This window comes from Pigmentiphaga sp. H8 (genome assembly GCF_003854895.1).
In the GTDB taxonomy this organism is placed as follows: Bacteria; Pseudomonadota; Gammaproteobacteria; order Burkholderiales; family Burkholderiaceae_B; genus Pigmentiphaga.
In genome coordinates this window covers 2,313,219-2,368,656 of record NZ_CP033966.1, presented here as the reverse complement: position 1 = coordinate 2,368,656, position 55,438 = coordinate 2,313,219, and the positions used below count along the sequence as shown (strand labels likewise).

Here is a 55,438-nt window from a genome sequence, read left to right as displayed (position 1 = left end):
CCGCAGGTGTTCGGCGGCCGCGGCGGCATCGTTCTCTTCGAGGTAGAGGTTGCCCAGCGTGAACCGCAGCAGCGCGCTGTCGCGGCCGGCCGCGATCATCTTCAGAAAATTGTTCTTGTCCATGGCCTTGGCATCCATTGGCCCATGAGGCCGCCAAGCCCAGGATAACGCGAACGGCGCGCCGCCGCTCAGTAGCGCTCGGGCACCATCATGCTGTCCGGCACCGGCCGCCGGATGTAGTCCTCGTGCCGCACGCGCTGAGGCAGATCGATGTGATGATGGGGAATGTCGTGATAGGGAACCAGGCTGAGCAGGTGGTCGATGCAGTTGAGCCGGGCCTTCTTCTTGTCCACGGCCTGCACCACCCACCACGGCGCCTCGTCGATGTGCGTGCGCTCGAGCATGACCTCTTTCGCGCGCGTGTAGTCCTCCCAGCGCCGGCGCGACTCCAGGTCCATGGGACTGAGTTTCCACTGCTTCAGCGGATCGTGGATGCGGCCCAGGAAGCGCAGATGCTGCTCATCGTCCGTGATCGAGAACCAGTACTTGACCAGCTGTATGCCCGAGCGGACCAGCATTCTTTCGAACTCGGGCACCGAGCGGAAGAACTCCTCGTACTCGTCGTCGTTGCAGAAGCCCATTACCCGCTCGACGCCTGCGCGGTTGTACCAGCTGCGGTCGAACAGCACGATCTCGCCCGCGGCGGGCAGGTGCGGCACGTAGCGCTGGAAATACCACTGCATGCGTTCGCGGTCGTTGGGCGCGGGCAGCGCGGCCACGCGGCACACGCGGGGATTCAGGCGCTGGGTGATGCGCTTGATCACGCCGCCCTTCCCCGCCGCGTCGCGGCCCTCGAAGATGATGACGACCTTGTGGCGGGTATGCACGACCCAGTCCTGCAGCTTGACGAGTTCGGCCTGGAGCCGGAACAGCTCGCGGAAGTAGCGTCGCCGCGCGTCGCGGTCCTCTTCCACCCGGGCCGGCTGGCCCTCGGCGTCCCACTCGCGGTCCTCGAATTCGATCTCCAGCTCTTCGTCGTAGCTGTCGATCAGGTCGCGGTGAATGCGGTGCATCAGTTCGTCGTGGTCGGAAATCGGCTGGTAGCTCATGGGGCGCTTGGAAAGGTCGGGCCAACGCCTCTTTTTGCTACACGGACATGACATGGTCATGACACCGCGCCCTTCCCGCGTCTATTGCACCCGGCCGAACCACCACAGCGACAGCAGCCCCGACAGCACCGCCAGCAAGGCGCCCAGCGCGGTGAACAGCGCCGTGACCTCGACCACGTCGCGCTTGTCGAACGCCAGCCGGGCACTGAGCGAGCGATATACCTTCCTGAGTTCGCCCGCGTCCTGGGCCTGGAAATACTGCGCGCCGGTCATGTCGGCCACCTTCTTCAGCACGTCCTCGTCCAACCGCACGCGCATGGACCAGCCGTCGGTCGTCAGCGTCGTACCCTCGGGCGTCCCGATCCCGACCGTGAATATCCGCACGCCGTACAACGCCGCGACCTCGGCCGCCTTCAGCGCGTCGGGTCCCGTGTTGTTCTGGCCGTCGGACAGCAGCACGATGGCGCCCGACGGATACGAGCCGGGAACCGCCCCGTCACCCAGTCCCGCCGCGGCCAGGTCGACCGGCGCCGGCCGGGCGCTGCCGCCGTCCAGGAAGCGCTCGACGTCGATACCCGCATTGGGCAGCACCGTTGCCAGCGCGATGATCAGCCCGCTGCCGAGCGCGGTGCCGCGCTGGGGCTCCAGGCGCTCGATGGCGGCGATCACGTCCTCGCGCTTGCGCGTGGGCGACTGCACCACGGCCGCCGCGCCCGCCACCGCGACCACCGACACGCTGACGTTGGCGGGCTGCCCGTCGACGAATTCCTTGGCGGCCCGCTGGGCCGCATAGATCCGGGTCGGCTTGATGTCGTCGGCCCGCATGCTGCCCGACATGTCCATGGCCAGCACCACGGTCTCCAGCCGCGACGGCAGCATCATCAACGCCTGCGGACGGGCCACCGCGACGATGAGCGAGCACAGCCCGAGCAGCAGCAACAGCGGCGGCAGGACCCGGCGCAGCCGGGACGGCCGGACGCTGGTGCCCACGACGTCCAGGGCGGGATAGCGCAGGGCCATGCCGCGGCGCAGGCGATCCAGCCGCCAATAGCAGAACGCCAGAGGCGGTACCAGCACCAGCAGCCACAGCATCTTGGGCCACAGGAAAGTCAGGGCGGGCAGGTTCTCCATGAGATGCTTCCCGGTTCAGATATCTCGGGCCCAGGGCCCGTTCAGTCCACCCACGAGCTGGCTGCGCCGGCGGCGCAACCGCATGAAATGCAGCAATGCCTGGTCCAGCCGTTCGTCGGTGGCCAGTTCCAGGCAATCGACGCCCGCCTCGGTCAGGGCCTTGCGCAGCGCCGTCTCGCGCTCCGTGGCGGCGGCGGCGAAGCGCCGGCGAAAGCCCGGGTCGTGGGTATCGACGAAAAGCTGTTCGCCGGTCTCGGCATCCTGCAACACCACCAGGCCCAGGTCGGGCAAGGCCTGCTCCAGCGGGTCGTACAGGCGCACCGCGACGACCTCGTGGCGCTGGGCCAGCACGCCCAGCGTCTGCTCCCAGCCCGGGGCGCTGATGAAATCCGAGACCACGAACACCACCGAGCGCCTGCCTATGGCCGACAACGAACGCTCCAGCAGGTCGCCCAGCCGCGTCTCGCCCGACTTGCCGTCGGCCCGCAGCGCGCCGATGCGATCGAGCACGTGCAGCACATGGCGCCGGCCGGTGCGGGCGGGAATGGCGCCCTCGCCCTGGCCTCCGTACAGGACCGCGCCCACACGGTTGCCGTAGCGCGTCAGCAGCCGCGCCAGCACGCCCACGAAACTGGTCAGCACCGCCCGCTTGCGCACCCCGGCCGAACCGAAATCGACCGAACCCGACAAGTCCAGCAGGAACCATGCGGACACTTCGCGGTCCTCCTGGAATTCGCGCACGTGCGGCGATTGCAGGCGCGCCGTGACGTTCCAGTCGATGTGGCGCACGTCGTCGCCGGCCTGGTATTCGCGCAGGTCCGCCAGGTCCAGGCCGAAGCCCCGGAACAAGGTGCGGTAGTCGCCCTGCAGCGCTCCGTCCAGCCGGCGGATGACGGTCCATTCCAGGCGGCGCAGCAATTCCTCGGCGTCGGCCCTGGGCTGGGCCGACGCCACCGCCGCATCGTTGGCCGGCTCGGCCGGCCGCTTAGTGAACCGCCGCAACCCGAACATGCGAATCCAATGGCCGCTCCGGGGCCGGCAAGGTCTGGAGGATGCGCGTGATGATCTGGTCGGACCCGAGCCCATCGGACAGCGCCTCGTACGACAGCACCAGCCGGTGCCGCAGCACGTCGGGGATCAGGTCGACCAGGTCTTCGGGCAGCGCGTAGTGCCGCCCCCGCAGGAAGGCCAGCGCGCGCGCTCCTTCGACGAGGTTGATGGTGGCGCGCGGGCTCGCCCCGAAAGTCAGGTAGCGCGACAGGTCGGACAGCCCGTAGGCCTCGGGACGGCGCGTGGCGGCCACCACCTTCACCGCGTACTGCACCAGGCCCGGATCGACATACACCTTGCGGCACTCCGCCTGCAGCTGCGTGAGTTGCTCGGTGACCGCGACCGGCTGCACCTGCACCGGCGGCCCCGTGACCCGATCGACGATGACGAATTCTTCTTCCTCGCTGGGATAGCCGACGATGACCTTCATCATGAAACGGTCGACCTGCGCTTCGGGCAGCGGATAGGTGCCCTCGGTCTCGATCGGATTCTGCGTCGCCATCACCAGGAACGGCGCCGGCACCTTGTGGGTCTCGCCCGCGATGGTGACCTGCCGCTCCTGCATGACCTCCAGCAGCGCGCTCTGCACCTTGGCCGGTGCGCGGTTGATCTCGTCGGCCAGCAGCAGGTTGGCGAAGACCGGGCCCAGCACCGTGGAGAAATCCCCGGTGCGCTGGTTGTACATGCGCGTACCCACCAGGTCTGCCGGCAACAGGTCCGGCGTGAACTGGATGCGCTTGAACGTGCCTCGCAGGGTCTTGGCCAGCGTGTTGACGGTCAGCGTCTTGGCCAGGCCCGGCACGCCCTCCACCAGCAAATGCCCCTGGGCCAGGATGGCCACCAGCACCCGCTCCAGGAAGTGGTCCTGCCCCACCACCACGCGCTTGACCTCGTACAGCAGCCGTTCCATCAGGTTGGCGCTGTCTACGGCACTCATGGGCTTGTCGTTCATAGGCGTCCTGTCGTGGAGAGTCAGAAGGGAGGCATGCCGACCGCGCTGCCGGCGCTTTCTATCGTGGTGGCGAAGCCGATGCCGACGAAGGTCCCGGCGTTGGTCGGATTCAGGATGGCGGTGACGATGCCGACGACCTCGCCGTTCATGTTCACCAGCGGCCCGCCGGAATTGCCCGGGTTGGCCGCGGCGTCGAACTGGATCAGCCGCGTCAGCACGTGCCGCCCCTCGGCCGAGACGAATTCGCGGTTCAGGCCCGATACCACGCCTGACGACACCGACGGTCCGATGCCGAACGGAAAGCCCACCGCCACGACCTCGTCGCCCGGCGCGAGATCCAAGCTGGACCCCAGCGTGGCGGCGGGCAGGTCGTCGGGCACGGACTTGGCGCGGATCACGGCCAGATCCTTGTCCGGCTGGATGGCGACCACATCGGCATCGGCCTCGTAGCCGTCGAAGAAGGTGACCTTCAGGCGCCTGGAACCGGAGATGACGTGAAAGTTGGTCAGGATCACGCCGCTGTCGACGATGACCACGCCCGAGCCTATGCTGCCTTCATGCCGGGGCGCGTTGCCTTCCTCGTTCCTGGCCGTCTGCCTGTCCTTGCCCTTGCCCTTGGACTTGCCGCCCGCCTTGGGTTTGACGGGCGGCTTGGCTTTCTTCGCGTCGCCGTCGTCCGCTTCGTCCTCATCGCCGTAGCCGCGTATCTGCACGACGGATTGGCGCACGGCCTCGGCCGCCTTGGCCGGCCGCGAAGGCAGCGTCTTGTTTTGCAGGGTATGCAGGACCGCCGAATCGATGTCTTCCTGGGTCGGCTGACTTTGTTGAGGTTGCAACAAAACGAAAACCAGGCCGCCCGCGATGACGAGCAGGGCCAGGCCGAAAAAGGCGGAGCGGTGTCTGGCCGTCCAGTCCCGGAAGCGCCTCGGCCATCCCGGACGGCGCATGGCATCGGCCTCGTCCTTCGGGGCGGCATCGACCGAAGGGGGCCTGGCGGTCCTGCTGTATAGGGCAACCCGTTTCATCACTACCGTCCAGCTTGGCGTTCTTCACGGAATGCGGTCGCGCGTCCAGGGCGCGGCCCGGAATCCCTTGGGGTATTCAGGGCTGACAACCCGGACCGCCCCCGGTTCAATCGAACGAGGGCCCGGCCAAAATAAGGTAACACTTAAACGACGACCATGGGCAGATACCTTTACCGCCGCAAGGGTTCGTGGGCATACTAAAGACAACGTTGCACACTCCCGCGCGCCAAGGAGCACTTATGCGGTTTCTCTGGCCCGATCTTCTCTGGCTGCAGCTCCTCGTTCCCCTGCTCGTAGCCCTCTACCTGTACGCGCTTGCCCGCCGCAAGAAGGCGGCCATCCGCTATGCCAGCCTGAGCCTGGCCAAGGTCGCCATCGGCCCTGGCCAGCGGCTACGACGCCACATCCCGCCGCTGCTGTTCCTGCTGGCGATGTCGGCGGCGCTGCTGGCGTGCGCGCGCCCCACCGCCACCGTCACCCTGCCCTCGGACAGCCTCACGGTGGTCCTGGCGGTGGACGTCTCGCGCAGCATGCAGGCCGCCGACATCGCCCCCAACCGGCTGGTGGCCGCGCAGATGGCGGCCAAGCGCTTCATCTCCGAACTGCCGTCCAACGTACGGCTGGGCATCGTCTCGTTCGCCGGCACCGCCGCGGTCGTGCAGACGCCCACCGACAACCGGCAGGACATGGTCGAGGCCATCGACCGATTCCAGCTGCAACGCGCCACCGCCACCGGCAGCGGGCTGATCCTGGCTCTGTCCATGCTGTTTCCCGACGACGGCATCGACCTGGAGTCGGTCATCTTCGAAACCCCGTCCATCCGCGCGGGGCGGCGCGGGGTCCCGCTCGACCAGGCGGGCGCCGCCGAAGCGGCGAAGAAAAAGCAGAAGACCCTGCAGCCGGTGCTGCCGGGCTCGTACACCTCGGGCACCATCATCCTGCTGAGCGACGGCCGGCGCACCACCGGCCCGGATCCGCTGGACGCCGCGCGCATGGCCGCCGAGCGGGGCGTGCGCGTCTACACCGTGGGCTTCGGCACCCAGCAGGGCGCGCCCATCGGCGACGAGGGCTGGTCGTTCTTCGCCCGGCTGGACGAGCCCACGCTGCGCACGGTGGCGCAAATGACCGGGGGCGAATACTTCCTGGCCAGTTCCGAGGCGGACCTGAGTTCGGTATACCGCAACCTCAACGCCAAGTTCTCGATGGAGCGCAAGGAGACCGAACTCAGCGCCCTGCTAAGCGCGGCCGCGGTCGTCCTGCTGACCCTGGCCTGCGTGCTGTCCATGCTCTGGTTCCAGCGCAGCCGCTAGCGGGTGCTCGTGTTGCACGGCCATGACGGGCCGCTGTCAGCAGATTGCAATGCGCGCCCGATATAAATCGGGGCATGAATCTCGCGATCATAGGGGCCGGCTACGTCGGCCTGGTTACCGGGGCCTGCCTGGCCGACGTGGGCAACCGCGTCGTCTGCGTCGAACGCCATGCCGAACGCCTGCGCGTGCTGCGGGAAGGCGGCGTTCCCTTCTTCGAACCCGGGCTGGCCGACATGGCCGCGCACAACGCGCAGGCCGGGCGCCTTTCCTTCACCGATGACCTGCCCGCCGCGCTGCGCGACGCGGAGATCGTCTTCATCGCGGTGGGCACGCCGGCCGGCGAAGACGGCTCGGCGGACCTGGGCCACGTGCTCGAGGCCAGCGCCGAACTGGGCCGGTCTATCCCGCGCGACATGGTGGTCGTTGTGAAATCGACCGTGCCCGTCGGCACCTGCCACCGCGTGCAGGCCCTGATCGAACATACCCTGCGCGAACGCGGCGCCGCATGGCGCGTCCCCATCGTCTCCAATCCGGAGTTCCTGAAGGAAGGCAGCGCGGTCGACGATTTCCAGCGCCCCGACCGCATCGTCATCGGCACCGAGGACACCCGCGCGCTGCGGCTGATGACAGCGCTGTACTCGCCCTACAACCGCAACCGCGACCGCCTGATCCACACCGACGTGCGGTCGGCCGAGTTCACGAAGTACGCGTCCAACGTCATGCTGGCCACGCGCATCTCGCTGATGAACGAGCTGGCCAGGATCGCCGAGAAGGTCGGCGCGGACATCGAGGCCGTGCGCCACGGCGCCGGCGCCGACCCGCGCATCGGCCACCACTTCCTGTATGCCGGCGTCGGCTATGGCGGCTCGTGCTTTCCCAAGGACATCCAGGCCCTGGCCCGGCTGGCGGCCGAGCACGGCGAATCCACGCCGCTGCTCGACAGCGTGCAGCGGGTGAACGAGGAACAGAAGCGCGTCATGGCGGCGAAGATACGGCAGCACCTGGGCCCCTCGCTGCAAGGCCGCTGCATCGCGCTGTGGGGCCTGGCCTTCAAGCCCAATACCGACGACATACGCGAGGCGCCCAGCCTCGCCCTGGTGCGCGAACTGTTGGCCGACGGCGCGATCGTGCGCGCGTACGATCCGGTCGCCGCCGAGAACGCGCGCCGCGCCATCGATCATCCCGGCCTGGTCATCGTCCCCAACGCGCAGGCGGCCTGCGAAGGCGCCGACGTGCTGGCGGTGGTAACCGAATGGCGCGAGTTCAAATCGCCCGACTTCCGGGGGCTGGCCGGCCAGCTCAAGTCACGCGCGATCTTCGACGGCCGCAACCTGTACGACCCCGAGTACGTGCAAAGCTGCGGCCTGGCCTATTACGGCATCGGCCGCGGCGGCCGCCCCGCCCGCCCGGGACCGGAGGATGCCGACGCGCCCGCCGTCACGACCGGCTACTGGTGACGGCCCGCGCCGCGCCGGCCGCTTGCGGCCAGGGCGGCCAGCGTGTCCTGCAACTCGGTATCCCAGGCCGGCGGGTCCGAAAAGCGCTGCGCCAGGAAATCGAGCAGCGTGCGCAGCGTGGGCGGCATGTGCTTGCGCGAGGTGTAGACGCCGTACAGGGTCATGTCGCGCGGCGGCGTCTCGGGCAGCAGCACCCGCAGGCGTTCCGCGCGAACCAGCTCGCCCACCGCATAGGTTGGCAACATCGCGATCCCGGCTCCGCACACGGTCGCCTCGACCAGCGTGGTCGCCTCGTTGGAACTGATGTTCCCGCCTACCGCGACCGACACCGGCGCGCCGGCGCGAACGAAATGCCACAGGCTCTTGCCGGTGTACGAATGGGTCAAGCAATTGTGCAGGCCGAGTTCCTCCAGCCTGCCAGGCGTGCCCTGCTGGCGCAGGTAGTCGGGCGAGGCGCACAGCACCGACCGGCATACGGCCAGCCGGCGCGCGATCAGGTTGGGATCGAGATCGTTGGTGACGCGCAGCGCGAGATCGATGCGTTCGTCCACCAGATTGACGGTGCGATCGGCCATGACCATGTCCACCGCCACGTCGGGATACCGGCGGGTGTAGTCGACTATGGCCGGCGCCAGGTGGGCCTGCCCGAAGGACGTGCTGGCCGTCACGCGCAGCACGCCGCGCGGCGCGCTGTCCGGGCTGGACACGGCGGCGCGCATGTCGCCTTCGAGTTCCAGCATCTGGCGGCAGCGGGCCAACACTTCGGCACCGGGCGGGGTCAGGCTCAGCCTGCGCGTGGTCCGATGCAGCAGCCGGGCCCCCACCCATTCCTCCAGCTCGGCCAGATAGCGCGAAACGGCCGGCCGCGACAGTTCCAATGCCTCGGCCGCGGCCGACTGGCTGCCGCGGTCGACGACCTCGACGAATACGCGCATCGCGCTGAGTCTGTCCATGACCTGACCGGTTCCAGCAACAAATAATTCTCGATTCTACGGTTTTTACTATCGTTTTTTGTAATTATCCTGACACCTAGCAAAATCCGGACGCCATGCGTCCCACGGACCCATCATGGAAACGACCCGGCTTCACTACATCTACGATCCCTTCTGCGGCTGGTGCTATGCCTCGGCCCCGTTGATGGCGGCGGCCCGCGGGCTATTGCCCGCCATCGCGCATGGCGGCGGCATGATGGCCGGCAGCAACCGCCAGCCCGTGACCGACCGGCTGCGCAACTACGTCATGCCCCATGACCGCCGCATCGCGGCCATGACCGGCCAGCCGTTCGGGCAGGCCTATTTCGACGGCCTGCTGCGCGACCACGACGCCGTGTTCGACTCCGAACCGCCCATCACCGCCATCCTGGCCGCGCTCGATGCCGGTGGCGAGGGACGCGACCTGGACCTGCTGGCGCGCCTGCAACGCGCCCATTACGTGGAGGGCCGGCGCATCGCCGATGCTGGCGTGCTGGCCGAGATGGCCGCCGACATCGGCCTGGACCGGCCGGCCTTCGAAGCCGCCTATGCCGCGCGGGATGGCCAGCCGACGCGCGACCACATCGCCGAAAGCCGCGCCCTGCTGGCCCATGCCGGCGGCCAGGGGTTCCCGACCTTCGCGCTGGAGCGCGATGGCCGCTACCGGGTGCTGGACACCGGCCGCTATCTCGGCCACGTGGACGAGTGGCGCGCCGCGCTGGCCGACATGCTGGACTAGGGCCTACAGGTACTTGGCCAGGAACGCTTCCATCGCGGCGTAGAACTCGAACTGGTTCTCTTCGTTGTGGAAGCCGTGCCCTTCGTTGTCCTTGACCATGTATTCGACCTGTACGCCGCGTGCGCGCAGCGCGGCCACGATCTGGTCGCTTTCGTCCTTGTTGACGCGCGGGTCCTTCGCCCCCTGGGCCACGAATAGCGGCGCCTTGATCCGGTCGACGAAGAAGACCGGCGATGCCGCGTGCAGCATGTCCTTGTCCCGCTCGGGATCGCCGACCATCTCGTGCATGGAATCCAGGAAAGGCTTCCAGTACGGCGGGATGGTGTCCATGAACGTGAACAGGTTCGAGACCCCCACGTAGTCCACGGCCGCGGCATACAGGTCGGGCGTGAACGCGATGCCGGCCAGCGTGGCGTAGCCGCCGTAGCTGCCGCCATAGATGGCGATGCGCGCCGGATCGGCGATGCCCTCGCGCTTGAGCCATTCGACGCCATCGGTGATGTCGTCCTGCATGGCCCGGCCCCACTGCCTGAACGAGGCCTCCCAGAACTTTCGCCCGTAGCCGGTGGAGCCCCGGAAATTCATCTGCAGCACGGCATAGCCGCGATTGGCCAGGAACTGCACCTCGGGGTTGTAACCCCAGGTGTCGCGGGCCCACGGCCCGCCGTGGGGATGGATGATGACCGGCAGCTTGCGCGGCGTCGCGCCCACGGGCAGCGTCAGGTAGCCGTCGATCTTCAGGCCGTCGCGCGCGGTGTAGCGCACGGGCTTCATCGGCGCCATGTCGCGTTCCAGCAGCCACGGCTGGATCTCCCCCAGCTTGGTCAGCTTGCGCGAGGCGGCGTCGTACAGGTAGCGCGCCCCCTGCGTGCGGTCGTTGTAGGCCGCCACGACGAAGCGGGTCTCGTCCCGCGTCTCGCTTTGCAGCGCGATCTCGTAGCCGCGCAACTGGCTTTCCAGGTCGGCGTAGATTTCGGCGGTGGCCGGATCCAGCACCTGGCGCTGCGCCTTCCAGGTCATGTAGCCGATCTCGGTCAGGACCTTGCGCTGGTGCGAATAGGCCAGCCCCGAAACGTCGACCTCGGGGTGCTCGAATATCAGCGCGCCCTCGCGGGCGGTATGCGGGTCGAACTCGAACAGCGCGGCCTTGTCGCGGCCGCGGTTGGAGCTGACGTAGATGCGCTTGTTGTCGAACGTGAAGAACAACGGCGCGACGGTTTCCTTGAAATCCGTGGTCAGGATGGGACGGAATTCCTCGGCCTCGGTGTCGCGGTAAAGCAAGGTGTTGTTGACCCCGTCCGTGGCCACCGCCAGCCGCAGCCGGCCATCGTGGTCGGTGGCCCAGCCGGTGATGTTGCCGGGGTTCTGGGCGATCAGTTCCTCCTTGCCGGTGGCGACCTCGACGCGGAACACGTCGAACACCTGCGGGTCCCGCCGGTTGTGCGACAGCAGCACGTGGGCGTCGTCGTCGATCAGGTCGTCCACCACGTCGGCGCGCACGCCGTCGTAAGGCGTGAGATCGGTCGGCGCGGCGGCGCCATCGAGCGGCACCGACAACAGGTGGAAGTTCTCGTCGCCGCCGAAGTCCTTGATGTACAGGATGTGGCCCGGCCCCTTCCAGAAAAACCCGCCCACGTCCCGTTCGGCCTCGCCGGTCAGCGCCCGCGCCGGACCGGTGGGAACGCCTTGTTCGTCCAGCGCCTGCACGTGCACGTTCTGCCTGCCCTGGGCGGGCGCCAGAAAGGCCAGGTGGCGGCCGTCGGGCGAGATGCGATAGCTGGAACGTTCCGGCTTCCGGAAGAAATCGCGCACGTCGTAGCGCTTGACGAGCCGTATGGCGGGGGGGGAAGTCGAGGTCATGGCGCGATCCGCGATAGAAGGAGGGAATGATCGGAAAACATAGCACAGCGAAGTGTCGCCCCCGGCCCGGTCCGGCCTTTGCAGCATTCTGTTTCAGTCGTCCGGAACGCCGGGCGTGATATATCCTCCAATACATACCGGCGGCCTCCGTTCGCCGTCCGTTCAGGGAGATCCCATGCTCGACTCGCGCCCCGCCCTCCAAGCCCTCGCCTCGACCCGCCACCGCCTGGCCTGGCTCGCCTGCTGGGCGACCGCGCTGGCCCTCGCTTTCTTCGCCGCCGGCCAGGCCCGCGCGCAGGCACCCGGCCCGCAGGATCCGCCCAACGTGATCATCCAGAAGGCGGCCAACAACGTGCTGGACCGCATCCGCAAGGACCAGGAACTGAAGTCCGGCTCGCCCGAGAAGATCAACCAGGCCATCGACGAACTCATCCTGCCCTACGTCGACTTCGAGAAGACCACCCGCCTGGCGGTGGGCCGCTACTGGCGCCAGGCCACGCCCGAGCAGCGCACCGCGCTGGTCAAGGAGTTCCGCAACATGCTGGTGCGCACCTACGGCGGCTCGGTCTCCACCATCACCCCGCAGGCCCGCGTCGACATGCGCCCCTTCCGCGCCGAACCCGGCGCCACCGACGTCGTCGTGCGCACCACGGTTACCGACGGCCAGCGCGACCCGATCCCCGTTGACTACCGGCTGGAGAAAAGCGACCAGGGCTGGAAGATCTATGACCTGAACGTCATGGGCGTCTGGTTCATCCAGAACTACCGCGACCAGTTCGCCTCCATCGGTTCGCAGGGCGGCGTGGACGCCATCATCAAGGCCCTGCAGACCAGCAATCAAAAGATGAATACGGGTAGATAACCCCCCTACGCCCTTACGGGCGCCCCCCAGGGGGCGATGCGGGTGGACCGGCGGAGCCGGATCCACCGCATCCTGGGTCTTTGTGGGGCTGTCTCGGTGCGGAGCGCCGTATTCTTGCGTCCCCCAAGGGCGGGGGGGATATAATATTTTTTTGTGTTCCGCACTGATTCATGCCTCCACGCGCCGGTAACGTCTTCATGGTCGTCGCGCCCAGCGGCGCCGGCAAGTCCAGCCTGGTCAACGCCCTGCTCAAGGCCAGACCCGAAATCCGCTTGTCGATTTCCTGCACCACCCGCCCGCCCCGCCCGGGTGAAACCGACGGCAAGGAATACCACTTCGTCACCGTCCCCGCCTTCGAGAAGATGCAGCGCGAGGATGACCTGCTGGAGTGGGCCGAGGTACACGGGAATTTCTACGGCACGCCGAGCAGTTGGATTCAACGCCAGACCGAGGCCGGCAACGACGTCCTGCTGGAAATCGACTGGCAGGGAGCCCGCCAGGTGCGCGCCAAATTCCCCGAAGCCATCGGCATCTTCATCCTTCCGCCATCCATCGAGGCCCTGGAAACCCGGCTGCACGAACGCGGCCAGGACGAGTCCCATGTGATCGCGCGGCGGCTGCTGGCAGCCGGGGGCGAGTTCGCGCATGCTCCCGAATTCGAATATGTTATTATTAATCAAGACTTTAGCGCAGCCTTGGCCGACATGACGACGATCGTTACCGCCGCCAGGCTGCGTTTTCGTTCTCAGGCGGCCCGGCATGCCAGTCTGTTTTCGCAACTGGGCATTCCGCAAACGTCCGCACCGCTTTGACTCGCGTCCAGTACGCACAGCTTTCAGGGACCCTCATGGCACGTATCACCGTAGAAGACTGCTTGAAGCAAATTCCGAACCGGTTCAAACTGACCCTCGTGGCGACCTATCGCGCCCGGCAACTGGCCCAGGGCCATGCCCCCAAGCTCGATAGCAAGGACAAGCCGACCGTTACCGCGCTGCGCGAGGTCGCTTCCGGCGTGACCGGGGTGGAAATGCTGAAAAAGGTCCCCACCTGATTTCCAAGACCATGACGGTCTTGCCGCCGGCATACAGGCCGGCGATGCCTGGAGCGGCCCGGTCCCCCCGGGGGCGCTCCTCCTGAGGCGACCATGGGATTTCCAGTTTCTTCCTCGCGTTCCGGGAGTACTTCCGGAACACCGATAGCAGTTGCTGCCGCCGCCGGTTCCCAGGCGCTCGCCTCAGCCAGTCCCGCGCCGGCCGCCGCCGGCGTCTCGTTCGCCCCGCTGGCCGAAACCATTTCGCAGTATCTCAGCCCGGAAGACGTCCGCCGGGTGCGCGAAGCCTACCGTTTCTCCGACGAAGCGCACCTGGGCCAGTTCCGCGCCAGTGGCGAGCCGTACATCTCGCACCCCATCGCCGTCACCGAAATCTGCGCCGCCTGGAAACTGGATGCGGCGGCGCTGATGGCCGCCCTGCTCCACGACGTCATGGAAGACCAGGGCGTTACCAAGCAGGAGCTGATCGAACGCTTCGGCACCGAGGTCGCCGAACTGGTCGACGGACTGTCCAAGCTGGACCGGCTGGAGTTCGCCAGCAAGGCCGAGCAACAGGCCGAGAGCTTCCGCAAGATGCTGCTGGCCATGGCGCGCGACGTGCGCGTCATCCTGATCAAGCTGGCCGACCGGCTGCACAACATGCGCACGCTGGGCGCCGTCAGCCACGAGAAACGCCGCCGCGTGGCGCGGGAAACGCTGGAGATCTATTCTCCCATCGCCCACCGCCTGGGGCTGAACATCATCTACCGCGAACTGCAGGAACTCTGCTTCGAGGCGATGTATCACCACCGCTACATGGTGCTGCGCAAGGCGGTGCTGGCCGCGCGCGGCAACCGCCGCGAACTGGTGGGCAAGATCCAGGAAGCCGTGCGCGCCGCGCTGCCCGCCGCCGGCATCGAAGCCGAGGTCAACGGCCGCGAGAAGAACCTGTACGGCATCTACACCAAGATGCTGGAACAGAAGAAATCGTTCTCGGAAGTGCTGGACATCTACGGCTTTCGCATCGTGGTCAATTCGCAGCCCGAGTGCTATCTGGCGCTGGGCACGCTGCACCAGCTGTTCCGGCCGGTGCCGGGCAAGTTCAAGGACTACATCGCCATTCCCAAGGTCAACGGCTACCAGTCGTTGCACACGACGCTGGTGGGCCCCTACGGCACGCCGGTGGAGTTCCAGATCCGCACGCGCGACATGAACCAGGTGGCCGAGAGCGGCGTGGCGGCGCACTGGCTGTACAAGACCTCCGACGTCGACCTGAACGACCTGCAGAAACGCACCCACCAGTGGCTGCAGTCGCTGCTCGACATCCAGCGCCAGACCGGCGACAGCAGCGAGTTCCTGGAACACGTGAAGGTGGACCTGTTCCCCGACGCGGTCTACGTCTTCACGCCCCGCGGCAAGATCATCTCGCTGCCGCGCGGCGCCACGCCCATCGATTTCGCCTACAGCATCCACACCGACGTCGGCAACCAGACGGTGGCCGCCAAGGTCAACAGCGAGTTCGTGCCGCTGCGCACCGAACTCAAGAGCGGCGACGCGGTCGAGATCGTTACCGCCGAGCATTCGCGTCCCAATGCGCAATGGCTGAACTTCGTGCGCACCGGCAAGGCGCGCTCGGAAATCCGCCACTACCTGCGCACGGTCAAGTACGAGGAGTCCGTCAGCTTCGGCGAACGCCTGCTGGGCCAGGCGCTCAAGTCCATGAACATGCCGATGCCGGACAGCACCGACCCGATCTGGGACAAGCTGGCACGCGGCAGCGGCGCGCGCTCGCGCGACGAGATCCTGGCCGACATCGGGCTGGGCAAACGGCTCGCGGCGGTGGTCGCGCGCCGCTTCATGCCCGAGGGCGACCCCATCTCGACCACCGCCGAACAGGTGGAACGCTACACGGAACAAGGCACGGCCACGCCCATACGCATCCAGGGCAACGAAGGCCTGGCGGTGCAGCTGGCCCCCTGCTGCACGCCCATACCCGGGGATGCCATCGTCGCCTACGTGCGACTGGGGCATGGCCTGGTGGTCCATACCGAAGACTGCCCCAACGCCCGCCGCCAACGCGCCCGCGAACCGGAACGCTGGCTGGACGTGGCCTGGGACGACCAGACCTCGCGCCACTTCACCGTGCGCATCGACGTGGTGCTGCGCCAGGAGCGCGGCGTGCTGGGCCGCGTGGCGGCCGAGATATCGGCCTCCGACGCCAACATCACCCACGTCTCCATGCAGGACGAGGCCTCGTCCACCGTGGCGGTGCATTTCACCATCCAGGTGGAAAGCCGCCAGCACCTGGCCCAGGTCATCCGCCACCTGCGCCGCGTGCCCCAGGTCCAGCGCATCATCCGCGTCAAGGGCTGACCGGCCCGCTACGGCGGCGGCGGATCCGGATAGCTCACTTCCAGGATTTCCAGTTCATCCACGCCCGACGGGGTGCGCAGCACGACCGTATCGCCCTCGCGCGCCTTGATCAAGGCACGCGCCACGGGCGAGATCCAGCTGATCCGACCCTGCAGCGGTTCGGCCTCGTCCACGCCCACGATGGTCACCGTGTGTTCCTCGCCGGCACGGTCCATGTAGTTGACCGTGGCGCCGAAGAACACCTGGTCGCGGTTGGGCTGGGCGGAGGTGTCCACCACTTCGGCGATGTCCAGGCGGCGGGTCAGGAAACGCATGCGGCGGTCGATCTCGCGCAGGCGCTTCTTGCCGTACAGGTAGTCGCCGTTCTCGGAACGGTCGCCATTGGAGGCGGCCCACGACACGATCTGCACCACCGACGGCCGCTCCACGTTCATCAGGTGGACCAGTTCGCCGCGCAGGCGCGCGTAGCCGTCGGGCGTCATGTAGTTGCGCACGCCGGCCGGCAGGGCCAGGTGCTCGGGCAGGTCGTCGTCGTCCTGGCCCTCGGATTCTTTGACAAAAGCCTTGTTCATGAAGCTCAAAACCAGTCGTGCCAGATAGGCGTCAGCTGCGCGGGCAAGGGAGGCAGGCAGCCCAGGTCGACCCGGCTTTCCTCGGGGCCGTGGAAGTCCGAGCCGCGCGAGGCCAGGAAGCCATAGCGCGTGGCGACCTCGGCATACTCGCGATACTGGTCGGGCGTATGGCTGCCCGTGACGACCTCGATGCCGCGCCCGCCCAGTTGCAGGAATTCATCGTACAGCGCATGGAACTGCAGCGGCGTGTAGGGATAGCGGCCCGGATGGGCAATGGCGGCCACGCCGCCGGCGCCCCGTATCCATCCCACGGCATCGGCAAGCGTGGCCCAGCGCATGGGTACGTAGCCGGGCTTGCCCTCCACCAGGTAGTTCTGAAAGACCTCGCCCACGTCCTTGCACACGCCGCGCTCGACCAGGAAACGCGCGAAGTGCGTACGGCTGATCAGTTGCGGATTGCCGACGTGGACCAGCGCCCCCTCGAACGCGTCCGGGATGCCGACCGCCGCCAGTTGCGCCGCCATTTCGCGGGCGCGGCGCTCGCGGCCGGAGCGGGTGTCGCGCAGCCCCTCGACCAGCACCGCATCGTCGGGATCGACGCGCAGGCCCACGATGTGGACCGTTTCCCCGGCCCAGGTGACCGAGATCTCCACCCCCGGGACGAAGCGCATGCCCAGTTCCCGCGAAGCCGCCGCGGCCTCGTGCAGGCCGCCGACCTCGTCGTGATCGGTCAGCGCCAGTACGTCGACGCCATTGCGGCGCGCCCGCGCCGCCAGCTCGGCGGGCGGCAGCATGCCGTCCGACACCTGGGAATGGCAGTGCAGATCGACGTTCAGGGCGGATTCCATGTTCACATTGTAGGACGGCCACTCGGCACCGTCGCCGCCCGCGCCAGGAAATCTGCTACGAGTTGCGCCACCTCGGCCGGACGATCCTGATGCAGCATGTGGCCGGCATCGGCGACCGTCACCCGTTGCAGGCAAGCAACGCCAGCCAGCCTGTCCTCGTAGCCCGGCTCCGCCCATGCCCGGGCGCGGACGGCGCTGTCAGCGGCTTCCACCCACAGCACCGGCGCCGTGATCGCACGCCAGCAGGCCAGCACCTCTTCCAACCGATAAAGGACACGATTGACGATCTTGTGGACGGGATCGGCACGCAGCCGCCACCGCTCCCCTTCGGGACAGCCGTTCTCGCGGGCCAGGAACAGCGCCTTCGCGGCATCCAGTCTGGGATTGTCCCGCATCAGGCGCTGCGCATAGGCCTCGGGACTGTCGTAGTCCCCCAGCCGCGCGCCGGCCACGATCTGATCCATCCACTGCCGCAGCCGGCCCGGCGCCGCGTCGGCCGGCTGCGCCGACAGCCCCATCCCTTCCAGGTTGGCCACCGCCGCCACTCGTTCGGGGCGCACGCCGGCGTACAGCATGGCCATGTTGCCGCCCATGCTGTGCCCCAACAGCCGGACGGGAGAAGAAGGCGACAAATGACGGCAGAAAGCGTCCAGATCACCCAGGTATTCGCCGACCTCGTAGCAATCGCCGCCTCCCCACTGCGTCCTGCCGAAGCCGCGCCAGTCAGGCGCCACGACATGGAAATCGCCCGCCAAGCGGTCCGCCACGAACTGGAACGAGGCCGACGAATCCATCCAGCCGTGGAGCGCCAGCAGCAACGGCGCGCTGCTGTCGCCCCAATGACGAAAATGGTGACGCAAACCCCGAACATCCAGATACTCCGATCGCGGGGCTACAAGCGGCTCGTACATGATCATTTATCGACAATTAGGGGAAATTGGAGGAAAACCCGCGAAAAGACGGGGCTCGTGAGGCGTTTGGCCTGGCACCGCGGGCACCAAAGCCATTGCGGTTATCGGTCAGGTCAGTAATGATTGCTATATAACGCAGCAAACCCCGTCCGCCGACCTGGCCGGACCAGATCCTGAATCCAGCGGAGGGTTATGGAAGACCAGTACCAGGCACTCTACACCACGTTCCGTTGGTGGGTCCCGCAACGCCTGAACATCGCCGATGTCTGCTGCCGCCGCTGGACCGTCACCAGCGCCGATGCCCGCCGCATCGCGATCTACGCCGAAGATGCCGAAGGACGGCGCGAAGTCTGGACCTACGGCCGCCTGCACGAATACGCCAACCGCTTCTCCAATGGCCTGCGCCGCATGGGCGTGCAGCGCGGCGACCGCGTCGCCATCGCCCTGCCCCAGCGCCCCGAAGCCGTCGTCGCCCATATCGCCGTCTACCAGATGGGCGCCATTACCGTCCCGCTGTCGGTCGCGCTGAACGCCCAGACCTACGAACAGCGGCTGCGCGACAGCGAAGCCCGGATCGCCATCGTCGACGGCGCCGCGGCGGCGGCCCTGCTGCCAGCCACCGAGCACTGTCCCCTGCTGCGCCAGACGGTCGGCATCGACCTGGACGACGAGCGGGTCCTTTCCTGGCGCACGCTGCTCGCCCGCCAGGAAAGTGCCTTCGACATGCACCCCACCTCGGCCTCCGACCCCGCGCTGCTGCTCTATACGGCGGGCGCGGGCAGCGTGCCCAAGGGCGTGGTCCTGCCCCACGCCACCCTGATCGGCAACCTGCCCGGCTTCGTGGCCGCCCAGAACTGGTTCCCCCAGCCCGCCGACGTCCTGTGGACGGCCTCCGAATGGGGCAGCCCCCACGGCCTGTTCGGCGCGCTGCTACCGGGCCTGTATTTCGGCCAGCCGGTAGTGGGCATGCGCCAGCCGCCCGATCCCGACGCCACGTTCGCCCTGCTGGAACGCTACCGCGTCACCAACATCGCGCTGACCACCCGCGACCTGCGCCGGCTGCTCAAGGCCGTGCCCCGCCCCGCCGAGCGCCACCGGCTGGCCCTGCGCGCCATCACCGCCACCGACACCTCGCTGGGCGCGGCGCTGTTCGAACAATGCAAGGCGGCACTGGGGGTCGAACCCAACGAGACCTTCAGCCAGGTCGAGATCGGCACCGTCATCGGCCAGAGCGGCCAGAAATGGCCCGCCCGGGCGGGCAGCCTGGGCAGGCCCTACCCCGGCCACCAGATCGCCATCGTCGATGCCCTGGGCCGGCCGGTCGCCACCGGCGAACATGGCGAGATCGCCGTCAACCGCTACGACATCCATGGCCATCCCGATCCCTCCTTCTTCGCCGGCTACTGGCGGGGCGAGGAAACCGGGCGGCCGGTCAGCGGGACCTGGCATCGCACGGGCGATCTCGCCCGGCAGGATGCCGACGGCTACCTCTGGTACGTGGGCCGCCTGGACGAAATGTTCCAGTTGGGCAGCCGCCTGGTGGCGCCCGGCCCCATCGAGGACTGCCTGACCCAGCACCCCGAGGTGGTCGAGGCGGTGGTCGTGCCGACGCCGGACGGCAGCGGCATCAAGGCCTACGTCGTCGCCCTGGCCGTGCCGGAACAGGACAAGGCCGGACGCGAGGCGGCCCTGCGGGAAGCCCTGCTGTCGCACGCCTGCGCGCAGCTCGGCCAGGACGGCGCGCCCAAGGAGATCGAATTCGTCGAGGCCCTGCCGCTCACTCCCTCGGGCAAGATCCGGCGCCAGGCGCTCAGGCAGATCGAGGACGATCGCGGCCGGAAATGGCCGACAGCTCCAGCGAGCGCAACTCCGCTTCCGTGAAGCCCGCCGCCCGGCGGGCGGGCATATTGAACGGACCGAACTGGCCCGGCGCGTCGTAGCGCCGGGCCAGCACCGCGTAGTGGTCCACGGGATCGACGCCCTCGCGCTCGCACAGATACCGGTACCAGCGGTTGCCGATGGCCACGTGGCCGATCTCGTCGCGCAGGATGATGTCCAGGATGCCGGCCGCCGCCGCGTCTCCCGCTCCGGCCAGCTTGGCCCGTATCGCAGGACTGACGTCCAGCCCGCGGGCCTCCAGCGTACGCGGCACCAGCGCCATCCGGGCCAGCGGATCGAGCCGGGTCCGCTCGGCCATTTGCCACAGCCCGTCGTGGGCGGGGAAATCGCCGTAGGCATGGCCCAGGATGCGCAGATGCTCGGCCAACAGCGAAAAATGCAGGGCTTCCTCGCCGGCGACCTTCAGCCAGTCCAGGTAGTAGTCCTGGGGCATGCCGGCGAAGCGCCAGACCGCGTCCAGCGCCAGGTTGATCGCGTTGAACTCGATATGGGCCAGCGCGTGCAGCAGCGCCGCCCGCGCCTCGACCGAGGCCACGCCCCGCCCCGGCACATCGCGCGGCGACACCAGCGGCGGCCGGGCCGGCCGGCCCGGCACTCCCGCGGGCTCTTGCAAGACGCGGCCGGCGTCCACATATATAGACGTGGCCGCCAGTTCGCGGGTACCGGCGGCCTTCCCGGCCGGGTCATCCAGGACCAGCAGCGCGCAGGCGGCCTGCCGCAGTTCCAGTTCAGCAGTCATGGGGTGCATTGTAGAATGGCCGGTCAAGGCGACCACTGCAGCCGCCCATTTTTTCCGAGGAAGCCTTCTTGTCCGACCAACTCAAGAAATACCTGTTCGAGGACCAGACGGTCCGGGCCGAAGTCGTGTCCATCCGCGAGACCTGGAAGGAAATCCAGGCGCGGCACGACTATCCGTCCGCCGTCCAGAAGCTGCTCGGCGAACTCGTCGCGGCCAGTGCGCTGCTGGCCGCCAACATCAAGTTCAACGGCACCGTGGTGCTGCAATTGCAGGGCGATGGCCCGATCGGCCTGATCGTGGTGGAATGCCACGCCGATCTGGGCATGCGGGCGACCGTCAAGCTGCGCGAAGGCCATGCCGTGCCCGACGACGGCACCTTCCAAAGCCTGCTGAACCCCAACGGCGGCGGCCGCTTCTCGGTGGTACTGGATCCGCAGGAGCGCCTGCCCGGCCAGCAGCCCTATCAGGGCATCGTCGCCCTGCAGGGCGAATCGGTGGCCCAGGCGCTGGAGCACTACATGCTGGCTTCCGAACAGCTGCAGACGCGCATCTGGCTGGCCGCCGACACCGGCTGCGCCGCCGGCGTGCTGCTGCAACAATTGCCCCGCCAGGGCGGCAAGGCGGCCGCCGAACCCGCGCCGGCCTCGGTCGCGGACGACACCTGGGAACGCGCCCAGATCCTGGCCGAGACCATCAAGTCCGAGGAACTGCTCACGCTGACGCCCGACGCGCTGGTCCGGCGCCTGTACTGGCAGGAAACCCTGCGGACCTTCGAACCGGCCGCCGTGTCGTACCGCTGCACCTGCTCGCGCGAAAAGGTGGCCGATGTGCTGCTGCGCCTGGGCAGGGAAGAAATCGACGACATCCTGGCCGAACAGGGACGCGTCCAGATCAATTGCGACTACTGCGTGAAAAGCTTCGAGTTCGACCCGGTCGATTGCGCGGAGTTGTTCGCGAACGCGTCGGCCAAGGTTCGGCACCAGAGCGAAGCGCGGCATTAAGGAACCAGCGCCTCCTCATTGGCTGGCGGCCGTGGTTCCCACAATCGACGCATCGCCCGCGTGCGGGCACGCTGGAGGGCTCTTCCAGCCACTCTCCGTCCATGCGCTCTCTTCTTCGCCAGCGCGGTGCCGCCATGGCCGAATTCACGGTCATCGCCCTTCCTTTGCTATGGGCGGGCCTGGGCGCCTTCGAAACGGGCCGCTGGCTGCTGATGCGCCAGGCCGTCGGCTACGCCCTGTTCGAGGCCGCTCGCGCCGGAACCGCGGCGCGAGCCGATCCGGCGGCCACCGCCCAAGCCTTCGAACGCGCGCTGTCTCCCGCCCTGGGCGTCCGCGCCACGCCGAACCCGGACGAGCAGTTGTCCGCGGTGCGGGCGCGCATGGCAAGCTGGGCCCGCACCCACGGCCTGCGCATGGCGCGGCTCGAGCAACTCAGCCCGACTCCCGCCAGCTTCCAGGACTTCGCGGTCGGCCGCTCGGCGGGACCACGCGAACTCGACTACGACTACCAGCGCCTGCACCACGACACGGTCTACCTTTCACGCTACCGCGGCGGTATCGGTCCACGCTCGGGCCAGACCTTGTTCGACGCCAATACACTGGTGCTGCGGCTGACCTATCTGCACGCCCCCTATCTGCCAGGCATGCGCGCCCTGCTGCGGTCGTTGGCGAGCGCATCGGAAAGCGATGACTACGTGAAACAGGCTCGCGCGGCGGGCCTGCTGGTGATACGCCGCGAAATCGCCATGCCGATGCAGTCGGCGGCGCGCGAGCATGGCAGGAACCGGGATCTGCTCGGTCCCTAGGCCCGGCGTCAGCGCGAGCGGGGAGCGGCCGCCGGCCGGGAGGCCGGCTGAGCCGCGCTGGCCGGCACGGTGCCGGCCGGCGGGGTGTCGACGATCTGCACGAAGGCCTCGTTCTGGCGCAGCATGCCGAGTTCGTAGCGGGCCCGCTCCTCGATGGCGTCGGTCCCGCTCTTCAAGTCGCGTACTTCGGCATCCAGCGCGACGTTGCGCGTGCGCAGCTCGTCATTGCTATGCCGCTGGGCATCGAGCTGGCGCTCGAGTTCCCAGGTGCGCAGCCAACCGCCCTTACCCAGCCAGAGCGGATACTGGATCATCACCAGCAGCAAGGCGATTATCAGCGTGAGCAGGCGCATGGAGGCTCTTCCGTGGACCGCGCCGCACGGGCGGCGCGGCCGCGCGCATCAGCGCAGGTTGTAGAAAGCCTCGCGGCCGGGATAGTGGGCGACGTCACCCAGGTCTTCCTCGATCCGCAGCAGCTGGTTGTACTTGGCCATGCGGTCCGAGCGCGACATCGACCCCGTCTTGATCTGCAGCGCGTTGGTGGCCACGGCGATGTCGGCGATGGTCGTGTCCTCGGTCTCGCCCGAACGGTGCGACACCACGGCCGTGTAGCCGGCGCGCTTGGCCATCTCGATCGCCGCGAAGGTTTCCGTCAGCGTGCCGATCTGGTTGATCTTGATCAGGATCGAGTTGGCGATGTTCTGCTCGATGCCACGCTTCAGGATGCTGGTGTTGGTGACGAACAGATCGTCGCCCACCAATTGCACCTTCTTGCCCAGCTGCTCGGTCAGGTACTTCCAGCCGTCCCAATCGTTCTCGGCCATGCCGTCCTCGATCGAGATGATCGGATACTTGTCGCACCAGGTGGCCAGCATGTGGGTCAGTTCCTGCGCGCTCAGGGTCACGCCCTCGCCTTCCAGGCGGTACTTGCCGTCGCGGAAGAATTCCGAGCTGGCGCAGTCCAGGCCCAGGGCGATCTGGCTGCCGGGCTCGTAGCCGGCCTTCTCGATGGCCTGCAGCACGAGCTGGATGGCCGCCTCGTGGTTCTCGACGTTGGGGGCGAAGCCGCCTTCGTCGCCCACGGCGGTGGACATGCCCTTGTCATGAATCAGTTTCTTCAGCGCGTGGAAGACTTCGGCGCCCATGCGCAGCGATTCGCGGAAGCTGCTGGCCCCCACCGGCAGGATCATGAATTCCTGCATGTCGAGGTTGTTGTTGGCGTGCGCGCCGCCGTTGATGACGTTCATCATCGGGACGGGCATGCTCATCGCGCCGCTGCCGCCGAAATAGCGGTACAGGGGCAGGCTGCATTCCTCGGCGGCGGCCTTGGCCACGGCCATGCTGACGGCCAGCATGGCGTTGGCGCCCAGGCGCTCCTTGTTCTCGGTGCCGTCCAGTTCGATCAGGGTACGGTCCAGGAAGGCCTGTTCCTGCGCATCCAGGCCCATCAGCGCTTCGGCGATCTCGGTATTGACGTTCTCGACGGCCTTGAGCACGCCCTTGCCCAGGTAGCGCGACTTGTCGCCGTCGCGCAGCTCGATGGCTTCGCGCGCGCCGGTGGACGCGCCCGAGGGCACGGCGGCGCGGCCCATCGCGCCCGATTCCAGCAGCACGTCGCACTCGACGGTGGGATTGCCGCGGGAATCAATGATCTCGCGCCCGATGATGTCTACGATTGCGCTCATAGGAGTCCAGTCTCAAGAAAAGTTATTGGAAATCGTTTTCGAGGAACCCGTGACGCTTGGTCACGCGGTCGAGTTCTATCAGCGATGCCAGCAGGTCGCCCATGCGCGCCAGCGGCACGGCGTTGGGCCCGTCGGACTTGGCATGGGCCGGATCCGGGTGCGTTTCCATGAACAGGCCCGACACGCCCACGGCCACCGCCGCCCGCGCCAGCACCGGCACGAATTCGCGCTGCCCGCCGGAAGTGGTGCCCTGCCCGCCCGGAAGCTGGACCGAGTGCGTGGCGTCGAACACGACGGGGCAATCCGTTTCGCGCATGATAGCGAGCGAGCGCATGTCCGACACGAGATTGTTGTAGCCAAACGATGCACCGCGCTCGCACACCAGGATGTTGCCGCCGTCGCCGCCCGCCTCGACCGCGGCCTCGCGGGCCTTGGCCACGACGTTGACCATGTCGTGCGGCGCCAGGAACTGGCCCTTCTTGATGTTGACCGGCTTGAGCGTGGCCGCGCAGGCACGGATGAAATCGGTCTGGCGGCACAGGAAGGCCGGCGTCTGCAGCATGTCCACCACGTCGGCCACGGGGCGGGCCTGCTCGGTCTCATGCACGTCGGTCAGCACCGGCACGCCGACCTGCGCCTTCACCTCGGACAGCACCTTCAGCCCGAAGTCCATGCCCATGCCGCGGAACGACTGGCTCGAGCTGCGGTTGGCCTTGTCGAACGAACTCTTGTAGATGAAGGGGATGCCGAGCTTGCCGGTCAGCTCCTTCAGGACGCCGGCCGTGTCGATCGCCATCTGCTGCGATTCGATCACGCAGGGTCCGGCGATCAGGAAGAACGGCCTGGCAAGGCCGATCTCGAAGCCGCAGATGGGATAGCTGCGGGTCGAGGCGTGCGGGTCTTGGCTCATGGTGACCTCCAGGCGCTCAGCCCTGCTCCGCCGTCACGCGCTGCAACTTGTGCTTGCGCGCCGCGCGGATATAGGCCGAGAACAACGGATGGCCGTCGCGCGGCGTGGACGTGAACTCGGGGTGGAACTGCACACCCATGAACCACGGGTGGTTGGGCAATTCCATCATTTCCGGCAGATTCTCGGTGGGCGTGCGCGCGCTGATGACCATGCCGGCATCTTCCAGCTTGGGCACGTACACGTTGTTCACCTCGTAGCGATGGCGGTGGCGCTCGTTCACCTCGTCGCCGTAGATGTCGTGCGCCATCGTATCGGCCTTGACCGGGCAGCGCTGCGCGCCCTTGCGCATGGTGCCGCCCAGGTCGGACGTGTTGGAGCGGCGCTCGACGCGGCCCTCGCGGTCCATCCACTCGGTGATCAGCGCGACCACGGGGTGCAGCGTGTCCGGGTCGAATTCCGTACTGTTGGCGCCGGCCAGGCCGGCCACGTGGCGGGCGAACTCGATCACCGCAAGCTGCATGCCCAGGCAGATGCCCAGGTAGGGCACGCCGTTCTCGCGGGCATAGCGGATCGCCTGGATCTTGCCTTCGGTCCCCCGCTTGCCGAAGCCGCCGGGCACCAGGATCGCGTCGAACTTGCTCAGCTTGCCCACGCCTTCGCTCTCGATTTCCTCGGAGTCGATGTAGTCCACCACCACCTTGCAGCGGGTGTGGATGCCGGCGTGCACCAGCGCTTCGGTCAGCGACTTGTACGACTCGGTCAGGTCGACGTACTTGCCGACCATCGCGATGTGGACCTCGCCCTCGGGGTTCTCGCGGGCATGGACCAGTTGATCCCACATGGACAGGTCGGCCGGCTGGGGCTGCAGCCCCAGCGTTTCGCAGACGAGCTCGTCCAGGCCCTGCTTGTGCAGCATGGCGGGAATCTTGTAGATGGAATCGACGTCCCAGACCGAAATGACCGCGTCCAGCGGCACGTTCGAGAACATCGAGATCTTGGCGCGCTCGTCGTCCGGGATGGGACGGTCGGCGCGGCACAGCAGCGCATGCGGGTAGATGCCGATCTCGCGCAGCTTCTGCACCGAGTGCTGCGTGGGCTTGGTCTTGAGTTCGCCGGCCGAGGCGATGAACGGCACCAGGGTCAGGTGCACGAAGGCGGCGCCGCCGCGCCCCAGGCGCAGGCTCATCTGGCGCGCGGCCTCGAGGAAGGGCAGCGACTCGATGTCGCCCACCGTGCCGCCGATCTCGACGATGGCGACGTCGGTCTCGCCATCCCAGGCCGCCGACGCGCCGCGCGCGATGAAGTCCTGGATCTCGTTGGTGATGTGCGGGATGACCTGCACGGTCTTGCCCAGGTAGTCGCCCCGCCGTTCCTTGCGCAGCACCGACTCGTAGATCTGGCCGGTGGTGAAGTTGTTCACCTTGCGCATGCGCGCGGAGATGAAGCGCTCGTAGTGGCCCAGGTCCAGGTCGGTCTCGGCGCCGTCTTCGGTGACGAAGACCTCGCCGTGCTGGAACGGGCTCATCGTGCCGGGATCGACGTTGATGTAGGGATCGAGCTTGAGGAGGGTGACTTTGAGGCCGCGCGATTCGAGGATAGCGGCCAGAGACGCGGCGGCAATGCCTTTCCCCAGGGAAGACACCACGCCACCGGTAACGAATACGTACTTGGTCATTGCCAATGGCGCCCGGTTTTTGCCGAGCGCTTGCGGGAAATTGGAATTATAGCGGGAGTTGCGAAAGCTCGCGATCCAAGCGCGCGTAACCTTTGGCGACAAAAAGACATGGCCCCCCCCTACGCCCTTCGGGCGCCCCCCAGGGGGCGGCGCTGGCGGACCGGCGGAGCCGGATCCGCGGCGCCCTGGGTCTACCCCTAATACAACACGAGCGTATCCAGGGCGGGGCGGTCGCCTTCGAGGGTGCCGGTCTGGGAGGTCTCGGCGAAGAAGACCTGGCCGTCGTAGCGGCCGACGGCGTCGCGGGTGGCGCCGGTTTCGTAGTCCACACGCGACTCTTCGGCGCGGCCGGTGCGGGCGAACAGGGTCAGTTGGCGCAGCGATTGCAGCCACCAGCGGCGTGTGGCGCGGTCGTAGGCAAGCGTCAGTTCGGCCGAGGTGGAGATTTCTTCCGCCTTGGAGACGCTGCGGTCCGTGACGACCACGCGCTGCTGGCGTATGGCCAGCTCCAGGTTGCGGTCGGCTGACAGGTCCACGCCGCAGGTGGCGCACGGCAGGACGAACCCCCAGCCCGTGGCCTCGAAGCCCAGGGGACCTCGCGTTCCCAGCAGCAGCGCGCGGCGCCCCTCGGCATTGCGGTAGACCTGCGCCACGCCCGGCGCGTCCTGGCCCAGGTCCCCCTGCACTTCCCGCTCCAGCGTGAACCCCTCCGGAACGAAGGCCTCGGGCCGCGAGGCGACGGCCGGAATGGCCAGCGCCGCCGGGATGTAGGGCCCGCCGGCCTCGGCGTGCGCGGAAACGGCCGGCACCGCCATCACTACGGCCAGGGCAGCCCGCCGGGCCGCCCCGCCCCACTCAAACCGACGCGGCAACGGCGGAGGTATCCAGCTTGGCCGCGGTCTTCTCGACCACTTCCTGGGCCGTGACGCCGGGGGCCAGCTCGACCAGGCTGAGCCCCTGCGGCGTGACGTCCAGCACCGCCAGGTCGGTGATGATGCGGTTCACCACGCCCACGCCCGTCAGCGGCAGCGTGCACGCGGGCAGGATCTTCAGGTCGACCGTGCCGTCCTTCTTGCGGGCCACGTGCTCCATCAGGATCACCACCCGTCCGACGCCGGCCACGAGGTCCATGGCGCCGCCCATGCCCTTGATCATCTTGCCCGGGATCATCCAGTTGGCCAGGTCGCCCTGCTCGGACACCTGCATCGCCCCCAGGATGGCCAGGTTGATCTTGCCGCCGCGGATCATGCCGAAGGAATCCGACGACGAGAAGATGGACGAGCCCGGCAGCGTGGTCACCGTCTGCTTGCCGGCGTTGATCAGGTCGGGATCGACCTCGTCCTCGGTGGGAAACGGCCCGATGCCCAGCAGCCCGTTCTCGGACTGCAGCCAGACCTCCAGCCCCTCGGGCACGTGATTGGCCACCAGCGTCGGCAGCCCGATGCCCAGGTTCACGTAGAAACCATCCTGCAACTCACGCGCCGCCCGCGCGGCCATCTCATCGCGAGTCCATGCCATGTCATTTCTCCTTGATATCCGTCGACCCAGGGCGCCGTGGATCCGGCTCCGCCGGTCCACCAGCGCCGCCCCCTGGGGGGCGCCCGAAGGGCGTAGGGGGGGTTACCTTACCGTCCGTTGTTCTATGCGCTTTTCCGGGGTCGCATTCAGGACCAGGCGGTGCACATAGATACCGGGCAGGTGGATGTGATCCGGATCCAGTTCGCCGTTCTCGACGATGCGCTCGACCTCGGCCACCGTGACCTTGCCGGCCATCGCGGCGTTGGGGTTGAAGTTGCGGGCGGTCTTGTTGAAGATCAGGTTGCCGCTCTTGTCGGCCACCAGGGCCTTGACCAGCGCCACGTCGGGCACCAGCGAGCGCTCCATGACATATTTCTTGCCGTCGAATTCGCGGATTTCCTTGCCCTCGGCCACCTGGGTGCCCACGCCGGTGGCCGTGAAGAAGGCCGGGATGCCGGCGCCGCCGGCGCGCAGCTTCTCGGCCAGCGTGCCCTGGGGCGTGAATTCCACTTCCAGCTCGCCCGCCAGGTACTGGCGCTCGAACTCCTTGTTTTCGCCGACGTACGAAGAGATCATCTTGCGGATCTGCCGCGTTTCCAGCAGCAGGCCCAGGCCGGCGCCGTCGATGCCCGCGTTGTTGCTGATGCAGGTCAGATTCTTGACACCGGTATCGCGCAGCGCGGCAATCAGGGCTTCGGGTATGCCGCACAGGCCGAAACCGCCGACCGCCAGGGTCTGCCCGTCCCGCACGATGTCCGCTAGCGCCTCGCGGGCGCTGGCATAGACCTTGTTCATCGTCTTCCTCGCTAACGTGGTGGCCAACGGCCGTGATCGCTTGAAATACAATCGGGGATGATACTTCCAACTATCTTAGCTTAGCGGCGACACCGCCGGTTCCGCACCCCCACCCCACCCGGAGGAACCCTGTACATGCAAGGCAACGAACGCGAGTCGATGGAATATGACGTGGTCATCGTCGGAGGCGGGCCCGCCGGCCTGTCCACCGCGATCCGCCTCAAGCAGCTTGCTGCCGAGAAAGGCCGCGAAATCGGAGTCTGCATACTGGAGAAAGGCAGCGAGATCGGCGCCCACGTCCTGTCCGGCGCGGTCATGGACCCGCGCGCGCTGACCGAACTGATTCCCGACTGGAAGGCCAAGGGCGCGCCGCTGAACACTCCCGTCAGCGAAGACCGCTTCCTGTTCCTGTCCGAAACCGGCGCCCGCGCCACGCCCGGCTGGCTGCTGCCGGCCTGTTTCCACAACACCGGCAACTACGTCGTCAGCCTGGGCAAGGTGGCCCGCTGGCTGGGCGAACAGGCCGAGGCCCTGGGCGTGGACCTTTTCCCCGGCTTCGCCGCCGCCGAAATCCTCTACAACGAGGACGGTTCGGTCAAAGGCGTGGCCACCGGCGACATGGGCGTGGGCCGCGACGGCCAGCCCACCGACCAGTACCAGCCGGGCATGGAACTGCATGCCCGCTACACGATCTTCGCCGAAGGCTCGCGCGGCCACCTGGGCCGCCAGTTGAACGAGAAGCTCAAGCTGGATGCCGGCAAGGACCCGCAAAGCTACGGCATCGGCATCAAGGAACTGTGGGAGATCGATCCCGCCAAGCACCAGCCCGGGCTGGTCGTCCACACCGCCGGCTGGCCGCTGGACGCCGACACCTACGGCGGCTCGTTCCTGTACCACCTCGAAGACAACAAGGTCGCCATCGGCCTGATCGTGGGCCTGGACTACAGCAACCCGTGGCTGTCGCCCTTCGAGGAATTCCAGCGCTTCAAGACCCACCCTTCGATCCGGGGCTTCCTCGAGGGCGGCAAGCGCATCGCCTACGGCGCGCGCTCCATCACGGCCGGCGGCCTGCTGTCCCTGCCCCGCCTGGCCTTCCCGGGCGGCGCGCTGGTCGGCTGCGAGGCCGGCTTCCTGAACGCCTCGCGCATCAAGGGCAGCCACGCGGCCATCAAGAGCGGCATGCTGGCGGCCGAGGCCGCGTTCGAGGCCATCGAGGCCGGCCGCAGCCACGACGAACTGGCCAGCTACCCGGCCGCCTTCGAGGCCTCCTGGCTGCGCGAGGAACTGAACAAGTCGCGCAATTTCAAGCAGTGGTTCAAGAAGGGCCGCACGGTCGGCACGCTGATGACCGGCATCGAACAGTGGCTGCTGCGCGGAAACTTCCCCTGGACGCTGCACCGCGACAAGCCCGACCACGTCTACCTGAAGCCCGCCGCGGACTGCCCGCGCATCGAATATCCCAAGCCCGACGGCAAGCTGACCTTCGACCGGCTGGGCTCGGTGTTCATCTCGAACACCAACCACGAGGAAAACGAGCCCATCCACCTGACGCTCAAGGATCCCTCGGTTCCGGTCGACGTCAACCTCGCGCGCTACGCCGGCCCGGAAAGCCGCTACTGCCCGGCCGGGGTCTACGAGTTCGTGAAGGACGACACCGGCACCGAACGCCTGCAGATCAACGCCCAGAACTGCGTCCACTGCAAGACCTGCGACATCAAGGACCCCACGCAGAATATCGTCTGGGTCACGCCGCAAGGGGGCGAAGGGCCGGTCTACAACGAGATGTGATCGGGCGGCGGCCTCAGGCCGGACCGTGCAGCGGCCGGGTCGCCACCAGGAAGTCCTCGTCCGTCTGCCAGTGCGCCGCGTCGACGGCAAAGCACCGGCGCACGAAGTCGCGCGTCAGTACCGCGCGCGGCTCGCCATCCGCCAGCACCCGCCCTTCCCACAGCGCCACGATGCGGTCGGCATACTGGGCCGCCAGGTTCATGTCGTGCATGGTCACGATCACCGCCGCGCCGGTGCGATGCGCGAAATCGCGGATCGCCGTGCATACCGAGTGCTGGTGATGCGGATCCAGGCTGGCGCACGGTTCGTCCAGCAGCAATAGCCGGCCAGCGCCCGACCCGGTTTCGCCGGGCCAGATCTGCGCCAGCACCCGCGCCAGATGCACCCGGGCCTGCTCCCCGCCCGACAGCGCGGGCATGGAGCGCTGGGCCAGATGCGTGACCCCTGCCGTTTCCAGCGCCGCCCGGACGATGCCTTCGAGCTGCCGGCGCGGCTCGCTGCGCGCCAGGCACCCCAGGTGCACCACCTCGTCCACGGTGAACGGCAGGCTCAGCCCGGCCCGCTGGGGCAGCACCGCCCGCTGCCGGGCCAGTTCGCCGGCCGCCCACTGGCGCAGCGGCCGCCCCTTGAACAGCACCTCGCCCGCGGCCGGCCCCAGATCGCCCGCCATGGTCGACAACAGCGTGGACTTCCCCGCGCCGTTGGGGCCGATCAGCATCACGACCTCGCCCTCGGCCACGGCGCAATCGATGCCGTCCAACACCACCCGCGGATGCGGCTGGCCGGCCTGGCGGCGCGCGACCGTCAATGAACGGACTTCCAGCATGCTCGTCATCCTTCGAACATCCTGCCCTTGGCCCGCAGCAGCAGGAACAGGAAGAACGGCGCCCCGATCAGCGCGGTCAGCACGCCTATGGGCAGTTCGGCCGGCGCGATGATCAGGCGGGCGACCAGGTCGGCCCCCACCGTCAACGCGGCGCCCAGCAGGGCCGCGCCGGGCAGCACGATGCGCGCGTCCGGCCCCGCCATCAGGCGGATGCAGTGCGGCGCGACCAGGCCCAGGAAGCCGATGATGCCGCAGAAGGCCACCGCCATGCCCACCGCCAGCGCGCTGAACACCACCGCCAGCGCCTTCAGGCTTTCCACCGCCACGCCCAGGTGGCGGGCCTCGGCCTCGCCCAGGGCCATCGCATTGAGCCCGCTGCGCAGGCGCCACATGCCCGCCAGCGCCACCGCGCCGACCACGGACACGACGCCCACGATGGGCCAGGTGGCGGGTGCCAGGCTGCCCAGGTTCCAGAAGGTCAGATTGCGCAGCTGCTCGTCGGTCGCCATGTAGCTGGCGAGCCCGATCAGCGCCATGGCGATGGCGTTCATGGCGATCCCCGCCAGCAGCATGGCGGCCACGGATACGCCCAGCGAGGTGCGGCCGATACGGTAGACCAGCAAGGTGGTCAGCACGCCTCCGGCGAAGGCGGCGACCGGCAGCAGCGCCAGCCCCATGGCCTGGGCCAGCGCCGGCCACCACAGGTTGCCGAACACGATGGTCAGCGCGACCGCGAGCGCCGCCCCGCTGGACACCCCGATCAGGCCGGGATCGGCCAAGGGGTTGCGGAACAGGCCTTGCAGCGTCGCGCCCGCCATGCCCAGCAGCGCGCCCACCGCCACGCCCAGCATCACGCGCGGCAGGCGTATGGTCCACAGCACGCCCATCTGCTGGGGCTCGAACCCGCCCTGGGACAGGCCCGCCTTGTGCAGCAGGATGGCCAGCACGTTGGACGCCGAGATGGGATAGGCGCCGCGGCCGGCGGCCACCACCACCAGCACCGCCAGCAGCGCGGCCAGGACCGCGAACAGCCAGGCGGCCGGCATGCGGCCCGCTCTTACCCGGGCCCAGCCCGACGGCGGCGTGGCCGTCTCCACGCTGGAAACAGTCGTCACGGCGCCGACCTCATGCGCCGAGCGCGCCATACAGGTCTTCGACCGCCTGCGGCAGGCGTGGACCGAAGCCCAGCAGCAGCACGATGTCGAACAACACCGCGCGCTGGTTCCGGCCGGCGGGCGTCATCGCCAGGCCCGGCGTGGCCAGCAGGCGCGCCCGGGCATCCGGCTCCTGCGTGCCGTCGAAGGTGCCGACGATGGCATCGGGCGCCGCGCTGGCCAGCGACTCGGCCGACAAGGGCTTGTAGTTGGCGAAGTCGCCGCCGAACACATTGACCGCGCCGACCAGCTTGAGCATCGCGTCGGCGCCCGTATCCCGCCCGGCCGCCATGGTGCTGGCGCCATGCCGCATCACGCAGGCCACGCGCAGTGGCCGGCCGCCCGGCCCGCGCAGCGGCGCCGCCGCGATGCGGGCCTGCAAGGCCTGCCAGCGCGACGACAGCCCGTCGGCCAGCGCCTGGCCTTCGGCCTGCCGGCCCAGCGCGGCCGCCACGGTACCGATGCGCCCCAACACGCCGTCGAAGGTGTAGTCGCCATCGACGTGCACGACCTTGACCCCCGCCGACTCGATCTGCCGCAGCACCGCGGGCGGACCCGCCTCCTGGCCCGCCAGCAGCACCTGCGGCCCCAGGGACAGCACGCCTTCGGCCGACAGCGTGCGCTGGTAGCCGACCTTGGGCAGCGCCAGGGCCTGGGGCGGGTAAAGGCTGCTGGTATCGACCGCCAACAGCTGGGATTGGCCGCCCAGCGCATAGACGATCTCGGTCACGCCGGCTCCCACCGACACCACGCGCGGCCCCTGGGCCAGCGGCCGGGCGGCGCGCGCCACCGGCGCCAGGGCCCCCAGCAGAAGGCCGGCCGGCAGCGCCGCCAGCAAAGCCCGGCGGCGCTCCGTCATAGTGGACATCGACATCATTCCCTCACGCGAGCGACGGCTCGCCCTTCAGATCATAGCTGCGCGCCAGCAGCACGGCGAAGCGCTCGAAGGCGGCGCTGGCCCCGGCCACCACCCTGTCCTGCTCCTGGGCGGACAGGCCGCTGCCATCCAGCGCCTGGACGAAACGCTTCCACGCCGCCCCGCGGCCGTCGGCAGGCGATGCCAGGTTGCGGGCGCCGAAGTTCTCGTCCAGCCCCAGCCGCTGGCCCGCTTCCTTGAACAGGAAGGCCGCGCCCAGCTTGGAGCCCTCGGACACGTACAGCCAGCCCAGGCCTTCGGGCAGGGCCATGCCCTGCCCCCGCGGCGCTTCGCCGGCCTCGGGAATGGCCTGCCCCAGGTCCTGCAGATCGGCGTGCGCCGCCGCCAGCCGGGGCCGCGTGGCCAGGTCCGGAATCCGGGCCGCGTAGGCCTGGTCGTCGTACAGCGACTCGATGTCGCGCTGGAAAAGATACTGGGCGGCGACGAAGCGGCCATAGTTCTCCCGGGTGTCGAACGGCTTGAGCGACATCACGAGCTTGTCGAGCTTCTCGTGCAAGGGAGCGGTTTCGGTTTTCAGGCGCAGGGCCAGCGACGGCGAAGAGGCGCTTTGGAGCGACATGGCGTAATACCTCGGACGGAAATGCAAAGGAGAATCGATCTCAATTACATCGAATTATGCCTGCTCGGCCGGCATCTGTCTCGCCTCGCGCGCTTCCTTCCCTCGTATTCCCTCTTCCCACGCAAAGCAATTGTGACTCCGGCGCACGGTATTCCAGGGCCCTGGGCTCGGCTCCTACGTTTATCATCGATACATCCCATTGGCGCGGCCCGCGAGGGCCGCCAGCACCATCAGGCATAGCCAGGAGAATCCCCATGACGGAACGCACCCATCGCCACGGTCTGCAAGTGGCGAACGAACTCGACCGCTTCATCGAACAGGAAGCCCTTCCCGGCACCGGCCTCGACAGCGATCGCTTCTGGCAAGGCTTCTCGCGGATCGTGCACGACCTCGCGCCCAAGAACCGCGCGCTGCTGGCCGAGCGCGACCGCCTGCAGGCCGAGATCGACGGCTGGCACCGCGCCCATCCCGGCCCCGTCAGCGACCAGGCGGCCTACCGCGCCTTCCTGGAACGCATCGGCTACCTGCTGCCCCAGCCCGAACAGGTCCGCGTCACCACCGACAACGTCGACACCGAGATCGCCGAACAGGCCGGTCCGCAGCTCGTGGTGCCGGTCTCCAACCAGCGCTATGCCCTGAACGCCGCCAACGCGCGCTGGGGCAGCCTGTACGACGCCCTCTACGGCACCGACGCCCTGCCCGAGACCGGCGGCGCCGAACGCAGCGCCGGCTACAACCCCGTGCGCGGCCAGGCCGTCATCGCCCGCGCCCGCGCCTTCCTCGACCAGGCCGCGCCGCTGGCCCAGGGCTCGCATGCCGACGCCACCGGCTACTCGGTGCGCGACGGCAAGCTCGTGGTGGCGCTCAAGCAGGGCGAAACCGGCCTGCGCCGGCCCGAACAGTTCGCCGGCCACCAGGGCCAGGCCCAGGCGCCCTCGGCCGTCCTGCTCAAGGGCAACGGCCTGCACTTCGAGATCCAGGTCGACCGCGCCAGCCAGATCGGCGCCACCGACGCCGCCGGCGTCAAGGACGTCGTGCTGGAATCGGCCATCACCACCATCATGGACTGCGAAGACTCCGTCGCCGCGGTCGACACCGACGACAAGGTCAAGATCTACCGCAACTGGCTGGGCCTGAACAAGGGCGACCTGACCGAGGAAGTCACCAAGAACGGCAAGACCTTCACCCGCCGCCTGAACGCCGACCGCGAATACACCGCCGCCGACGGCTCGTCGCTGACGCTGCATGGGCGCTCGCTGATGTTCGTGCGCCACGTCGGCCACCTGATGACCAACCCCGCCGTGCTGGACCAGGACGGCAACGAGATCCCGGAAGGCATCCTGGACGCCGTCGTCGCCACGCTGGCCTCGCTGCCCGACCTGAAAATCCGCCGCAACTCGCGCAAGGGCTCGTTCTACGTCGTCAAGCCCAAGATGCACGGCCCGGCCGAAGTGGCCTTCGCCAGCGAACTGTTCGACCGCGTCGAAGACCTGCTGGGCCTGCCGCGCCACGCGATGAAGATGGGCATCATGGACGAGGAGCGCCGCACCAGCGTCAACCTCAAAGCCTGCATCGCCGCCGCCAGCCCCCGCGTGGCCTTCATCAACACCGGCTTCCTGGACCGCACCGGCGACGAGATCCACACCGCCATGGAGGCCGGCCCCATGCTGCGCAAGGGCGACATGAAGGCCTCGGCCTGGATCGCCGCCTACGAACGCAGCAACGTGCTGATCGGCCTGGACGCCGGCCTTCGCGGCCGCGCCCAGATCGGCAAGGGCATGTGGGCCATGCCCGACCTGATGGCCGCCATGCTGGAACAGAAGATCGCCCACCCCAAGGCCGGCGCCAACACCGCCTGGGTCCCCTCGCCCACCGCCGCCACCCTGCACGCCATGCATTACCACCAGGTGGACGTGCAGGCCGTCCAGCAGGAACTGGAAAAGACCAGGCTGAGCGCGGTCAGCCAGGAACTCCAGCAAGGCCTCCTGACCGTCCCCGTCGGCGACCCCGCCGCCTGGTCGCCCGCCGACATCCAGCAGGAACTCGAGAACAACGCCCAGGGCATCCTGGGCTACGTGGTGCGCTGGATCGACCAGGGCGTGGGCTGCTCCAAGGTGCCCGACATCCACAACGTCGGCCTGATGGAAGACCGCGCCACCCTGCGCATCTCCAGCCAGCACATCGCCAACTGGCTGCGCCACGGCATCACCAACGAAGCCCAGGTCCGCGACGTGCTCAAGCGCATGGCCAAGGTGGTCGACCAGCAGAACGCCAGCGATCCGCTGTACGAACCCATGTCCGGCAACGAGGAAACTTCCCTGGCCTTCCAGGCCGCCTCGGCCCTGGTCTTCGAAGGCCGCAGCCAGCCCAACGGCTACACCGAACCGCTGCTGCACGCCTACCGCGCGAAGAAAAAGGCGCAAACCCGCTAGCTGCCCACCCGCCCCCGCCGCAGGCCGTGTCCGGCCCGCCGCGGGGGCGGCCGTCTCAAGCCCCTTTCTTCGACGCGTCCCCCGCGTACTGATCCACCGCCCCCGCCATCTCGCGCAACACATCCTCCATGGACTTCACCCCGTAGGGATAGAAAGCCTTCTTCTCCCCCCGCTTCCAACGCTCCCGCACCTGCGGATCCCGCAAATCCCAATCCGGCCGTATCTCCCGCGTCAGCGCCCGCAACTCCCCATGCAGCTCCGCCACCGACGGACGCCCCCAGTAATAATAGCCGTTCCAGACCTTGCGTATCTTCAGCCCCGGGGCCAATAGCAGGGTATGCGGAATCATCGGTTCATGCTGCGTGTCCGTGTACTCCAGGATATCCAGCTCGTCCCGCACCCGCCTCTGCTCGTCGTACAAGAACGGATAGTGCGCCCCCAACTGCTGGCGCAGATTGTTGGTCGTATGCCAGTCGTCAATGGTCACCACCACCAGCCGGCAGTTGCCCACCACCAACTGCGGATGGAACCGCGTCAACGCCTTCAACTGCTCGCGGTCCTTCGGGCAGAAAAACCCGCGGATCAGCACCAGCAGCATGGGGTCGTCCCCCTGCAGCGCCGACAACGCGCGGGCCGTCTTCGTATGGTCGGGCAGGACATAATCGGGCAGCACCTGCCCCGCTTCCAGCTTCACCGTCATGATGCACCTCCTGTTGAACCAGGATGACGCGCGGCAAGCGCCGTGCCCACGGCCATTTTGACGCGCTGCGGGACGGGCACTATTCTTAGCGGGCACAAGAAACCCATGAGGAGACCAACCATGCCCCACCGCCTCCGCGCCCCGTTCGCGCGCCGCGCCTTCCTCGCACAATGTGTGGCCGTCGCAACGCTTGCCGGCGTCGCGCTCCAGCCCACGGCCCACGCCGCCGACGCCTACCCCTCCAAACCCGTCACCCTGGTCACCTCCTTCTCCGTCGGCAGCGGCCCCGACACCGTCCTGCGCCTGGTCGCCGATCGCCTGGGCAAGGCCTGGGGCCAGCGCGTCGTGGTCGAGAACCGGCCCGGCGGCGCCGGTTTCATCGCCATCGATTCCTTCAAGCGCGCGGCCCCCGACGGCTACTCGCTGCTGCAGCTCGACAGCGAACAGCTCGCCGCCCTGCCCCACCTGTACAAGAGCCGCCAGTACGATCCCGACAAGGTCTTCGACCCCGTCGCCACCCTGTTCATCACCCCCTTCCTGGTTTCCGTCTCCGCCCAGTCGCCGTGGAAATCCGTTTCCGACCTGGTCGCCGCCGCCAAGGCCAAGCCCGGCCAGGTCACCTACGGATCCTGGGGCATAGGCAGCCCCGGCCACCTGGGTGGCATCGCCCTGGAAAGCGAAGCCAGCGTCAGCATGCAACACGTGCCCTACAAGGAGGTCGGGCAGTTGTACGCGGCCGTCAGCACCCAGGAAGTGAACTGGAGCATGGCCACCATCGCCTCCAGCCAGGGCCCCTACCAGGCCGGCAAGCTGCGCTACATCGCGGTCGCGGCGCCCAAGCGCATTCCGCAGATGCCCGACGTGCCCACCGTGGCCGAAAGCGGCGGGCCCGCCAGCCTGGACGTCAACTCCTTCGTCGTGCTGCTGGCGCCCAAGGGTCTCCCGGCCGCCATCCGCGACAAGATCAACGCCGACGTCGCCAAGGTCGTGGCCGATCCCGAGATCAAGAAGCGCCTGGACACCTTCGCCTTCCAGACCATCAGCTGGTCGCCCGACGAGATCCGCCGCCAGGTCGCGGCCAAGTCCAAGACCTACCAAGGCCTGATCCAGAAAGCCAACGTCACGCTGGAATGACGCGCAAAGCAAGCATGAAGGTCTGCATCGTGGGCGCCGGCGCCATCGGCGGATTCATCGGTGCCCGCCTGGCGGCCACCGGCGCCTGCTCGGTCAGCGCCCTGGCTCGCGGCGCCACGCTGGCGGCGCTGCAATCGCACGGCTGGCGGCTGCGGCAGGACGGCGGACTCGTCCAGGCGCCGGTCACGACCAGCGACCGGGCGCAAGCCCTGGGCCCGCAGGACCTGGTGGTGATCGCCGTCAAGGGCCCCGCCCTGGCCGCCGTCGCGGACGGGCTCGCGCCCCTGCTGGGTCCGGATACCGCCGTGCTGCCGGCCATGAACGGTGTACCGTGGTGGTTCGCGCACGGCATCCTGCCGCCAGAACAGGCCGCCCTGTCGACCATCGACCCCGACGGCCGGATCGCGCGCGGCATCCCCGCCGCGCGCGTGGTCGGCTGCGTCGTCCATGCCAGCACCTCGACGCCGGAGCCGGGCCTGGTCCAGCACCACATGGGGGGCGGCCTCATCATCGGCGAACCGGACGGCACCGCTTCGGCGCGGGTGGAGCGCATCGCCGCACTGCTCGCGCAGGCGGGCTTCGACGTCACCGCCTCGCGGGCCATCCGCCACGACATCTGGTACAAGCTGTGGGGCAACATGACCATGAACCCGGTCTCGGCCATCACCGGCGCCACGGTCGATCGCATCCTGGACGATCCGCTGGTGCGCCGGTTCTGCTCCGATGCCATGGACGAAGCCGCGCGCATCGGGCGCGAACTGGGCTGCGCCATCGACCAGAGCGCCGAGGACCGCCACGCCGTCACGCGCAAGCTCGGCGCCTTCAAGAGCTCCATGCTGCAGGATGCGCAAGCCGGCCGCCCGCTGGAGCTGGACGCCATCGTGGCCGTGGTGCGCGAATTGGGGCAGAAAGTGGGCGTGCCCACGCCCAACATCGACGCCTTGTTCGGCCTGGCCCGACTGTACGGCCGGGCGCATGGCCTCTATCCGGACGTCAGCGCGTAGAAGAAGAAACGAAGAACGCGCCGATCACCGTCTTGACGTCGGTGACCTCCCCCTGGCGGATCCAGGCCATCAGATCCTCCAGCGGGGCGGTGAACACCTCCAGGAACTCGTGCTCGTCCAGCTTCTGCTCGCCCCGCTCCAGGCCCTCGGCCAGGAACAGCACGATGCGCTCGTTGGCATAGGCGATGGCGTTGTGGATGGTGGTGAGCTCGGTCCACTTGCTGGCCCGGTAGCCCGTTTCCTCCAGCAGTTCCCGCTGCGCGGTGGCCAGCGGGGCCTCGCCGGGATCGATCTTGCCAGCCGGAAATTCGATGAAGGCCCGGTGCATGGGGTAGCGGTACTGCCGCACCAGCACCACCTGCCCGTCCGGCAGCATGGGCACGATCATGGACGCGCCCGGATGCATGATGTATTCGCGCGTGGCGGTCGCCCCGCCCGGCAGCCGGACGGTGTCGCGGCGCACGTCCAGCAGTTTGCCGCGGAACACCGCTTCGCTGGTCAGGGGCGCTTCGCGCAGCCGGTCCGAACTGCGCGCCAGTTCCTCCAGGGCTCGATCATCGCTCATCGAGCAGTCCGTTTGAAAAGATAACGGTACACGAAACCCGGGTAGGCCAACACGAGATACAGCGTCAAGGTAATGGCGTAGAACTGCCATCCCTGGGGAAACACGTTGCCCAGGCTGGCCTCGAAACCCAGGCCGATGCCGCCGACCACCAGATACAGCACCAGCACCTCGACCAGCCTCAGCCAGAAAGGCTTGCGGGCAGGCGCGCCGTCCCGGCGAAAGGCCACCGCGCCGAACACGCGTTCCGACAGGAACGGCAGGTTCGCGGTCACCAGGGCCAGCAGGATCAGGACGTAGATGGCGAGGGTCTGTTTCAAGGCGGGGTTCCTGTCACGACAAACCCGGTCGGGAACGGCGGCGGCGCGGCCGCGCCGCCGCCGGGGCAGAAGCTCAGAGCGCGAGCGAGCTGGAGATGGCCTGGGCGCACAGGGCGACCAACGGCGCGGGGAACACCCCCAGGACCAACAGCAGCACGCCGTTGACCGACAGCACGGTACGAAAGCCCGCCGAGCCTTGCAGCGGGGCCTGGTCGACCGGATCGTCGAAGTACACGACCTTCACCACCCGCAGGTAGTAGAAAGCGCCGATCAGCGAGAACAGCACGGCCACCACGGCCAGCACGACGTGGTTGGTCTGGATCAGCGACTGCAGCACCGCCAGCTTGGCGTAGAAGCCGACCGTGGGCGGAATGCCGGTAAGCGAGAACATCTGCACCAGCATCACGCCTGCGAACCACGGGTTGCGGCGGTTCAGGCCCTTCAGGTCGTCGACGTTCTCGCACTCGAAGCCCGAGCGCGACAGCAGCATCAGCACGCCGAACGAGCTGAGCGTGGTCAGCACGTAGACGACCACGTAGAACATGGCCGAGGTGTAGGCGTTCTGGGCGTTGAAGGCGCTGCCCTCGACCACGCCGGACATCAGGCCCAGCAGCACGAAGCCCATGTGCGAGATGGTCGAATAGGCCAGCATGCGCTTGATGTTGGACTGCATGATGGCGGCCAGGTTGCCGATGGCCAGCGACAGCACGGCCATGATCGCCAGCATGGGCTGCCAGTCGGCCGCCAGGCCGAACAGGCCGTCGACCAGCAGGCGCAGCACGATGGCGAAGGCGGCCAGCTTGGGCGCGCCGCCCAGCAGCAGCGTCACGGCCGTGGGCGCGCCCTGGTAAACGTCGGGCACCCACATGTGGAACGGCACGACGCCGAGCTTGAACGCCAGGCCCGCGACCAGGAACACCAGCCCGAAGACCAGGATCATGTGGTTGTCGGTGGCACCGGAGGTGGCGCGTGCGATGCCGGCCAGGTTCAGCGTGCCGGTGGCGCCATAGATCATGGACATGCCGTACAGCAGCAGGCCCGAGGCCAGCGCGCCCAGCACGAAATACTTCATGGCCGCCTCGGTGGACACGGTGTGCTCGCGGCGCAGCGCGACCAGCGCGTAGAACGACAGCGACATCAGCTCCAGGCCAAGGTAGATCGTCAGCATGTTGCCGGCCGAGATCATGACCATCTGGCCCAGCAGCGCCAGCAGCGACAGCACGTACAGCTCGCCGCCGCGCAGCATGCCGCGGTCCTTGGCGTAGCCCTTGCCGTAGATCAGCGTCACGCCCACCGCGATGTACGAGAACACCTTGAGCACGTGGGCCAGGCTGTCGGTCACGTACATGCCGTCGAAGGCCGCGCCCTGCACGCCCGAGGCCAGGTCCGACAGGCTCATCCAGGTCAGCACCACCAGCGTGGCCAGGGACAGGATGTGCGTCACCGCGCGGCCTTCATCCTTGACGAACAGGTCGATCAGCAGGATGGCGGACGTCAGCACCAGCAGCGTGATCTCCGGCGCGACGAGAGACAGGTTCAGATTGGCGAATTCCATTGCGTAACGTCCGGCGTCTTACAGTTTCGAAATGGCGACGTGCTTGAGCAGCGCGTCGACCGAGACGTGCATCACGTCGGTGAAGGGCGCGGGGTAGACGCCCATGTACAGCACGGCGATGGCCATCACGCCCAGGATGAAGAACTCGCGGGCGTTGACGTCGGTCAGCTCGCGCACGTGCTGGTGGGTGATATCGCCGAACACGACGCGCTTGACCATCCACAGCGAGTACGCGGCGCCCAGGATCAGCGCGGTGGCGGCCAGGAGGCCGATCCAGAAGTTGTACTCGACCGAGCCCATGATCACGAAGAACTCGCCCACGAAACCGCTGGTGGCCGGCAGGCCGCTGTTGGCCATCGAGAACAGCACGAAGAACGTGGCGAACTTGGGCATGGTGTTGACCACGCCGCCGTAGTCGGCGATGCGGCGCGAATGCACGCGGTCGTACAGCACGCCTATGCAGAAGAACATCGCGCCCGACACGAAGCCGTGCGAGATCATCTGCACGATGGCGCCTTCGACGCCGGCGGTGTTGAAGATGAAGAAGCCCAGGGTCACGAAGCCCATGTGCGCCACGGACGAATACGCGACCAGCTTCTTCATGTCGTCCTGCACCAGTGCCACCAGGCCGATGTAGATGACGGCGATCAGCGACAGCGCGATCATCAGGCCCGACAGGCTATGCGCGGCATCGGGCACGATGGGCAGCGACAGCCGCAGGAAGCCGTAGGCGCCCAGCTTCAGCATGATGGCGGCCAGCACCACCGAACCGCCCGTGGGCGCCTCGACGTGGGCGTCGGGCAGCCAGGTGTGGACCGGCCACATCGGCACCTTCACGGCGAAGGCCATCAGGAAGGCCAGGAAGATCAGGATCTGCTCGGTCTGGCCCAGCGGCAGCTTGTGCCAGGTCAGGATGTCGAACGTGCCGCCGGCCGAGTGCCACAGGTAAATGAAGGCGACCAGCGTCAGCAGCGAGCCCAGCAGCGTGTACAGGAAGAACTTGAACGCCGCGTAGACCCGGTTGGGACCGCCCCACACGCCGATGATGATGTACATCGGGATCAGCGTGGCCTCGAAGAACACGTAGAACAGGAGGCCGTCCAGTGCCGCGAACACGCCTATCATCAGGCCCGACAGGATCAGGAAGGCGCCCATGTACTGGGCGACGCGGCTGGTGATGACTTCCCAGCCGGCCAGCACCACGATGATGGTGATGAAGGCCGTCAGCAGGACGAACCACAGCGAGATGCCGTCCACGCCCAGGGAGTAGGAGACGCCGTACTCGGCGATCCAGGTGGCCTTCTCGACGAACTGCATCTGCGCCGTCGAGGCGTCGAAGCCGGTGTACAGCGGCAGCGTGACCAGGAGACCGGCGATCGCGCCGATCAGCGCCAGCACGCGGGCGACGGTGGGATTGCTGTCACGCCCCACCGCCAGCACCAGGATGCCGAACACGATCGGGGTGAAGATCGCAAGCGAGAGCCACGGAAAAGAAGTTTGAGCCATATCGCTTGCCATCAATTGTTCAGCAGGACGAAGAAGGTCACCAGGGCCATGATGCCGATGATCATGGCGAAGGCGTAGTGATAGATGTAGCCCGACTGCAGGTGGCGGACCACCCCGGCGAACCAGCCGACCAGACGGGCGCTGCCGTTGACCAGGAGGCCGTCGATCAGGGACTTGTCGCCCACCTTCCAGAAGCCGCCGCCCAGCGCGCGGGCACCGCGCGCGAACACGGCTTCGTTGATCTTGTCCATGTAGTACTTGTTGTCGAGCAGGTTGTACAGCCAGCCTGCGCGAGCCTTGATGGCGGCGGGAATGGCCGGTTTGACCATGTAGAAGAACCACGCCAGGACCACGCCGGCCAGCATCAGCCAGAACGGCACGGTACTGAAGGCATGCAGCCCGTAGGCGACCCAGCCGTGGAAGTCCTCGGCCAGGTGCTCCATGACCGGGCGGTCGGGCGAATTGAAGATCACGCCCTTGAAGAAGTCGCCGAACAGCATGGGGCCGATGGCGATCGCGCCGATGATCACGGACGGGATGGCCAGCAGCACCAGCGGCACCGTCACCACGGCGGGCGACTCGTGCGGCACGCCGCCATGGTGGTGGTCGTCGTGGCCGTGGTCGTCATGGCTGCCGTGGGCATGGTCGTCGTGGCCGTGCGCGCCCGAGGTGTCGAAGCGCTCCTTGCCGTGGAAGACCAGGAAGTACAGGCGGAACGAGTAGAACGCCGTCACGAACACGCCGGCCAGCACGGCGAAGTAGGCGAAGCCCGACCCCCAGACGTGGGACAGCTTGGCCGCCTCGATGATGTTTTCCTTCGAGTAGAACCCGGCGAAGAACGGCGTGCCGATCAGCGCCAGCGAACCCAGCAGGAAGGTGATCCAGGTGATGGGCATGTACTTGCGCAGGCCGCCCATGTTGCGGATGTCCTGGTCGTGGTGCATGCCGATGATGACCGAGCCCGCCGCCAGGAACAGCAGCGCCTTGAAGAAGGCGTGGGTCATCAGGTGGAAGATCGCCACCGAGTAGGCCGAGGCGCCCAGCGCGACGGTCATGTAGCCCAGCTGCGACAGCGTGGAATAGGCCACCACGCGCTTGATGTCGTTCTGGATGATGCCCAGGAAACCCATGAACAGCGCGGTGATCGCGCCGATGACGATGATGAACGACAGCGCGGTGGGCGACAGCTCGAACAGCGGCGAGAAGCGCGCCACCATGAAGATGCCGGCCGTCACCATGGTGGCGGCGTGGATCAGTGCGGAGATCGGGGTCGGGCCTTCCATCGAGTCGGGCAGCCAGACGTGCAGCGGGAACTGCGCCGACTTGCCCATCGCGCCCACGAACAGCGCGATGCAGGCCACGCTCAGCAGCATCCAGTCGGTGCCCGGGAAGGTTAGGCCGGCCAGCTTGTCCGACTGCGAGAACACCTCGGTGTAGTTCATCGAGCCGGCGTAGGCGAACAGGAGGCCGATGCCCAGCACGAAGCCGAAGTCGCCGACACGGTTGACCAGGAAGGCCTTCATGTTGGCGAAGATCGCGGTGGGACGGGTGTACCAGAAGCCGATCAGCAGATAGGACACCAGGCCCACGGCCTCCCATCCGAAGAAGAGCTGGAGCATGTTGTTGGACATGACCAGCATCAGCATCGAGAAGGTGAACAGCGAGATGTAGGCGAAGAACCGCTGGTAGCCGGGATCGTCCTTCATGTAGCCGATGGTGTAGATGTGCACCATCAGCGACACCGAGGTGACCACCACCATCATCATGGCCGACAGCGTGTCGATCATGAAGCCGATTTCCAGCTTGATGCCGCCGATCGCGCTCCAGGTGTAGAGCGTGCCGTTGAAGGTGTTGCCCGCCAGGACGTCCTGCAGCACGAAGGCCGAGCCGATGGCCGAGACCAGCACGCCCAGGATCGTGACCCAGTGCGCGCCGGCACGGCCGACCCAGCGTCCGAGGAAGCCGGTGCCGAACAGGCCGGCGATGGCGGACCCGACCAGCGGGGCGAAAGCGATAAGGAGATAGAGCTTAGGTACCGACATGTCTTGATTTTCTCGTAGCCCGGACCGTCAGCCCTTCAGCCGGTCAAGTTCATCAACATTGATCGTGTTCAGGTTGCGGAACAATACAACCAGGATCGCCAGGCCGATGGCGGATTCGGCGGCCGCCACGGTCAGGATGAAGAACACGAACACCTGCCCGCTCAGATCGCCCATCCAACTGGAGAAAGCGACGAAATTCATGTTCACCGCCAGCAGCATCAGTTCGATCGCCATCAGCAGCACGATGATGTTCTTGCGGTTGAGGAAGATGCCGACGATGCTGATCGCGAACAGGATCGCGCCCAGCACGAGGAAGTGGCCTAGGGTCAGGGTCATGGTTGGCTTCCCTTGGGTTCGGTGGCGGCAGGCGCCTGGGCGCTCTCGCCTTCCTGGGAATTTTCGGTTTGCGACGGAATCGATACCAGGCGCACGCGATCCTGGCGGCGCACGCGGATCTGCTCGGACGGCCGGGTCACCTTGACGTCGGAGCGGCGGCGCAGCGTGAGCGCGATGGCGGCGACCATGCCCACCAGCAGGATCACGGCGGCGATCTCGACGGCGTAGATGTATTCGGTGTACATCGCCACGCCGATGGCACGCGTGTTGTTGAAGTCGGCCGGTGCCTGCGGCACGCTGGGATCCCAGTAGGCATTGGCCAGCACGAAGGCCATTTCGCCCACCATGATGACGCCCACCACGATGCCCAGCGGCAGGTAGGTCTTGAAGCCCTGGCGCAGCTTGGCGCTGTCGATGTCCAGCATCATCACGACGAACAGGAACAGCACCATCACCGCGCCCACGTACACGAGCACCAGCAGGATGGCGAGGAACTCCGCCTTCAACAGCATCCAGATCATGGACGCGGTGAAGAACGACAGCACCAGGTGCATGACGGCGGTAACGGGGCTGCGCGCGACGATGACCCGGCAGGCGGCCACGACAAGGATCGCGGCGAATATATAGAACAGTATGGCGGTCATGGTTTGGGTTTCGGTTACCGGTATTTCGCGTCCTGCGCACGGTTCTGCGCGATCTCGGCTTCATAGCGGTCGCCGACCGCCAGCAGCATTTCCTTGGTGAAATACAGGTCGCCCCGCTGCTCGCCGTGATATTCGTGGATGTGCGTCTCGACGATGGAGTCCACCGGGCAGCTTTCCTCGCAGAAGCCGCAGAAGATGCACTTGGTCAGGTCGATGTCGTAGCGGTTGGTGCGGCGCGTGCCGTCCTCGCGCACCTCGGATTCGATCGTGATCGCCACCGCCGGACAGACCGCCTCGCACAGCTTGCAGGCGATGCAGCGCTCTTCCCCGTTGGGATAGCGCCGCAAGGCATGCAGGCCCCGGAAGCGCGGGGACATCGGGGTCTTTTCCTCGGGATACTGCACCGTGATCTTGCGGGCGAACATGTACCGCCCCGTCAGGCGCAATCCCTTGAGGAGTTCGGTCAGCATCAGGCTGCCGAAGAATTCCTTGATCGCTTGCATGATTCAGTCCTGCCTATTCTTGGGCTCGCACAGGGCGGGCATTACTTCCAGATGTTCCAGGACGTCTGCATCCAGACCGCCACCACCAGCAGCCAGACCAGCGTCAGCGGGATGAAGACCTTCCAGCCCAGGCGCATGATCTGGTCGTAGCGATAGCGCGGGAAAGACGCACGGAACCAGATGAACAACGAGACCACGAAGAACGTCTTGAGCGCCAGCCAGATCCAGCCCGGCACCCAGGTCAGCGGCGCCACGTCGATCGGGGGCAGCCAGCCGCCCAGGAACATGATCGAGGCCAGCGCGGACAACAGGATCATGTTGGCGTATTCGCCCAGGAAGAACAGGGCGAAGGTCATGCCGGAGTATTCCACCATGTGGCCCGCCACGATCTCGGACTCGCCCTCGACCACGTCGAAGGGATGGCGGTTGGTTTCCGCCACGGCCGAGATGATGTAGACCACGAACAGCGGCAGGAGCGGCAGCCAGTTCCACGACAGGAAAGTCAGCCCCATGCCGGCGAAGCGTCCATCGGCCTGCTTCAGGACGATCTCGCTCATGTTCAGGCTGCCGGACACCAGCAGCACCGTCACCAGCACGAAGCCGATGGCCAGCTCATAGGACACCATCTGCGCCGAGGCGCGCAGCGCGCCCAGGAAGGCGTACTTCGAGTTCGAGGCCCAGCCGGCGATGATCACGCCGTAGACGCCCAGCGAAGTGATGGCCATGATGTAGAGCAGGCCGGCGTTGACGTTGGCCAGCACGACCTCGGGGCCGAACGGCACCACCGCCCAGGCGGCCAGGGCAGGCATCAGCACCACGGCGGGCGCCACGATGTAGAGCACCTTGTTGGCGTTGCTGGGAACGATCACTTCCTTGGTCAGCAGCTTGAGCACGTCGGCGAACGGCTGCAGCAAGCCCTTCGGGCCCACGCGGTTGGGCCCCAGGCGAACGTGCATCCAGCCGATCATCTTGCGTTCCCAGTACGTGAGGTAAGCCACGCACAGGATGATGGGCACCGCGATGCAAACGATCTTGACGATGTTCCACACCACCGACCAGGCTACCGGGCCGATCAGCTCCGTTCCTTGAGCCTGAATGACGTCGATCCACTGCATCAGGCACGCTCCACGCTGAGTTGTTCGAATGCGCCGCCGAGCGCGAAGGTCGAGGCATGGGCGGCGGCGATGCGCACGGCGCCTGCCGGCACGGCGTCATCCACGGAAAGGAAGAGTTCGATCGAGCCGGTCGACGACTTCACGCGCACGCGGTCGCCGTCGGCCAGGCCCAGGCCGGCCACGGTCGCGGCGTTGACACGGGCCTCGGGCGCATCGGCGGCCGGGGTCGACTGCAGCGCCGGCGCGCGGCGCGCGATGGCGTCGCTGGAGAACAGCGGTACGTCGGCCACGCGTTGCAGGCCCTGGACCTCGCTACCCACCCCCGGCTTGGCGCCGATGGCGTTCGACAGGCGCGGCGCGATCTCGCCGGCCAGCACCGCGTCGCGCACGGATTCGGAGGTCTCGTCGTCGAAGCCAGGCAGCTCCAGGGCATTGCCCAGCACGCGCAGCACCTTCCAGCCAGGACGCGTCTGGCCCAGCGGACGGACCGTCCCCTTGAAGCTCTGCGCCCTGCCCTCGGCATTGACGAAGGTACCCGAGGTTTCGGTGAACGGCGCGATGGGCAGCATCACGTGGGCCCAGTCCTCGGCGGCGGAGCGGTACGAGGTCAGGGCCACGTTGAATTGCGCGGCGCGCAGCGCGCGCAGCGCGGCCACGCCGTCGGCCGCGTCCAGCGCCGGTTCGGCATGCACCACGATGTGGGCCTTGAGCGGCTCGGCGAACATCTGCGCCGCGGTCTTGCCGCCGCGCATCGGCACGGCTTCGGCCAGGTAGCCGCCCACCGTGTTGCCGCCCTCGGTCGTGAAGCCCAGGCGGGCGCCGGTGGCCTGCGCGATCAGTTGCGCGTTGGCCGCCAGCGTCGAGGCTTGCGGATGCTGCGCCGCCAGGTTGCCCAGCAGCACGGCGGTGTTTTCGCCGGAAGCCAGCAGCGCGGCGATGCGGCGGGCCGCTTCGCCCGGCTGCACGCCGGCCAGTTCGGGCGCGATGGCCGCTTCCTTGGCCTGGGCCAGCGCCACGGCGATCTCGGCCAGCACGGACGGCAGCGCTGCCGGGGCGACCGTGACGCGCTCGGCCACGGGCATCAGCGGATCGTCGGCCGCCACGTCGACCAGGATGACCTGCGTGCCGGCCTTGGCGGCCTGGCGCAGGCGCTGGGCCAGCAGCGGATGGTCCTTGCGCAGGAAGGAACCGACCACCAGCACGCGGTCCAGCGCGCCGACGTCGGCCAGGGCCATGCCCAGCCACGGGGCGCCGCCGCGCGCGGCGTCGAAGCCGGCGTCGGTCTGGCGCAGGCGGAAATCGATGTTGTCGGAACCCAGGGCCCGCACCAGGCGGGCCAGCAGCGCGAATTCCTCGGTGGTGGCGTATTGGGCCGCCAGCGCGCCGATCTGGCCGGCGCCGTAGCTGTTCTTGACCGATTGCAGCCCGGCCGCGACGGCGTCCAGCGCCTCGGCCCACTCGACTTCCTTCCATAGTCCGTCGGTGCCGCGCACCATCGGAACGGCCAGGCGGTCCTCGCTGTTCAGGCCTTCGTACGAGAAGCGGTCGCGGTCGCTGATCCAGCACTCGTTGACGGCTTCGTTCTCGAACGGCACCACGCGCATGACGCGGTCGTTCTTGACCTGCACGATCAGGTTGGCGCCGATGCTGTCATGCGGGCTGATCGACTTGCGGCGGGCCAGCTCCCAGGTGCGGGCGCTGTAGCGGAACGGCTTGGACGTGAGCGCGCCGACCGGGCAGATGTCGATCATGTTGCCCGACAGCTCGGACTCGACCGCGCGGCCCACGAAAGTGGTGATCTCGGAATGCTCGCCACGGTTGATCATGCCGAGTTCCATCACGCCGGCGATCTCTTGGCCGAACCGCACGCAGCGGGTGCACTGGATGCAGCGGGCCATTTCCTCGGCCGACACCAGCGGGCCCAGGTTCTTGTGGAACACGACGCGCTTTTCCTCGCTGTAGCGCGAGGACGAGCCGCCGTAGCCCACGGCCAGGTCTTGCAGCTGGCATTCGCCGCCCTGGTCGCAGATCGGGCAATCGAGCGGGTGGTTGATCAGCAGGAACTCCATCACGCCCTTCTGGGCGTTGATGGCCTTCTCGGAAGCGGTATGGACCACCATGCCGTTGCTGACCGGAGTGGCACAGGCGGGCAGCGGCTTGGGGGCCTTCTCGACGTCGACCAGACACATGCGGCAGTTGGCCGCGATCGACAGCTTCTTGTGATAGCAGAAATGCGGCACGTAGAGGCCGACCTTCTGGGCGGCATGCATGATCATGCTGCCCTCGGCCACCTCCACTGTCTTGCCGTCGATCGTAATTTCAACCATCTTATTTCCGTTTGCCCCGTCATCGGGCGGAGCGTGTGCGTTTCGGTAAATGCCTGTTTGCGCGCGGGCCGGCGGCTACAGGTACTCGGGCACCAGGCAGTGCTTGTGCTCGATGTGGTACATGAATTCGTCGCGATAGTGCTTCAGGAAGCCCCGCACCGGCATGGCCGCGGCATCGCCCAGCGCGCAGATCGTGCGGCCCATGATGTTGCCGGCCACCGAATCGAGCAGGTCCAGGTCTTCCGGACGGCCCTTGCCGCTCTCGATGCGTTGGACCACGCGGTACAGCCAGCCCGTGCCTTCGCGGCAAGGCGTGCACTGGCCGCAGCTTTCCTCGAAATAGAAATACGACAGGCGCAGCAGCGACTTCACCATGCAGCGCGTTTCGTCCATCACGATGACCGCGCCCGATCCCAGCATCGACCCGGCCTTGGCGATCGAGTCGTAGTCCATCGTGCAGTCCATCATGATATGGGCCGGCACCACGGGGGCGCTGGAGCCGCCGGGAATCACCGCCTTCAACTTGCGGCCGCCCCGCACGCCGCCGGCCAGCTCCAGCAGCTTGGAGAACGGCGTACCCATCGGCACCTCGAAGTTGCCGGGGTATTCGACGTCGCCCGAGACCGAGTACAGCTTGGTGCCGCCGTTGTTGGGCTTGCCCACCTGCAGGTAGGCGTCGCCGCCGTGGCGGATGATCCAGGGCACCGCGGCGAAGGTCTCGGTGTTGTTGATCGTGGTGGGCTTGCCGTACAGACCGAAGCTGGCCGGGAACGGCGGCTTGAAGCGCGGCTGGCCCTTCTTGCCTTCCAGCGATTCGAGCAGCGCGGTTTCCTCGCCGCAGATGTAGGCGCCGTAGCCGTGGTGGCCGTGCAGCTGGAAGCTGAAATTCGAGCCGAGGATGTTGTTGCCCAGGAAGCCGGCGGCGCGCGCCTCTTCCAGCGCTTCCTCGAAACGCTCGTACACCTCGAAGATCTCGCCGTGGATGTAGTTGTAGCCCACGGAAATGCCCATCGCGTAGGCGGCGATGGCCATGCCCTCGATCACGATGTGCGGGTTGTAGCGCAGGATGTCGCGATCCTTGAACGTGCCCGGCTCGCCTTCGTCGGAGTTGCAGACCAGGTACTTCTGGCCCGGGAAGGTGCGCGGCATGAAGCTCCACTTCAGGCCGGTCGGGAAGCCCGCGCCGCCACGGCCGCGCAGTCCCGAGGACTTGACCTCGGCGATGACCTGCTCGGGCGTCATGCCGGTGGACAGGATCTTGCGCAGGGCCTCGTAGCCGCCGCGCGCGACGTAGTCGTTCAGGCGCCAGTTGCTGCCGTCCAGCCCCGCCATGATCTGCGGGTCGATGTGGCGGTTGTGGAACGCCGTGCTGATGACCGGTTCGGCCACGCTCATTTTGCACCTCCGGCATTCGCCTCGGCCTTCAATTCATCGACGAGCGCGTCGAGCTTGGCCTCGGACATCTGAATGCACATACGCTTGTTGTTCACCAGCAGCACGGGCGCGTCGCCGCAGGCTCCCATGCATTCGCCCTCGACCAGCGTGAACACGCCGTCCGGGGTCGTTTCCCGATAATCGATACCCAGCTTCTGCTTCAGGTGGTGCCCGGCCTTCTCGCCGTCGCGCAGGGCACAGGGCAGGTTGGTGCAGACCGAGATCTTGTACTGCCCCATGGGCTTGAGGTTGTACATGTTGTAGAAGGTCGCGACTTCCTGCACGGCGATGGGAGGCATGCCGAGGACGTTCGCGACTTCTTCCATCACCTCTTGCGACAGCCAGCCCTTCTCGTCCTGCGCGATGGCCAGCGCCGCCATCACGGCGGACTGTTTCTGTTCGGCCGGGTACTTGGAGACTTCGCGGTCGATCTTCTTGAGGGCCTGTTCGGAAAGCAGCATGGTGGTATCCGGTTGGGACGCGGTCATGGGTTCAGCGGTCGATCTCGCCGAACACGATGTCCTGCGTGCCGATAATCGTGACGGCGTCGGCGATCATGTGGCCGCGCGCCATCTCGTCCAGCGATTGCAAGTGGGCAAAGCCCGGGGCGCGGATCTTCAGGCGGTACGGCTTGTTCGCGCCGTCCGACACCAGGTAGATGCCGAATTCGCCCTTGGGGTGCTCGACTGCGGCATAGGCCTCGCCCGGGGGCACGTGGAAACCTTCGGTGAAGAGCTTGAAATGGTGGATCAGCTCTTCCATGCTGGTCTTCATCTCGGCGCGGCTGGGCGGAGCGACCTTGTGGTTGCTCGTCATGACGGGGCCGGGATTGTTGCGCAGCCATTCCACGCACTGCTTGATGATGCGGTTGCTCTGGCGCATTTCCTCGATGCGGACGAGGTAGCGGTCGTAGCAGTCGCCGTTCGTGCCCACCGGCACGTCGAAGTCGACCAGGTCGTAGACCTCGTAGGGCTGCATCTTGCGCAGGTCCCACGCGATGCCCGAACCGCGCAGCATCGGGCCGGTGAAGCCCAGCGCCTTGGCGCGCTCGGGACTGACGATGCCGACGTCGACCAGGCGCTGTTTCCAGATCCGGTTGTCGGTCAGCAGGGTCTCGTATTCGTCGATGTAGCCGGGGAAGCGATTGGTGAAGGACTCGATGAAGTCGAGCAGCGAGCCCGAGCGGTCATCGTTCAGGGCCTTCATTTCCTTGTCGCTGCGCAGTTTGCTGGGGCGGTACTGCGGCATGCGCTCGGGCAGGTCGCGGTAGACGCCGCCCGGGCGGTAGTAGGCCGCGTGCATGCGGGCGCCCGAGACCGCCTCGTAGCAGTCCATCAGGTCCTCGCGCTCGCGGAAGGCGTACAGGAACACCGCCATCGCGCCCACGTCCAGCGCGTGCGAACCCAGCGACATCAGGTGGTTCAGCACGCGGGTGATCTCGTCGAACATCACCCGGATGTACTGCGCCCGCAGCGGCACCTCCACGCCCAGCAGCTTTTCGATCGCCATGACGTAGGCGTGCTCGTTGCACATCATGGACACGTAGTCGAGACGGTCCATGTAGGGCAAGGCCTGCAGGAAGGTCTTGTGTTCGGCCAGCTTTTCGGTGGCCCGGTGCAGCAGCCCGATGTGGGGGTCGGCGCGCTGGATGACTTCGCCGTCCAGTTCCAGCACCAGGCGCAGCACGCCGTGCGCGGCCGGGTGCTGGGGACCGAAGTTGAGGGTGTAGTTCTTGATCTCTGCCATGATTAGCGCCCTGCTCCGTAACCGTCTTCGCGGATGACCCGCGGCGTGACTTCGCGCGGCTCGATGGTGACGGGCTGGTAGATGACCCGCTTCTGCTCGGGGTCGAAACGCATTTCGACGGTGCCCGACAGCGGGAAGTCCTTGCGGAAGGGATGGCCGATGAAGCCGTAGTCGGTCAGGATGCGGCGCAGGTCGGGGTGTCCCTCGAACAGCACGCCGTAGAAATCGAAGGCCTCGCGCTCGTACCAGTTGACGCCGGACCAGACGTCCACCAGGGACGGCACGACCGGCATGTCGTCGTCGGCGGCGTAGGTGCGCACGCGCAGGCGCCAGTTGTGGGCGATCGAGATCAGGTGCAGCACCACGGCGAAGCGCCCGGTCTCGCGCACCTCGTTGCCGTAGGTGGAGTAGTCGACGCCGCACAGGTCGATGCAGCTCTCGAAGCTCAGCCCGGCATCGTCGCGCAGCGTCCGGCACACTTCCACGTACCGGTCCACCGGCACCTCGAGCGTCAGCTCGCCCAGGGCGAGAGTCAGGCGGATATCTTCGCCCAAGGCGCTAAGCAGATTCTGGCGCAGGGTTTCAAGCTTGGTCATGAGCGCTCGGATCAAAAGACGACGCCGGACGGGCCTGGGCCGGTCCGGGCGGAAGGATGGGAGAGGAAAGCGCGCGCACCGGCATCGACGTCAACGCGCGATGGTGTTGGTGCGACGGATCTTGTTCTGCAATTGCAGCAAGCCGTACACCAGCGCTTCGGCGGTGGGGGGGCAGCCCGGGACGTAGACGTCGACCGGCACGATGCGATCGCAGCCGCGCACCACCGAATAGGAATAGTGATAGTACCCGCCGCCGTTGGCGCACGAGCCCATGGAAACCACCCAGCGCGGTTCCGGCATCTGGTCGTAGACCTTGCGCAGGGCCGGCGCCATCTTGTTGCACAGCGTGCCGGCCACGATCATCAGATCGGACTGGCGCGGGCTGGGCCGGAAGATGATGCCGAAGCGGTCGAGGTCGTAGCGGGCCGCGCCCGCGTGCATCATTTCGACCGCGCAACAGGCCAGGCCGAAGGTCATGGGCCACAGCGACCCCGTCTTCGCCCAGTTGATGACCTTGTCCGCGGTCGTGGTGATGAAGCCTTCGTTGAGAATTCCGTCGATAGCCATGAATGAAACCCGATGTCCTTCGGCGTGCTGCTGGGATCACTCCCAGTCGAGCGCGCCCTTTTTCCATTCGTAGATGAAGCCGACCACGAGAACGGCCAGAAATACCGCCACGGTCCCGAAGCCCAGCAGGCCTACCTGCTCGTTGGCCATGGCCCACGGAAACAGAAACGCGATCTCGAGATCGAACAGGATGAACAGGATGGCGACGAGGTAGTACCGCACGTCGAACTTGATGCGCGCGTCCTCGAAAGCCTCGAAGCCGCATTCGTACGGAGAGAGCTTTTCGCTGTCCGGCCGGTTCGGGCCGATCACGGAGCCCAGGAACATCAGCGCGAAACCGATGACGCTGCCCACGATGATGAACAGCAGGACAGGAAGGTAACTCTCGATATTCATCAGGTAACCTGTTCGAGTCACGCCACG

General features: G+C 67.2%; 54 protein-coding genes (1 of these 54 running past the window's edge). 14 read left to right on the top strand and 40 right to left on the bottom strand.

The annotated features are described in order from the left end of the window. The 6 genes from EGT29_RS11300 to EGT29_RS11275 all read right to left on the bottom strand — a co-directional run. Positions 1 to 123 carry the start of a tetratricopeptide repeat protein gene (locus tag EGT29_RS11300; RefSeq protein ID WP_124689085.1) on the bottom strand. Its footprint begins 201 nt before the window's first position, so only the first 123 of its 324 coding nucleotides appear in the window; it begins with the start codon at positions 121 to 123; its stop codon lies beyond the left edge, outside the window. Between the two features lie 65 nt (positions 124 to 188). After that, positions 189 to 1,109, bottom strand: coding sequence for a polyphosphate kinase 2 (ppk2, locus tag EGT29_RS11295; RefSeq protein WP_124689084.1), 921 nt, complete (start codon positions 1,107 to 1,109; stop codon positions 189 to 191). Between the two features lie 81 nt (positions 1,110 to 1,190). Continuing rightward, a complete protein-coding gene (locus EGT29_RS11290; RefSeq protein ID WP_124689083.1) occupies positions 1,191 to 2,240 on the bottom strand; it encodes a VWA domain-containing protein in 1,050 nt (349 codons plus the stop codon). A gap of 15 nt (positions 2,241 to 2,255) precedes the next feature. After that, positions 2,256 to 3,251 (bottom strand): DUF58 domain-containing protein, encoded by a 996-nt coding sequence (locus tag EGT29_RS11285; protein ID WP_124689082.1) that lies wholly within the window; start codon positions 3,249 to 3,251, stop codon positions 2,256 to 2,258. Next, the gene (locus EGT29_RS11280; RefSeq protein WP_370282952.1) at positions 3,226 to 4,227 is read right to left on the bottom strand and encodes an AAA family ATPase; all 1,002 of its coding nucleotides are present in this window, start codon (positions 4,225 to 4,227) and stop codon (positions 3,226 to 3,228) included. Before EGT29_RS11280 ends, EGT29_RS11285 begins: the two co-directional genes overlap by 26 nt. 35 nt (positions 4,228 to 4,262) lie before the next feature. Then, a complete protein-coding gene (locus tag EGT29_RS11275) occupies positions 4,263 to 5,267 on the bottom strand; it encodes a S1C family serine protease (protein ID WP_124689080.1) in 1,005 nt (334 codons plus the stop codon). A 239-nt stretch (positions 5,268 to 5,506) separates the two neighbouring features. Between EGT29_RS11275 and EGT29_RS11270 the strand changes: the two genes are divergently transcribed. After that, a complete protein-coding gene (locus tag EGT29_RS11270; protein WP_124689079.1) occupies positions 5,507 to 6,577 on the top strand; it encodes a VWA domain-containing protein in 1,071 nt (356 codons plus the stop codon). A gap of 74 nt (positions 6,578 to 6,651) precedes the next feature. Then, positions 6,652 to 8,034: a UDP-glucose/GDP-mannose dehydrogenase family protein gene (locus EGT29_RS11265; RefSeq protein WP_124689078.1), complete on the top strand. Its 1,383-nt coding sequence runs from the start codon at positions 6,652 to 6,654 to the stop codon at positions 8,032 to 8,034. Here EGT29_RS11265 and EGT29_RS11260 read toward each other — a convergent pair. Beyond that, a complete protein-coding gene (locus tag EGT29_RS11260) occupies positions 8,025 to 8,987 on the bottom strand; it encodes a LysR family transcriptional regulator (RefSeq protein WP_124689077.1) in 963 nt (320 codons plus the stop codon). The two genes, EGT29_RS11265 and EGT29_RS11260, sit on opposite strands and share 10 nt — an antisense overlap. Positions 8,988 to 9,102: 115 nt before the next feature. On the opposite strand from EGT29_RS11260, the gene EGT29_RS11255 reads away from it, so the two are divergent. Further along, positions 9,103 to 9,744: a DsbA family protein gene (locus EGT29_RS11255; RefSeq protein ID WP_124689076.1), complete on the top strand. Its 642-nt coding sequence runs from the start codon at positions 9,103 to 9,105 to the stop codon at positions 9,742 to 9,744. A 3-nt stretch (positions 9,745 to 9,747) separates the two neighbouring features. Here EGT29_RS11255 and EGT29_RS11250 read toward each other — a convergent pair whose 3' ends face one another. Beyond that, positions 9,748 to 11,604: a S9 family peptidase gene (locus EGT29_RS11250; RefSeq protein WP_124689075.1), complete on the bottom strand. Its 1,857-nt coding sequence runs from the start codon at positions 11,602 to 11,604 to the stop codon at positions 9,748 to 9,750. 175 nt (positions 11,605 to 11,779) lie between these two features. Between EGT29_RS11250 and EGT29_RS11245 the strand changes: the two genes are divergently transcribed. From EGT29_RS11245 to EGT29_RS11230, 4 genes are all read left to right on the top strand, one after another. Beyond that, on the top strand, positions 11,780 to 12,466 hold the full coding sequence (locus EGT29_RS11245; protein ID WP_124689074.1) for a phospholipid-binding protein MlaC: 687 nt from the start codon (positions 11,780 to 11,782) through the stop codon (positions 12,464 to 12,466). Between the two features lie 170 nt (positions 12,467 to 12,636). Then, complete coding sequence (gene gmk / locus EGT29_RS11240) at positions 12,637 to 13,278, top strand: guanylate kinase (protein ID WP_124689073.1); 642 nt, start codon at positions 12,637 to 12,639, stop codon at positions 13,276 to 13,278. Positions 13,279 to 13,313: 35 nt separating this feature from the next. Next, positions 13,314 to 13,517, top strand: coding sequence for a DNA-directed RNA polymerase subunit omega (rpoZ, locus tag EGT29_RS11235; RefSeq protein ID WP_087839443.1), 204 nt, complete (start codon positions 13,314 to 13,316; stop codon positions 13,515 to 13,517). Between the two features lie 93 nt (positions 13,518 to 13,610). Then, entirely contained in the window at positions 13,611 to 15,869 is a 2,259-nt protein-coding gene (locus tag EGT29_RS11230) for a bifunctional (p)ppGpp synthetase/guanosine-3',5'-bis(diphosphate) 3'-pyrophosphohydrolase (RefSeq protein WP_124689072.1), read from the top strand. Between the two features lie 8 nt (positions 15,870 to 15,877). Here the strand turns inward: EGT29_RS11230 and greB are convergent, their stop codons facing one another. From greB to EGT29_RS11215, 3 genes are read right to left on the bottom strand one after another with little or no spacing between them, the layout of a single operon-like run. Further along, positions 15,878 to 16,441, bottom strand: a complete 564-nt coding sequence (gene greB / locus EGT29_RS11225) for a transcription elongation factor GreB (protein ID WP_124689071.1) — start codon at positions 16,439 to 16,441, stop codon at positions 15,878 to 15,880. 5 nt (positions 16,442 to 16,446) lie between these two features. Next, a complete protein-coding gene (locus EGT29_RS11220; protein ID WP_370282949.1) occupies positions 16,447 to 17,289 on the bottom strand; it encodes a 3',5'-nucleoside bisphosphate phosphatase in 843 nt (280 codons plus the stop codon). 2 nt (positions 17,290 to 17,291) lie between these two features. Next, positions 17,292 to 18,149, bottom strand: a complete 858-nt coding sequence (locus tag EGT29_RS11215) for an alpha/beta fold hydrolase (RefSeq protein ID WP_238160365.1) — start codon at positions 18,147 to 18,149, stop codon at positions 17,292 to 17,294. A gap of 243 nt (positions 18,150 to 18,392) precedes the next feature. Between EGT29_RS11215 and EGT29_RS11210 the strand changes: the two genes are divergently transcribed. After that, complete coding sequence (locus tag EGT29_RS11210) at positions 18,393 to 20,081, top strand: acyl-CoA synthetase (RefSeq protein WP_124689068.1); 1,689 nt, start codon at positions 18,393 to 18,395, stop codon at positions 20,079 to 20,081. On the opposite strand, the gene EGT29_RS11205 is transcribed toward EGT29_RS11210, so the two are convergent. Continuing rightward, positions 20,011 to 20,838, bottom strand: coding sequence for a ferritin-like domain-containing protein (locus EGT29_RS11205; protein ID WP_124689067.1), 828 nt, complete (start codon positions 20,836 to 20,838; stop codon positions 20,011 to 20,013). The genes EGT29_RS11210 and EGT29_RS11205 overlap by 71 nt on opposite strands. A gap of 68 nt (positions 20,839 to 20,906) precedes the next feature. Between EGT29_RS11205 and hslO the strand changes: the two genes are divergently transcribed. After that, the gene (gene hslO, locus EGT29_RS11200) at positions 20,907 to 21,839 is read left to right on the top strand and encodes an Hsp33 family molecular chaperone HslO (RefSeq protein ID WP_124689066.1); all 933 of its coding nucleotides are present in this window, start codon (positions 20,907 to 20,909) and stop codon (positions 21,837 to 21,839) included. 134 nt (positions 21,840 to 21,973) lie between these two features. Further along, a complete protein-coding gene (locus EGT29_RS11195; RefSeq protein WP_161567788.1) occupies positions 21,974 to 22,645 on the top strand; it encodes a hypothetical protein in 672 nt (223 codons plus the stop codon). An 8-nt stretch (positions 22,646 to 22,653) separates the two neighbouring features. Here EGT29_RS11195 and ftsB read toward each other — a convergent pair whose 3' ends face one another. The 7 genes from ftsB to EGT29_RS11160 form a co-directional block, all read right to left on the bottom strand. Continuing rightward, positions 22,654 to 22,998 (bottom strand): cell division protein FtsB, encoded by a 345-nt coding sequence (gene ftsB / locus EGT29_RS11190; RefSeq protein WP_124689064.1) that lies wholly within the window; start codon positions 22,996 to 22,998, stop codon positions 22,654 to 22,656. 48 nt (positions 22,999 to 23,046) lie between these two features. Continuing rightward, positions 23,047 to 24,330: a phosphopyruvate hydratase gene (gene eno / locus EGT29_RS11185; protein WP_124689063.1), complete on the bottom strand. Its 1,284-nt coding sequence runs from the start codon at positions 24,328 to 24,330 to the stop codon at positions 23,047 to 23,049. 22 nt (positions 24,331 to 24,352) lie between these two features. Beyond that, positions 24,353 to 25,240, bottom strand: coding sequence for a 3-deoxy-8-phosphooctulonate synthase (gene kdsA / locus EGT29_RS11180; RefSeq protein ID WP_124689062.1), 888 nt, complete (start codon positions 25,238 to 25,240; stop codon positions 24,353 to 24,355). Between the two features lie 16 nt (positions 25,241 to 25,256). Continuing rightward, the gene (locus EGT29_RS11175) at positions 25,257 to 26,915 is read right to left on the bottom strand and encodes a CTP synthase (protein ID WP_124689061.1); all 1,659 of its coding nucleotides are present in this window, start codon (positions 26,913 to 26,915) and stop codon (positions 25,257 to 25,259) included. A gap of 197 nt (positions 26,916 to 27,112) precedes the next feature. After that, complete coding sequence (locus tag EGT29_RS11170) at positions 27,113 to 27,787, bottom strand: hypothetical protein (RefSeq protein ID WP_161567787.1); 675 nt, start codon at positions 27,785 to 27,787, stop codon at positions 27,113 to 27,115. Next, the gene (locus EGT29_RS11165; RefSeq protein ID WP_124689059.1) at positions 27,771 to 28,433 is read right to left on the bottom strand and encodes a 3-oxoacid CoA-transferase subunit B; all 663 of its coding nucleotides are present in this window, start codon (positions 28,431 to 28,433) and stop codon (positions 27,771 to 27,773) included. The genes EGT29_RS11170 and EGT29_RS11165 overlap by 17 nt, the downstream gene beginning before the upstream one ends. Positions 28,434 to 28,535: 102 nt before the next feature. After that, on the bottom strand, positions 28,536 to 29,228 hold the full coding sequence (locus EGT29_RS11160) for a CoA transferase subunit A (RefSeq protein ID WP_124689058.1): 693 nt from the start codon (positions 29,226 to 29,228) through the stop codon (positions 28,536 to 28,538). A gap of 159 nt (positions 29,229 to 29,387) precedes the next feature. On the opposite strand from EGT29_RS11160, the gene EGT29_RS11155 reads away from it, so the two are divergent. Further along, entirely contained in the window at positions 29,388 to 31,016 is a 1,629-nt protein-coding gene (locus tag EGT29_RS11155) for an electron transfer flavoprotein-ubiquinone oxidoreductase (protein WP_124692310.1), read from the top strand. Positions 31,017 to 31,029: 13 nt separating this feature from the next. Here the strand turns inward: EGT29_RS11155 and EGT29_RS11150 are convergent, their stop codons facing one another. Genes EGT29_RS11150 through EGT29_RS11135 form a run of 4 tightly spaced genes read right to left on the bottom strand, consistent with a single transcriptional unit; the run spans position 31,030 to position 34,492 of the window. After that, entirely contained in the window at positions 31,030 to 31,851 is an 822-nt protein-coding gene (locus EGT29_RS11150; RefSeq protein WP_202865611.1) for a heme ABC transporter ATP-binding protein, read from the bottom strand. Continuing rightward, positions 31,848 to 32,987 carry a FecCD family ABC transporter permease gene (locus tag EGT29_RS11145; protein WP_370282947.1) on the bottom strand — a complete coding sequence of 380 codons (1,140 nt, stop codon included), beginning with the start codon at positions 32,985 to 32,987 and terminating at the stop codon, positions 31,848 to 31,850. Before EGT29_RS11145 ends, EGT29_RS11150 begins: the two co-directional genes overlap by 4 nt. Next, positions 32,968 to 33,864, bottom strand: coding sequence for a hemin ABC transporter substrate-binding protein (locus EGT29_RS11140; RefSeq protein ID WP_238160363.1), 897 nt, complete (start codon positions 33,862 to 33,864; stop codon positions 32,968 to 32,970). Before EGT29_RS11140 ends, EGT29_RS11145 begins: the two co-directional genes overlap by 20 nt. A 13-nt stretch (positions 33,865 to 33,877) precedes the next feature. Continuing rightward, complete coding sequence (locus tag EGT29_RS11135; protein WP_124689056.1) at positions 33,878 to 34,492, bottom strand: biliverdin-producing heme oxygenase; 615 nt, start codon at positions 34,490 to 34,492, stop codon at positions 33,878 to 33,880. Positions 34,493 to 34,746: 254 nt separating this feature from the next. Here EGT29_RS11135 and EGT29_RS11130 point away from each other — a divergent pair, with 254 nt between their 5' ends. After that, positions 34,747 to 36,924 carry a malate synthase G gene (locus tag EGT29_RS11130; protein ID WP_124689055.1) on the top strand — a complete coding sequence of 726 codons (2,178 nt, stop codon included), beginning with the start codon at positions 34,747 to 34,749 and terminating at the stop codon, positions 36,922 to 36,924. Positions 36,925 to 36,979: 55 nt separating this feature from the next. Here EGT29_RS11130 and EGT29_RS11125 read toward each other — a convergent pair whose 3' ends face one another. Next, complete coding sequence (locus EGT29_RS11125) at positions 36,980 to 37,624, bottom strand: peroxiredoxin-like family protein (protein WP_124689054.1); 645 nt, start codon at positions 37,622 to 37,624, stop codon at positions 36,980 to 36,982. 120 nt (positions 37,625 to 37,744) lie between these two features. Between EGT29_RS11125 and EGT29_RS11120 the strand changes: the two genes are divergently transcribed. Together EGT29_RS11120 and EGT29_RS11115 are read left to right on the top strand one after the other, a co-directional pair. After that, entirely contained in the window at positions 37,745 to 38,758 is a 1,014-nt protein-coding gene (locus EGT29_RS11120; protein ID WP_124689053.1) for a tripartite tricarboxylate transporter substrate binding protein, read from the top strand. A gap of 14 nt (positions 38,759 to 38,772) precedes the next feature. Further along, entirely contained in the window at positions 38,773 to 39,762 is a 990-nt protein-coding gene (locus EGT29_RS11115; RefSeq protein ID WP_124692307.1) for a 2-dehydropantoate 2-reductase, read from the top strand. Here the strand turns inward: EGT29_RS11115 and EGT29_RS11110 are convergent. The 16 genes from EGT29_RS11110 to ndhC all read right to left on the bottom strand — a co-directional run bounded on the left by EGT29_RS11110 (position 39,752) and on the right by ndhC (position 55,411). After that, entirely contained in the window at positions 39,752 to 40,327 is a 576-nt protein-coding gene (locus EGT29_RS11110; RefSeq protein WP_124689052.1) for an NUDIX domain-containing protein, read from the bottom strand. The genes EGT29_RS11115 and EGT29_RS11110 overlap by 11 nt on opposite strands. Continuing rightward, positions 40,324 to 40,644: a DUF2818 family protein gene (locus EGT29_RS11105; RefSeq protein WP_124689051.1), complete on the bottom strand. Its 321-nt coding sequence runs from the start codon at positions 40,642 to 40,644 to the stop codon at positions 40,324 to 40,326. Before EGT29_RS11105 ends, EGT29_RS11110 begins: the two co-directional genes overlap by 4 nt. A 73-nt stretch (positions 40,645 to 40,717) precedes the next feature. Beyond that, positions 40,718 to 42,199, bottom strand: a complete 1,482-nt coding sequence (gene nuoN, locus EGT29_RS11100) for an NADH-quinone oxidoreductase subunit NuoN (protein WP_124689050.1) — start codon at positions 42,197 to 42,199, stop codon at positions 40,718 to 40,720. A gap of 18 nt (positions 42,200 to 42,217) precedes the next feature. Then, the gene (locus tag EGT29_RS11095) at positions 42,218 to 43,705 is read right to left on the bottom strand and encodes an NADH-quinone oxidoreductase subunit M (protein ID WP_192901809.1); all 1,488 of its coding nucleotides are present in this window, start codon (positions 43,703 to 43,705) and stop codon (positions 42,218 to 42,220) included. Between the two features lie 11 nt (positions 43,706 to 43,716). Then, positions 43,717 to 45,747 carry an NADH-quinone oxidoreductase subunit L gene (gene nuoL / locus EGT29_RS11090; protein ID WP_124689048.1) on the bottom strand — a complete coding sequence of 677 codons (2,031 nt, stop codon included), beginning with the start codon at positions 45,745 to 45,747 and terminating at the stop codon, positions 43,717 to 43,719. Positions 45,748 to 45,774: 27 nt separating this feature from the next. Then, a complete protein-coding gene (gene nuoK, locus EGT29_RS11085) occupies positions 45,775 to 46,083 on the bottom strand; it encodes an NADH-quinone oxidoreductase subunit NuoK (RefSeq protein ID WP_087779243.1) in 309 nt (102 codons plus the stop codon). Beyond that, positions 46,080 to 46,727, bottom strand: a complete 648-nt coding sequence (locus tag EGT29_RS11080; RefSeq protein WP_124689047.1) for an NADH-quinone oxidoreductase subunit J — start codon at positions 46,725 to 46,727, stop codon at positions 46,080 to 46,082. Before EGT29_RS11080 ends, nuoK begins: the two co-directional genes overlap by 4 nt. A gap of 14 nt (positions 46,728 to 46,741) precedes the next feature. Then, positions 46,742 to 47,230, bottom strand: coding sequence for an NADH-quinone oxidoreductase subunit NuoI (nuoI, locus tag EGT29_RS11075; protein WP_087779241.1), 489 nt, complete (start codon positions 47,228 to 47,230; stop codon positions 46,742 to 46,744). Between the two features lie 41 nt (positions 47,231 to 47,271). Further along, positions 47,272 to 48,345: an NADH-quinone oxidoreductase subunit NuoH gene (gene nuoH, locus EGT29_RS11070; protein ID WP_124689046.1), complete on the bottom strand. Its 1,074-nt coding sequence runs from the start codon at positions 48,343 to 48,345 to the stop codon at positions 47,272 to 47,274. Beyond that, positions 48,345 to 50,672, bottom strand: a complete 2,328-nt coding sequence (nuoG, locus tag EGT29_RS11065; protein ID WP_124689045.1) for an NADH-quinone oxidoreductase subunit NuoG — start codon at positions 50,670 to 50,672, stop codon at positions 48,345 to 48,347. The genes nuoH and nuoG overlap by 1 nt, the downstream gene beginning before the upstream one ends. A 75-nt stretch (positions 50,673 to 50,747) precedes the next feature. Beyond that, positions 50,748 to 52,067: an NADH-quinone oxidoreductase subunit NuoF gene (gene nuoF / locus EGT29_RS11060; protein ID WP_124689044.1), complete on the bottom strand. Its 1,320-nt coding sequence runs from the start codon at positions 52,065 to 52,067 to the stop codon at positions 50,748 to 50,750. Further along, positions 52,064 to 52,567, bottom strand: a complete 504-nt coding sequence (gene nuoE / locus EGT29_RS11055) for an NADH-quinone oxidoreductase subunit NuoE (RefSeq protein ID WP_124689043.1) — start codon at positions 52,565 to 52,567, stop codon at positions 52,064 to 52,066. The genes nuoF and nuoE overlap by 4 nt, the downstream gene beginning before the upstream one ends. Positions 52,568 to 52,598: 31 nt before the next feature. Next, positions 52,599 to 53,852 carry an NADH-quinone oxidoreductase subunit D gene (locus tag EGT29_RS11050; protein WP_124689042.1) on the bottom strand — a complete coding sequence of 418 codons (1,254 nt, stop codon included), beginning with the start codon at positions 53,850 to 53,852 and terminating at the stop codon, positions 52,599 to 52,601. 2 nt (positions 53,853 to 53,854) lie between these two features. After that, positions 53,855 to 54,448 (bottom strand): NADH-quinone oxidoreductase subunit C, encoded by a 594-nt coding sequence (locus tag EGT29_RS11045; RefSeq protein WP_124689041.1) that lies wholly within the window; start codon positions 54,446 to 54,448, stop codon positions 53,855 to 53,857. A 90-nt stretch (positions 54,449 to 54,538) separates the two neighbouring features. Next, on the bottom strand, positions 54,539 to 55,015 hold the full coding sequence (locus tag EGT29_RS11040; RefSeq protein ID WP_087779235.1) for an NADH-quinone oxidoreductase subunit B family protein: 477 nt from the start codon (positions 55,013 to 55,015) through the stop codon (positions 54,539 to 54,541). Between the two features lie 36 nt (positions 55,016 to 55,051). Further along, the gene (ndhC, locus tag EGT29_RS11035) at positions 55,052 to 55,411 is read right to left on the bottom strand and encodes an NADH-quinone oxidoreductase subunit A (protein ID WP_124689040.1); all 360 of its coding nucleotides are present in this window, start codon (positions 55,409 to 55,411) and stop codon (positions 55,052 to 55,054) included. Positions 55,412 to 55,438 lie beyond the last annotated feature (27 nt).

Bases quoted from the DNA above. Each gene is read 5' to 3' on its own strand.
- EGT29_RS11125 (WP_124689054.1), bottom strand. From the start codon at position 37,624: ATGACGGTGAAGCTGGAAGCGGGGCAGGTGCTGCCCGATTATGTCCTG.
- EGT29_RS11050 (WP_124689042.1), bottom strand. From the start codon at position 53,852: ATGGCAGAGATCAAGAACTACACCCTCAACTTCGGTCCCCAGCACCCG.
- EGT29_RS11040 (WP_087779235.1), bottom strand. From the start codon at position 55,015: ATGGCTATCGACGGAATTCTCAACGAAGGCTTCATCACCACGACCGCG.
- EGT29_RS11260 (WP_124689077.1), bottom strand. From the start codon at position 8,987: ATGGACAGACTCAGCGCGATGCGCGTATTCGTCGAGGTCGTCGACCGC.
- ppk2 (WP_124689084.1), bottom strand. From the start codon at position 1,109: ATGAGCTACCAGCCGATTTCCGACCACGACGAACTGATGCACCGCATT.
- EGT29_RS11290 (WP_124689083.1), bottom strand. From the start codon at position 2,240: ATGGAGAACCTGCCCGCCCTGACTTTCCTGTGGCCCAAGATGCTGTGG.
- ftsB (WP_124689064.1), bottom strand. From the start codon at position 22,998: ATGCGCCTGCTCACGCTGATAATCGCCTTGCTGCTGGTGATGATCCAG.
- EGT29_RS11150 (WP_202865611.1), bottom strand. From the start codon at position 31,851: ATGACGAGCATGCTGGAAGTCCGTTCATTGACGGTCGCGCGCCGCCAG.
- nuoF (WP_124689044.1), bottom strand. From the start codon at position 52,067: ATGAGCGTGGCCGAACCGGTCATCAGCACGGCGTTCCACAACCGCCAC.
- rpoZ (WP_087839443.1), top strand. From the start codon at position 13,314: ATGGCACGTATCACCGTAGAAGACTGCTTGAAGCAAATTCCGAACCGG.
- greB (WP_124689071.1), bottom strand. From the start codon at position 16,441: ATGAACAAGGCTTTTGTCAAAGAATCCGAGGGCCAGGACGACGACGAC.
- EGT29_RS11160 (WP_124689058.1), bottom strand. From the start codon at position 29,228: ATGAACAAGGTCTATGCCAGCGCCCGCGAGGCGCTAGCGGACATCGTG.
- EGT29_RS11145 (WP_370282947.1), bottom strand. From the start codon at position 32,987: ATGGCGCGCTCGGCGCATGAGGTCGGCGCCGTGACGACTGTTTCCAGC.
- EGT29_RS11080 (WP_124689047.1), bottom strand. From the start codon at position 46,727: ATGACCGCCATACTGTTCTATATATTCGCCGCGATCCTTGTCGTGGCC.
- EGT29_RS11230 (WP_124689072.1), top strand. From the start codon at position 13,611: ATGGGATTTCCAGTTTCTTCCTCGCGTTCCGGGAGTACTTCCGGAACA.
- EGT29_RS11220 (WP_370282949.1), bottom strand. From the start codon at position 17,289: ATGGAATCCGCCCTGAACGTCGATCTGCACTGCCATTCCCAGGTGTCG.
- EGT29_RS11175 (WP_124689061.1), bottom strand. From the start codon at position 26,915: ATGACCAAGTACGTATTCGTTACCGGTGGCGTGGTGTCTTCCCTGGGG.
- kdsA (WP_124689062.1), bottom strand. From the start codon at position 25,240: ATGAGCCAAGACCCGCACGCCTCGACCCGCAGCTATCCCATCTGCGGC.
- EGT29_RS11285 (WP_124689082.1), bottom strand. From the start codon at position 3,251: ATGTTCGGGTTGCGGCGGTTCACTAAGCGGCCGGCCGAGCCGGCCAAC.
- EGT29_RS11155 (WP_124692310.1), top strand. From the start codon at position 29,388: ATGGAATATGACGTGGTCATCGTCGGAGGCGGGCCCGCCGGCCTGTCC.
- eno (WP_124689063.1), bottom strand. From the start codon at position 24,330: ATGAGCGCAATCGTAGACATCATCGGGCGCGAGATCATTGATTCCCGC.
- nuoN (WP_124689050.1), bottom strand. From the start codon at position 42,199: ATGGAATTCGCCAATCTGAACCTGTCTCTCGTCGCGCCGGAGATCACG.
- EGT29_RS11095 (WP_192901809.1), bottom strand. From the start codon at position 43,705: ATGGCTCAAACTTCTTTTCCGTGGCTCTCGCTTGCGATCTTCACCCCG.
- EGT29_RS11110 (WP_124689052.1), bottom strand. From the start codon at position 40,327: ATGAGCGATGATCGAGCCCTGGAGGAACTGGCGCGCAGTTCGGACCGG.
- EGT29_RS11280 (WP_370282952.1), bottom strand. From the start codon at position 4,227: ATGAGTGCCGTAGACAGCGCCAACCTGATGGAACGGCTGCTGTACGAG.
- EGT29_RS11195 (WP_161567788.1), top strand. From the start codon at position 21,974: ATGGCCGAATTCACGGTCATCGCCCTTCCTTTGCTATGGGCGGGCCTG.
- nuoE (WP_124689043.1), bottom strand. From the start codon at position 52,567: ATGCTGCTTTCCGAACAGGCCCTCAAGAAGATCGACCGCGAAGTCTCC.
- EGT29_RS11045 (WP_124689041.1), bottom strand. From the start codon at position 54,448: ATGACCAAGCTTGAAACCCTGCGCCAGAATCTGCTTAGCGCCTTGGGC.
- EGT29_RS11140 (WP_238160363.1), bottom strand. From the start codon at position 33,864: ATGTCCACTATGACGGAGCGCCGCCGGGCTTTGCTGGCGGCGCTGCCG.
- gmk (WP_124689073.1), top strand. From the start codon at position 12,637: ATGCCTCCACGCGCCGGTAACGTCTTCATGGTCGTCGCGCCCAGCGGC.
- EGT29_RS11130 (WP_124689055.1), top strand. From the start codon at position 34,747: ATGACGGAACGCACCCATCGCCACGGTCTGCAAGTGGCGAACGAACTC.
- nuoI (WP_087779241.1), bottom strand. From the start codon at position 47,230: ATGCAAGCGATCAAGGAATTCTTCGGCAGCCTGATGCTGACCGAACTC.
- EGT29_RS11275 (WP_124689080.1), bottom strand. From the start codon at position 5,267: ATGAAACGGGTTGCCCTATACAGCAGGACCGCCAGGCCCCCTTCGGTC.
- EGT29_RS11165 (WP_124689059.1), bottom strand. From the start codon at position 28,433: ATGGCATGGACTCGCGATGAGATGGCCGCGCGGGCGGCGCGTGAGTTG.
- EGT29_RS11250 (WP_124689075.1), bottom strand. From the start codon at position 11,604: ATGACCTCGACTTCCCCCCCCGCCATACGGCTCGTCAAGCGCTACGAC.
- EGT29_RS11120 (WP_124689053.1), top strand. From the start codon at position 37,745: ATGCCCCACCGCCTCCGCGCCCCGTTCGCGCGCCGCGCCTTCCTCGCA.
- EGT29_RS11270 (WP_124689079.1), top strand. From the start codon at position 5,507: ATGCGGTTTCTCTGGCCCGATCTTCTCTGGCTGCAGCTCCTCGTTCCC.
- EGT29_RS11115 (WP_124692307.1), top strand. From the start codon at position 38,773: ATGAAGGTCTGCATCGTGGGCGCCGGCGCCATCGGCGGATTCATCGGT.
- nuoH (WP_124689046.1), bottom strand. From the start codon at position 48,345: ATGCAGTGGATCGACGTCATTCAGGCTCAAGGAACGGAGCTGATCGGC.
- EGT29_RS11210 (WP_124689068.1), top strand. From the start codon at position 18,393: ATGGAAGACCAGTACCAGGCACTCTACACCACGTTCCGTTGGTGGGTC.
- nuoL (WP_124689048.1), bottom strand. From the start codon at position 45,747: ATGTCGGTACCTAAGCTCTATCTCCTTATCGCTTTCGCCCCGCTGGTC.
- EGT29_RS11245 (WP_124689074.1), top strand. From the start codon at position 11,780: ATGCTCGACTCGCGCCCCGCCCTCCAAGCCCTCGCCTCGACCCGCCAC.
- nuoG (WP_124689045.1), bottom strand. From the start codon at position 50,672: ATGGTTGAAATTACGATCGACGGCAAGACAGTGGAGGTGGCCGAGGGC.
- EGT29_RS11135 (WP_124689056.1), bottom strand. From the start codon at position 34,492: ATGTCGCTCCAAAGCGCCTCTTCGCCGTCGCTGGCCCTGCGCCTGAAA.
- ndhC (WP_124689040.1), bottom strand. From the start codon at position 55,411: ATGAATATCGAGAGTTACCTTCCTGTCCTGCTGTTCATCATCGTGGGC.
- EGT29_RS11255 (WP_124689076.1), top strand. From the start codon at position 9,103: ATGGAAACGACCCGGCTTCACTACATCTACGATCCCTTCTGCGGCTGG.
- EGT29_RS11265 (WP_124689078.1), top strand. From the start codon at position 6,652: ATGAATCTCGCGATCATAGGGGCCGGCTACGTCGGCCTGGTTACCGGG.
- EGT29_RS11205 (WP_124689067.1), bottom strand. From the start codon at position 20,838: ATGACTGCTGAACTGGAACTGCGGCAGGCCGCCTGCGCGCTGCTGGTC.
- nuoK (WP_087779243.1), bottom strand. From the start codon at position 46,083: ATGACCCTGACCCTAGGCCACTTCCTCGTGCTGGGCGCGATCCTGTTC.